The sequence below is a fragment of the Nostoc sp. genome, assembly GCF_036919815.1.
GTDB lineage: Bacteria > Cyanobacteriota > Cyanobacteriia > Cyanobacteriales > Nostocaceae > Nostoc.
The window spans coordinates 1-56,694 of sequence record NZ_JBALCE010000023.1 but is presented as its reverse complement, the minus strand read 5'-3'; the positions used below and the strand labels follow the sequence as shown (position 1 = coordinate 56,694).

62 protein-coding genes and 1 pseudogene are annotated in these 56,694 nt (G+C 41.1%); 24 read left to right on the top strand and 39 right to left on the bottom strand.

The features are described 5' to 3' along the window. Positions 1-185: 185 nt before the first annotated feature. Together V7K15_RS06715 and V7K15_RS06710 are read right to left on the bottom strand one after the other, a co-directional pair. A complete protein-coding gene (locus V7K15_RS06715; RefSeq protein ID WP_334904149.1) occupies positions 186-2,942 on the bottom strand; it encodes a CHAT domain-containing protein in 2,757 nt (918 codons plus the stop codon). Between the two features lie 143 nt (positions 2,943-3,085). Further along, positions 3,086-4,315: an RNA-guided endonuclease InsQ/TnpB family protein gene (locus V7K15_RS06710; RefSeq protein WP_334904147.1), complete on the bottom strand. Its 1,230-nt coding sequence runs from the start codon at positions 4,313-4,315 to the stop codon at positions 3,086-3,088. Between the two features lie 56 nt (positions 4,316-4,371). Between V7K15_RS06710 and tnpA the strand changes: the two genes are divergently transcribed. Next, the gene (gene tnpA, locus V7K15_RS06705) at positions 4,372-4,782 is read left to right on the top strand and encodes an IS200/IS605 family transposase (RefSeq protein WP_334904145.1); all 411 of its coding nucleotides are present in this window, start codon (positions 4,372-4,374) and stop codon (positions 4,780-4,782) included. A 678-nt stretch (positions 4,783-5,460) separates the two neighbouring features. Here tnpA and V7K15_RS06700 read toward each other — a convergent pair. Continuing rightward, positions 5,461-6,420 carry an aldo/keto reductase gene (locus V7K15_RS06700; RefSeq protein WP_334904143.1) on the bottom strand — a complete coding sequence of 320 codons (960 nt, stop codon included), beginning with the start codon at positions 6,418-6,420 and terminating at the stop codon, positions 5,461-5,463. 79 nt (positions 6,421-6,499) lie between these two features. Between V7K15_RS06700 and V7K15_RS06695 the strand changes: the two genes are divergently transcribed. Both V7K15_RS06695 and V7K15_RS06690 read left to right on the top strand, forming a co-directional pair. Continuing rightward, complete coding sequence (locus V7K15_RS06695; RefSeq protein WP_334904141.1) at positions 6,500-7,099, top strand: DUF1802 family protein; 600 nt, start codon at positions 6,500-6,502, stop codon at positions 7,097-7,099. 380 nt (positions 7,100-7,479) lie between these two features. Continuing rightward, complete coding sequence (locus V7K15_RS06690) at positions 7,480-7,743, top strand: hypothetical protein (protein ID WP_334904139.1); 264 nt, start codon at positions 7,480-7,482, stop codon at positions 7,741-7,743. 68 nt (positions 7,744-7,811) lie between these two features. Here the strand turns inward: V7K15_RS06690 and ggt are convergent, their stop codons facing one another. Continuing rightward, positions 7,812-9,623: a gamma-glutamyltransferase gene (ggt, locus tag V7K15_RS06685; RefSeq protein WP_334904137.1), complete on the bottom strand. Its 1,812-nt coding sequence runs from the start codon at positions 9,621-9,623 to the stop codon at positions 7,812-7,814. A gap of 100 nt (positions 9,624-9,723) precedes the next feature. On the opposite strand from ggt, the gene V7K15_RS06680 reads away from it, so the two are divergent. Then, positions 9,724-10,455, top strand: coding sequence for a phytochelatin synthase family protein (locus V7K15_RS06680; protein ID WP_334904135.1), 732 nt, complete (start codon positions 9,724-9,726; stop codon positions 10,453-10,455). Positions 10,456-10,526: 71 nt separating this feature from the next. Next, complete coding sequence (locus V7K15_RS06675; RefSeq protein WP_334904133.1) at positions 10,527-11,156, top strand: Uma2 family endonuclease; 630 nt, start codon at positions 10,527-10,529, stop codon at positions 11,154-11,156. A 305-nt stretch (positions 11,157-11,461) separates the two neighbouring features. On the opposite strand, the gene V7K15_RS06670 is transcribed toward V7K15_RS06675, so the two are convergent. The 6 genes from V7K15_RS06670 to V7K15_RS06645 form a co-directional block, all read right to left on the bottom strand. Further along, on the bottom strand, positions 11,462-12,364 hold the full coding sequence (locus V7K15_RS06670) for a glycine betaine ABC transporter substrate-binding protein (RefSeq protein ID WP_334904131.1): 903 nt from the start codon (positions 12,362-12,364) through the stop codon (positions 11,462-11,464). After that, positions 12,364-12,996 carry an ABC transporter permease gene (locus V7K15_RS06665; protein ID WP_334904129.1) on the bottom strand — a complete coding sequence of 211 codons (633 nt, stop codon included), beginning with the start codon at positions 12,994-12,996 and terminating at the stop codon, positions 12,364-12,366. Before V7K15_RS06665 ends, V7K15_RS06670 begins: the two co-directional genes overlap by 1 nt. Before the next feature lie 8 nt (positions 12,997-13,004). Further along, positions 13,005-13,751: an ATP-binding cassette domain-containing protein gene (locus V7K15_RS06660; protein ID WP_334904127.1), complete on the bottom strand. Its 747-nt coding sequence runs from the start codon at positions 13,749-13,751 to the stop codon at positions 13,005-13,007. A gap of 106 nt (positions 13,752-13,857) precedes the next feature. Continuing rightward, entirely contained in the window at positions 13,858-14,253 is a 396-nt protein-coding gene (locus tag V7K15_RS06655; RefSeq protein WP_334904125.1) for a hypothetical protein, read from the bottom strand. 654 nt (positions 14,254-14,907) lie between these two features. After that, positions 14,908-15,294 carry a type II toxin-antitoxin system VapC family toxin gene (locus tag V7K15_RS06650; RefSeq protein WP_334904123.1) on the bottom strand — a complete coding sequence of 129 codons (387 nt, stop codon included), beginning with the start codon at positions 15,292-15,294 and terminating at the stop codon, positions 14,908-14,910. Positions 15,295-15,296: 2 nt separating this feature from the next. Further along, positions 15,297-15,545 (bottom strand): type II toxin-antitoxin system Phd/YefM family antitoxin, encoded by a 249-nt coding sequence (locus V7K15_RS06645; RefSeq protein ID WP_334904122.1) that lies wholly within the window; start codon positions 15,543-15,545, stop codon positions 15,297-15,299. A gap of 213 nt (positions 15,546-15,758) precedes the next feature. Here V7K15_RS06645 and V7K15_RS06640 point away from each other — a divergent pair, with 213 nt between their 5' ends. Beyond that, the gene (locus V7K15_RS06640) at positions 15,759-16,004 is read left to right on the top strand and encodes a hypothetical protein (RefSeq protein WP_334904120.1); all 246 of its coding nucleotides are present in this window, start codon (positions 15,759-15,761) and stop codon (positions 16,002-16,004) included. A 160-nt stretch (positions 16,005-16,164) separates the two neighbouring features. Here the strand turns inward: V7K15_RS06640 and V7K15_RS06635 are convergent. Further along, a pseudogene (locus tag V7K15_RS06635) lies at positions 16,165-16,332 on the bottom strand (UPF0175 family protein); the annotation flags it as partial. A gap of 75 nt (positions 16,333-16,407) precedes the next feature. Between V7K15_RS06635 and V7K15_RS06630 the strand changes: the two are divergent. The 3 genes from V7K15_RS06630 to V7K15_RS06620 all read left to right on the top strand — a co-directional run bounded on the left by V7K15_RS06630 (position 16,408) and on the right by V7K15_RS06620 (position 17,364). Continuing rightward, positions 16,408-16,635, top strand: a complete 228-nt coding sequence (locus tag V7K15_RS06630; RefSeq protein ID WP_334904118.1) for an antitoxin — start codon at positions 16,408-16,410, stop codon at positions 16,633-16,635. Between the two features lie 114 nt (positions 16,636-16,749). Then, complete coding sequence (locus V7K15_RS06625) at positions 16,750-17,067, top strand: hypothetical protein (RefSeq protein ID WP_334904117.1); 318 nt, start codon at positions 16,750-16,752, stop codon at positions 17,065-17,067. A gap of 42 nt (positions 17,068-17,109) precedes the next feature. Continuing rightward, positions 17,110-17,364 (top strand): hypothetical protein, encoded by a 255-nt coding sequence (locus tag V7K15_RS06620; RefSeq protein WP_334904115.1) that lies wholly within the window; start codon positions 17,110-17,112, stop codon positions 17,362-17,364. Between the two features lie 246 nt (positions 17,365-17,610). Here V7K15_RS06620 and V7K15_RS06615 read toward each other — a convergent pair whose 3' ends face one another. The 4 genes from V7K15_RS06615 to V7K15_RS06600 all read right to left on the bottom strand — a co-directional run bounded on the left by V7K15_RS06615 (position 17,611) and on the right by V7K15_RS06600 (position 21,308). Continuing rightward, positions 17,611-19,539 carry an ABC-F family ATP-binding cassette domain-containing protein gene (locus V7K15_RS06615; RefSeq protein ID WP_334904113.1) on the bottom strand — a complete coding sequence of 643 codons (1,929 nt, stop codon included), beginning with the start codon at positions 19,537-19,539 and terminating at the stop codon, positions 17,611-17,613. A 72-nt stretch (positions 19,540-19,611) separates the two neighbouring features. Then, on the bottom strand, positions 19,612-20,028 hold the full coding sequence (locus tag V7K15_RS06610; protein ID WP_334904111.1) for a DUF1824 family protein: 417 nt from the start codon (positions 20,026-20,028) through the stop codon (positions 19,612-19,614). A 106-nt stretch (positions 20,029-20,134) separates the two neighbouring features. Further along, positions 20,135-20,983, bottom strand: coding sequence for a prohibitin family protein (locus tag V7K15_RS06605; protein WP_334904109.1), 849 nt, complete (start codon positions 20,981-20,983; stop codon positions 20,135-20,137). 127 nt (positions 20,984-21,110) lie between these two features. Then, positions 21,111-21,308 (bottom strand): hypothetical protein, encoded by a 198-nt coding sequence (locus V7K15_RS06600; protein ID WP_334904107.1) that lies wholly within the window; start codon positions 21,306-21,308, stop codon positions 21,111-21,113. Between the two features lie 315 nt (positions 21,309-21,623). Between V7K15_RS06600 and V7K15_RS06595 the strand changes: the two genes are divergently transcribed. Beyond that, positions 21,624-22,115: a hypothetical protein gene (locus V7K15_RS06595; RefSeq protein WP_334904105.1), complete on the top strand. Its 492-nt coding sequence runs from the start codon at positions 21,624-21,626 to the stop codon at positions 22,113-22,115. A gap of 1,833 nt (positions 22,116-23,948) precedes the next feature. Further along, positions 23,949-25,049 carry a response regulator gene (locus tag V7K15_RS06590; RefSeq protein WP_334904103.1) on the top strand — a complete coding sequence of 367 codons (1,101 nt, stop codon included), beginning with the start codon at positions 23,949-23,951 and terminating at the stop codon, positions 25,047-25,049. A 75-nt stretch (positions 25,050-25,124) separates the two neighbouring features. Here the strand turns inward: V7K15_RS06590 and V7K15_RS06585 are convergent, their stop codons facing one another. Further along, positions 25,125-26,084, bottom strand: coding sequence for an SGNH/GDSL hydrolase family protein (locus tag V7K15_RS06585; RefSeq protein ID WP_334904101.1), 960 nt, complete (start codon positions 26,082-26,084; stop codon positions 25,125-25,127). A gap of 399 nt (positions 26,085-26,483) precedes the next feature. On the opposite strand from V7K15_RS06585, the gene V7K15_RS06580 reads away from it, so the two are divergent. From V7K15_RS06580 to V7K15_RS06560, 5 genes are all read left to right on the top strand, one after another. Continuing rightward, on the top strand, positions 26,484-27,836 hold the full coding sequence (locus tag V7K15_RS06580; protein ID WP_334904099.1) for a helix-hairpin-helix domain-containing protein: 1,353 nt from the start codon (positions 26,484-26,486) through the stop codon (positions 27,834-27,836). Between the two features lie 202 nt (positions 27,837-28,038). Continuing rightward, positions 28,039-28,626 (top strand): hypothetical protein, encoded by a 588-nt coding sequence (locus V7K15_RS06575; RefSeq protein WP_334904097.1) that lies wholly within the window; start codon positions 28,039-28,041, stop codon positions 28,624-28,626. A gap of 167 nt (positions 28,627-28,793) precedes the next feature. Further along, positions 28,794-29,324 carry a hypothetical protein gene (locus V7K15_RS06570; protein ID WP_334904095.1) on the top strand — a complete coding sequence of 177 codons (531 nt, stop codon included), beginning with the start codon at positions 28,794-28,796 and terminating at the stop codon, positions 29,322-29,324. A gap of 204 nt (positions 29,325-29,528) precedes the next feature. Beyond that, entirely contained in the window at positions 29,529-29,843 is a 315-nt protein-coding gene (locus tag V7K15_RS06565) for a hypothetical protein (RefSeq protein WP_334904279.1), read from the top strand. Next, positions 29,833-30,201 (top strand): pentapeptide repeat-containing protein, encoded by a 369-nt coding sequence (locus tag V7K15_RS06560; protein WP_334904093.1) that lies wholly within the window; start codon positions 29,833-29,835, stop codon positions 30,199-30,201. The genes V7K15_RS06565 and V7K15_RS06560 overlap by 11 nt, the downstream gene beginning before the upstream one ends. Before the next feature lie 172 nt (positions 30,202-30,373). Here the strand turns inward: V7K15_RS06560 and V7K15_RS06555 are convergent, their stop codons facing one another. Continuing rightward, entirely contained in the window at positions 30,374-31,357 is a 984-nt protein-coding gene (locus tag V7K15_RS06555) for a LysR substrate-binding domain-containing protein (RefSeq protein ID WP_334904091.1), read from the bottom strand. A gap of 200 nt (positions 31,358-31,557) precedes the next feature. Between V7K15_RS06555 and V7K15_RS06550 the strand changes: the two genes are divergently transcribed. The 3 genes from V7K15_RS06550 (at position 31,558) to V7K15_RS06540 (ending at position 33,801) form a co-directional block, all read left to right on the top strand. Beyond that, entirely contained in the window at positions 31,558-32,253 is a 696-nt protein-coding gene (locus V7K15_RS06550) for a cadmium resistance transporter (RefSeq protein ID WP_334904089.1), read from the top strand. A 94-nt stretch (positions 32,254-32,347) separates the two neighbouring features. Beyond that, positions 32,348-33,010, top strand: a complete 663-nt coding sequence (locus V7K15_RS06545) for a hypothetical protein (protein ID WP_334904087.1) — start codon at positions 32,348-32,350, stop codon at positions 33,008-33,010. A gap of 362 nt (positions 33,011-33,372) precedes the next feature. Then, positions 33,373-33,801 (top strand): YidH family protein, encoded by a 429-nt coding sequence (locus tag V7K15_RS06540; RefSeq protein WP_334904085.1) that lies wholly within the window; start codon positions 33,373-33,375, stop codon positions 33,799-33,801. A gap of 8 nt (positions 33,802-33,809) precedes the next feature. Here the strand turns inward: V7K15_RS06540 and V7K15_RS06535 are convergent, their stop codons facing one another. The 8 genes from V7K15_RS06535 to V7K15_RS06500 all read right to left on the bottom strand — a co-directional run bounded on the left by V7K15_RS06535 (position 33,810) and on the right by V7K15_RS06500 (position 41,463). After that, positions 33,810-34,532: a class I SAM-dependent methyltransferase gene (locus V7K15_RS06535; protein ID WP_334904083.1), complete on the bottom strand. Its 723-nt coding sequence runs from the start codon at positions 34,530-34,532 to the stop codon at positions 33,810-33,812. Positions 34,533-34,551: 19 nt separating this feature from the next. Next, positions 34,552-34,806: a hypothetical protein gene (locus tag V7K15_RS06530; protein ID WP_334904081.1), complete on the bottom strand. Its 255-nt coding sequence runs from the start codon at positions 34,804-34,806 to the stop codon at positions 34,552-34,554. A gap of 168 nt (positions 34,807-34,974) precedes the next feature. After that, a complete protein-coding gene (locus tag V7K15_RS06525) occupies positions 34,975-35,595 on the bottom strand; it encodes a hypothetical protein (protein WP_334904080.1) in 621 nt (206 codons plus the stop codon). 345 nt (positions 35,596-35,940) lie between these two features. After that, a complete protein-coding gene (locus tag V7K15_RS06520) occupies positions 35,941-37,773 on the bottom strand; it encodes an ATP-binding protein (RefSeq protein ID WP_334904078.1) in 1,833 nt (610 codons plus the stop codon). Positions 37,774-38,042: 269 nt separating this feature from the next. Continuing rightward, entirely contained in the window at positions 38,043-38,759 is a 717-nt protein-coding gene (locus V7K15_RS06515; RefSeq protein WP_334904076.1) for a pirin family protein, read from the bottom strand. A 295-nt stretch (positions 38,760-39,054) separates the two neighbouring features. Next, positions 39,055-39,627: a DNA starvation/stationary phase protection protein Dps gene (gene dps / locus V7K15_RS06510; protein WP_334904074.1), complete on the bottom strand. Its 573-nt coding sequence runs from the start codon at positions 39,625-39,627 to the stop codon at positions 39,055-39,057. Positions 39,628-39,741: 114 nt separating this feature from the next. Beyond that, positions 39,742-40,794: an aldo/keto reductase gene (locus V7K15_RS06505; RefSeq protein ID WP_334904073.1), complete on the bottom strand. Its 1,053-nt coding sequence runs from the start codon at positions 40,792-40,794 to the stop codon at positions 39,742-39,744. A 486-nt stretch (positions 40,795-41,280) separates the two neighbouring features. Then, a complete protein-coding gene (locus V7K15_RS06500) occupies positions 41,281-41,463 on the bottom strand; it encodes a hypothetical protein (protein WP_334904071.1) in 183 nt (60 codons plus the stop codon). Between the two features lie 565 nt (positions 41,464-42,028). On the opposite strand from V7K15_RS06500, the gene V7K15_RS06495 reads away from it, so the two are divergent. Together V7K15_RS06495 and V7K15_RS06490 are read left to right on the top strand one after the other, a co-directional pair. After that, complete coding sequence (locus tag V7K15_RS06495; RefSeq protein ID WP_334904069.1) at positions 42,029-43,705, top strand: fasciclin domain-containing protein; 1,677 nt, start codon at positions 42,029-42,031, stop codon at positions 43,703-43,705. Positions 43,706-43,788: 83 nt separating this feature from the next. Beyond that, positions 43,789-43,950: a hypothetical protein gene (locus tag V7K15_RS06490; protein WP_334904066.1), complete on the top strand. Its 162-nt coding sequence runs from the start codon at positions 43,789-43,791 to the stop codon at positions 43,948-43,950. A 67-nt stretch (positions 43,951-44,017) separates the two neighbouring features. Here V7K15_RS06490 and V7K15_RS06485 read toward each other — a convergent pair whose 3' ends face one another. From V7K15_RS06485 to V7K15_RS06435, 11 genes are all read right to left on the bottom strand, one after another. Continuing rightward, the gene (locus tag V7K15_RS06485; protein WP_334904064.1) at positions 44,018-44,683 is read right to left on the bottom strand and encodes a class I SAM-dependent methyltransferase; all 666 of its coding nucleotides are present in this window, start codon (positions 44,681-44,683) and stop codon (positions 44,018-44,020) included. Positions 44,684-44,793: 110 nt separating this feature from the next. Next, positions 44,794-45,948 carry an HsdM family class I SAM-dependent methyltransferase gene (locus V7K15_RS06480; RefSeq protein WP_334904062.1) on the bottom strand — a complete coding sequence of 385 codons (1,155 nt, stop codon included), beginning with the start codon at positions 45,946-45,948 and terminating at the stop codon, positions 44,794-44,796. A gap of 80 nt (positions 45,949-46,028) precedes the next feature. Beyond that, positions 46,029-46,256: a hypothetical protein gene (locus V7K15_RS06475; protein ID WP_334904060.1), complete on the bottom strand. Its 228-nt coding sequence runs from the start codon at positions 46,254-46,256 to the stop codon at positions 46,029-46,031. Further along, positions 46,216-46,527, bottom strand: a complete 312-nt coding sequence (locus tag V7K15_RS06470) for a hypothetical protein (protein WP_334904058.1) — start codon at positions 46,525-46,527, stop codon at positions 46,216-46,218. The genes V7K15_RS06475 and V7K15_RS06470 overlap by 41 nt, the downstream gene beginning before the upstream one ends. Before the next feature lie 3 nt (positions 46,528-46,530). Next, positions 46,531-46,785 (bottom strand): hypothetical protein, encoded by a 255-nt coding sequence (locus V7K15_RS06465; RefSeq protein WP_334904056.1) that lies wholly within the window; start codon positions 46,783-46,785, stop codon positions 46,531-46,533. A 386-nt stretch (positions 46,786-47,171) separates the two neighbouring features. Further along, complete coding sequence (locus V7K15_RS06460; protein ID WP_334904054.1) at positions 47,172-47,303, bottom strand: hypothetical protein; 132 nt, start codon at positions 47,301-47,303, stop codon at positions 47,172-47,174. Between the two features lie 162 nt (positions 47,304-47,465). Beyond that, a complete protein-coding gene (locus V7K15_RS06455) occupies positions 47,466-48,398 on the bottom strand; it encodes an alpha/beta fold hydrolase (protein WP_334904052.1) in 933 nt (310 codons plus the stop codon). Positions 48,399-48,417: 19 nt separating this feature from the next. Beyond that, positions 48,418-48,924 (bottom strand): DUF4112 domain-containing protein, encoded by a 507-nt coding sequence (locus V7K15_RS06450; RefSeq protein ID WP_334904051.1) that lies wholly within the window; start codon positions 48,922-48,924, stop codon positions 48,418-48,420. 98 nt (positions 48,925-49,022) lie between these two features. Continuing rightward, positions 49,023-49,922 carry a YihY/virulence factor BrkB family protein gene (locus V7K15_RS06445; protein ID WP_334904049.1) on the bottom strand — a complete coding sequence of 300 codons (900 nt, stop codon included), beginning with the start codon at positions 49,920-49,922 and terminating at the stop codon, positions 49,023-49,025. 400 nt (positions 49,923-50,322) lie between these two features. Then, positions 50,323-50,955 carry a Holliday junction branch migration protein RuvA gene (gene ruvA, locus V7K15_RS06440; protein WP_334904047.1) on the bottom strand — a complete coding sequence of 211 codons (633 nt, stop codon included), beginning with the start codon at positions 50,953-50,955 and terminating at the stop codon, positions 50,323-50,325. After that, positions 50,952-51,713, bottom strand: a complete 762-nt coding sequence (locus tag V7K15_RS06435; protein WP_334904046.1) for a sucrose-phosphate phosphatase — start codon at positions 51,711-51,713, stop codon at positions 50,952-50,954. Before V7K15_RS06435 ends, ruvA begins: the two co-directional genes overlap by 4 nt. Positions 51,714-51,914: 201 nt before the next feature. On the opposite strand from V7K15_RS06435, the gene V7K15_RS06430 reads away from it, so the two are divergent. The 3 genes from V7K15_RS06430 (at position 51,915) to V7K15_RS06420 (ending at position 53,364) form a co-directional block, all read left to right on the top strand. After that, positions 51,915-52,211: a hypothetical protein gene (locus V7K15_RS06430; RefSeq protein ID WP_334904044.1), complete on the top strand. Its 297-nt coding sequence runs from the start codon at positions 51,915-51,917 to the stop codon at positions 52,209-52,211. 12 nt (positions 52,212-52,223) lie between these two features. After that, on the top strand, positions 52,224-52,931 hold the full coding sequence (locus V7K15_RS06425; protein WP_334904042.1) for a Uma2 family endonuclease: 708 nt from the start codon (positions 52,224-52,226) through the stop codon (positions 52,929-52,931). A 229-nt stretch (positions 52,932-53,160) separates the two neighbouring features. Continuing rightward, positions 53,161-53,364, top strand: a complete 204-nt coding sequence (locus tag V7K15_RS06420) for a hypothetical protein (RefSeq protein ID WP_334904040.1) — start codon at positions 53,161-53,163, stop codon at positions 53,362-53,364. A 439-nt stretch (positions 53,365-53,803) separates the two neighbouring features. Here the strand turns inward: V7K15_RS06420 and V7K15_RS06415 are convergent, their stop codons facing one another. From V7K15_RS06415 to V7K15_RS06405, 3 genes are all read right to left on the bottom strand, one after another. After that, the gene (locus tag V7K15_RS06415; protein WP_334904038.1) at positions 53,804-54,469 is read right to left on the bottom strand and encodes a DUF4926 domain-containing protein; all 666 of its coding nucleotides are present in this window, start codon (positions 54,467-54,469) and stop codon (positions 53,804-53,806) included. Between the two features lie 24 nt (positions 54,470-54,493). Further along, on the bottom strand, positions 54,494-54,667 hold the full coding sequence (locus tag V7K15_RS06410; RefSeq protein ID WP_334904036.1) for a hypothetical protein: 174 nt from the start codon (positions 54,665-54,667) through the stop codon (positions 54,494-54,496). A gap of 37 nt (positions 54,668-54,704) precedes the next feature. Further along, positions 54,705-56,694, bottom strand: a 1,990-nt coding sequence (locus V7K15_RS06405) for a COR domain-containing protein (RefSeq protein WP_334904034.1), incomplete at its 5' end; no start/stop codon positions are given.

Sequence of the window (56,694 nt, the reverse complement as noted above, 5' to 3'; positions counted from 1 at the left end):
AGCAGTGCTACGTCTCTACAAGGGTTCTGGGTAACGCATATTTAATTTCTGGAGATGTCTAATAGGTATACGTCTAGAAATGTTGATATTTCAAATTAAATCTTGATTGAGCGCACGGGAGAGAAGCTTTGATTTTTGCTCCCCTTACTTGGTAGAACTGAGAAGAATCTTCGTTATTCTCAAAATTACAACCAATTGCCAATCAACACATAGGCAGACCAAAAACTTGGTGCTTTGTAGTTAGGATGTTTCAGCAGTTGTAGTTGGGCGCGGTGGATAGCTTCGGCTTTGGAGATTTTGCCACTCTTGAGTTCTCGATAGAAGGCACTAACAAACATTGCCGTCGATTCATCATCAATCTGCCACAGGGAAGCTACGGTACTGCGTGCGCCAGCTCGTACAGCTGCTCCTGCTAGACCGAGTGCTGCACGGCTGTCTCCTGTTGCTGTCTGGCAAGCACTCAAAACTAATAACTCTACTATGGTTTTACCCTGACTGCGAAAGAGAGTATCAAAATCTTTGACATTTATCTCACCATCAAAATCCAAAATAAAAGTGTCTTCAAGGCGGGAACTAAACTGACCGTGGGTTGCTAAATGCACTATGTTGAATGAAGCAGCACCAATTTCATTCTCTAAATTCTTTTTCTTAAAATCTTTATCTAGTAGGCTAGTTGTCGAAACTCCTGCTTTGATAATGCCGTCGAATTCAGATTTGATCGCAAGCAAGGGTGCAAACTTGGAAAACCCTGGCGGCGGCTGAGTTAATCCGGCGGTTATAGCTCTTAGCTGCTGTTGTACTAGCGGTTTAGGGTCGAGGAGTTGCAGACCGACGCTCAGTGCGATCGCATATTTCTCTACTAAATATTGCTTACCATCATAAAGAGCTGCCATTGGTAAATTGCGTAACGGTCCATCCAGAACGAACACTAGGGTATCTACCCCACTTTTTTGCAATTGTGACTCAATGGGTTTGAGCAGCCAGTTGTAAACTTCGTGCGAGTGGGTTTGGACGGCTTTGGTAGCGGTGGGATTGACAAGATTTTTTCGTAGTTCTACTAAGAGTTTCTCTACTTCTGTGTGGGAAATCGGAGTAGTGTAGCTTTGCAGAGGTTGTTTGGGAATTTTGACAATTACCTGGAGTTCTTTTTCCAGAATAATTGGATAAAAGATGGCAGCCGTAGGATTATCTTGGTCTACGACTTGATCGAGGGTTACTTTTTGACCTTGCAGGCAAGCTTCCCGGAAGAAGTCGTCCAATTCTGCTAGTTGGAGTGCTTCAATTCGCTGACGTGCTTTCTCTAATATTTTTTCATCTGGTTTCCCTTCTTGGGATTTTAGCAGTAACTCTACTGACTGTCGGTAGATGGGTTCTACGCTGTCCCGGAAGTTGAATTGCACATCCTGGTTGACTATATCTTTATTGACTACTAAATCTTTGCGGAGAGACTGGAGAGTTTCTACAGCAGCATCATACGCCGCGATCGCACTATTAATATCTTTTTCTGCCCAGAGCAATCTACCTAACTGCCACTGTAAAGTATAGGTAATTTCTGGTGCATTGCTGCTCTGTGCCAAAGCTAATCCTTGCCGGGTCAGGTCTTGCGCCTCTGACCACTGTCTAGTTTCTTCGTACAAGCCGCCCAAACTCTTCAGAGCATAAGCTTCTGCCCGCTTGTCTCCTAAATTGCGGGATTGCTGGATGGCGCTAGCGAGTAATAGTGCTGAGTCTTTTGTGCTAAATCCTGAGTAGTAATTCTGACTGGATGCTTGCAATACACCACTCTTGACTTTTGACAGATTTTGTGAAAAGTTAACTTGAGCGAAAATACTAGCACGGCTGAGGGGGAGTTTGTGGAGTTGCGACTCAATCAAGGGCAAGAGAGTTTGAACCTCTAGCCATTGTTGATCTTGAATCAGTAAGTCCAGATGATTCAGTTGCGCTTGGACTTTTGTCAGAGGTGAGGGAGATGCTTCAACTGTTTGTTGATAATAGACGATCGCTTTTACTTTATCTTGTTGTTTACGGGCATTATTCCCCAGGCTGAACAGACTAGCCCCAATATCAGCGCTTGATTGCAGGTTTCGAGCAATCCTCAGACTTTCTTCTAGCGCCTGGCGTGACTTTTCCAAATCGCCCACTACTAAAAGGGCATCACCAAGCGATCGCAAACTCACTGTTTTTTCGATAGAGTCTGGTTGAGATTTTAACGTCTGACTAACCTCTTCAAGTGTTTTGACAGATCGAGGGTAAAATCCTTGGGTTCGCCATGCCTGTGCTTGATTGATTAGCGATCGCACCACACCGCTTTTATTATCAACTTGCTTGTAAATTTTTTCCGTCTGCTGCCAAGTTGCTAAAGCCGCCTCCGACTGTCCCATTCTCAGTTGGAGACGACCTTGAATATCTAGTGATTGGGCAAATATTTGGAGATTTTGGTTTTCATCCTCTTTTTTGAGCAAATTTAAGCTCTCTGTAATTGCCTGCTGTGCCTGACTCCATGCACCGAGTTGCTGGTAAGCTAGGGAAAGATTACTCAGCGTCGCTGCTAGTCTCAGGGTCTCCCCTTGCTGTTTATATGCTTGGACAGCCTGTTGTAACACTTCTACAGCCTTAGCAAAGTTTCCGGTATTATATAAAACTTTGCCCTGTTGTAGTAGTGAGGCGGGATCAGTGGCCACAGCCAGCGATGTCAGATTGTTAATTGGTAGTTGGGATGAGGAATTAATTGAGCCAGCAACTTTTGCCAGCACGGGTGAACCAAGGATGCATAACAAAGCGATTAAGAAGTACAAAGGCAAACGTAAAAACTGATCCAGCGTCGTCTTCTGCCAACGCCAAGGAGCGTTTCGTAGAGAAGGGGAGCCACGCCCCGGCTGCTTTTGCCTTTTAACTTTTAGAGAATTCGCGCCAGAAATCTTAGTTGTTTTAGTCATAAGCATGGCAAGAGGTAATTGATAACCAGGAACGCACAGGATTAACTGTAGGGGTTTGGACTACCAGGATCATGTTACCATTCGCATTCATTACTCATGCCTGAGCTTCCACAATCTTATTTAGAGCGCTTGTGACATACTCCAGGCGCTCATCTGAGTACAGATAGAGCGCTGGCTTCTTGGTGACTCCCGGATAACTCCAGAACATTGCCCAAGCTATTAAGAACGGAATGCCCTACCGCTCTATATTTAATGTTTTTTGCCGCGTTTTGGTCGCGGTCAAGTTCACATCCACACGAGCAAGAATGCCATCGGACAGATAAATCTTTTTTGACCTTTTGACCGCAGTGAGAACACTCTTGCGAAGTACCGTTTGGATTCACACCAATTGTCAGCAATCCGGCTCTTTCAGCCTTAATTGAGAGAATTTGCAAGAATTGCCCCCATCCAGCATCGTTTACTGACTTTGCCAATCCAGATTTGGCAAGTCCTTTGATATTTAGCTTTTCATGAGCAACATTTTTTCCTTGTTGTAGAAGCAAATTTGCAGTTTTGTAGTGAAAGTCTTTACGTTGATTATTGACTTTCAGATGAGCCTTAGCGACTCGCTTGATCGCTTTCTGGCGACGGATTGATCCTTTCTTTTTACGAGATAGTGAACGCTGCAATCGCTTTAGACGCTGCTCTGATTTCCGGTAATGCTGAGGGATTGCAATCTCTCCACCAGCATCATCCACTAAAAATAACTTTAAACCGACATCAATCCCAATAGTATTTTCCATTGTTGGAGAATCAGGAGTGATCAGGGGAACCGATGAATCCTGAAGAGAAAGCGTAATGTAATAACTGTCTACCTTTTTGGTGATCGCAGTCGTTTTTATCTTGAACCCGTCGGGTAACGGACGGTGCAAAATCATCTTTAACTTGCCAATTTTGGGAAGTTGAATGAATCGTCCCATCAGGTGTTCCGGCTTAATCGGGTCAGGAAATGCAATTGAGCGAAATCGTCCAAGTCCTTTGAATCGTGGCTTACCACTTCGTTTACCGTTGCCGTCCCCCTTAATCCATCGGTCAAATGTCTTTTCTACCCGTGCAATTACATCTTGCAAGGTGTGGGAAGGGAGGTTTTTGTATTCAGGAAACAACTTTTTCGAGTTGACTAGATCCCGCTTCTGAGAATAGAAATCAGGGCGGTCTTTTAACTTCGGCAAGTGGCAGATGAGTGGACACGCATTAATGTCACAGCGATTTTCCTCATACCAGTTAAACCGCTCTGCTAGTCGATAATTGTATTGACGACGTGCAAGTTGAAGCCACTGATCAATCGTGGCTTGTTGCAATTTCGTCAATCGTAATCGGTACTGATGAGCGGTTCTCATACGAGTGTAATTCATTTAAGCTACGCTGATTATAGCAATAATCTTTGAAAGTGGCTATGAAAGACGACTTTGTTTGTAGTGGTAGGGCTGTATCTGATATGAAAGCACATCTGGTTTTAACGACCAAATATCGCCGCAAAGCGTTTACAGGTGAGATGTTGAACCGATTGTCTGAAATTCTGTCTGACCTCTGCCAGAAATGGAATTGCAAGCTAATTGAGATCAACGGGGAAGAAGACCATATTCACTTGCTATTTCAGTATTACCCACAGATGGATTTATCTAAATTTGTCAATAACATCAAATCTGTGTCTAGTCGTCGAATCAGAAGCGAGTTTGCCGAGCATATCAACAGCATTTATTGGAAAGATGTTCTTTGGAACGAATCTTATTTCATTGCGTCCTGTGGCGGCGTTACTGTCTCGGTTTTGCGTCAGTACATCGAGAATCAGAATGCACCTGTCTAACAGCATTAGAGATTTGCTCGTTTCCTCCAACTAAGCGAACCTTGCCTTCAGCATTGGTCAGGGGAGCGTCGTCAAAAAAGCACGCATTCTTCCCGGCGCTCATGCTAACGCATAGAGCGCGGGGCTGCTGCTGCAAAAGCTCAATTGCATAGAATACAGACGACTCATCGGGGCACAGGAATGCTCTTTTCAAAAATCTATGTAGTTTCTTGGGCAGATTAACTATCTTTTGATCAAATACCAAAAACCTGATCAAGGTTGACCAGGTTTTATCGAGTTTACAGGTTTCAAATTGTTAAACTAATTAAGTAATTAAAAGTTAATAGCTAGGGTGGACTAAACAACGAACAAACTCAGCATTCTTCCGTTTTTCCGCTTTGGGATTTGGCTTTGCCTTCTACATTAGGCTTTTTACCACTGCTATATTTAATCTGCTGAGATTTGCTTGGGTTGATGACGGGAGACACTAAGTCATTTACCCTTTTAGTTTGGTTTGCTTTTGTTTGGTGTCCTACTATTTAACTTATCACTTAGTTTATAAGTCGCAACTCTTAATTTACTAAAGTTGACCTTTTGTTAGATTTTGCAATCTAGAGCCAGAAGTTTGATCCCTAAGTCTCTTTTTAAGAAAGTTGAAGGGATTTTCGAGAGATTAACATGGCTAACTCAACTGCATTGTCACCAATTCCACATAATCTGACTGTTATCGAGATGGTCGGTGACACTACGTCCAATAGCGTCAATTTCTGCCAATTGGACGGCAGATAGTTCGATTTGGGCGGCTAATGCGTTGTCTAGTGCTTGTTCGGGATAACGCGCCCCAGCGATCGCATTTGTTTGAGGTTGGGCAATTAACCACGCCAAAGCTAACTGAGCAAGGGTACAATTATGCTCAAGGGCTATCGGACGCAGTTGTTGTAGGGCTTGTTGAGCGCGTTCAAAGTTTTCGCCTTGAAACAGTTTATTTTTCGCACGGTTATCTGCTGGGTCGAATTGATGACCGAGAGCAAATTTTCCGGTTAACAATCCCTGTGCTAAAGGCGAATAAGCAAGGATAGAAATATTATTTTCGATACAATAGGGCAATGCATCTTGTTCTACCTGTCTCCAGAATAAAGAATAGGGTGGTTGTAAACTATCAATACGTCCATAATTTGCTGCTTCTGCCAACTGGGTGTGGGAAAAATTGGAAACACCAATCGCTCGAATTTTACCTTGCTTTTTAAGCAGGTTAAGAGCGCTCATAGTTTCTTCGATAGCTACTATTTCACTATTAAAAGTACCGGAGGGCCAATGAATTTGGTAAAGATCGATATAATCAGTTTTCAGGTTTGCTAGGGAGCGATCGCAAGATTCAATGACTTGTTCATACTTGAGATGGCTAGCGGAAACTTTCGTGGCATACTCGACGCGATCGCGTACATCAGATAAAGCTTCAGCGATAATTCGTTCAGAGTGTCCTTCACCATAAACTTCAGCAGTATCAATTGTGGTAATCCCAGCTTCAAATCCGGCTCGGATCGTTTTAATCGAGTCAGCATCCTCAACTCCCACCCACATTTTTTTACCAGCTTGCCAAGTTCCCATCAAGATGGGTGTGATTTTGACTTCAGTTGTACCTAGCGTTCGCTTTTCCATAACTCCTTCCTAATTCATTCCCTTGGACAGTTTTATACTTTATCGGTTCTAGTTTTAAATTAAATCAGAGTTACAGTAGATGCTGATGGAATTGACTACAACTTTTCATGCTCTCAAAGAATGGGCAGTTGCCATAAATGCCTTGGAAAGTGGCAAAACAATTATGTTGCTCCGCAAAGGCGGTATCCATGAACGAAATGGACATTTCCAAGTTGCCCACAAGCAAATTTTGCTTTACCCTACTTGTGAACATCAACAAGCTTTCATGCTGAAAGCTGAGTATGCTAATGGTGTTTATCCAGTAACATCAGGTTGGCATCCTGAGACAGTTCGCATCGGCAGTTGGGCTGAAATTACCGATATTTTGCCAGTGAGTGACGAATCTATTGTCAATGCTTTGCTTCCCTTCCATATTTGGAACGAGCATTTTATTAGCGATCGCCTCAAATGGAAACCACGCCAGCCGCTTTATATCCTCCTCCTACGGACATATAAACTACCCCAAGAGCAAGAAATTCCCTATTACCCCAAATACGCTGGCTGTAAGTCATGGATTGATTTAAATCAACCAATTCAGTTGCAAGCAGCAAAACCAGTTTTATCTAATTTTGCATACACCCAACTAGTAGAGACAATTCGCGGCATTGTCGGCGATAAGTTGTATGCTCCATCCTTCTAATAACCCAAGTTGCTGCCCAGATGCCCGACTTTTTGAAGAGTCTATCATCTGTAATCTGCGCTTATGTATGTAAGCAGAAAAACAAATAGTCTGATTGCAAACTTCAGCCAAAATAGTAGTTATTGTTACACACAAACAGAAAAAGCGCGGATAACATTAGAAAAATCTCCCCTTGAAGGAAGGCGAGGGAAAGCTGTTTGTCTTTGTGTCCTACTAGCAGCTTTCTCAGGGTATGAGTTGTTAAGTAATTATCCCTTAGTGGATAGAACTTAATTACATTTTGTCTCAAGTATTAGGCAAAAAAGTACTCCCAAGGGTGAGATAGGACTTGACAAAAGTCTGCTATTATGCATTTTTAACCAAAAGCAAAGGAGTTTGCAATGCCTCGACAAATGTGTTGGTTATCTAAGTCTGGTGGCGACGGAGAGAAAATTTTGTATTTGCAGACAGAACCCAATCAACCTTGGCGTCCCTACACAGCTTTTGGACAATTTACAGTCCCAGATTATAAAATAGCAGGTGGTTCTAAAGGTTGGGCAACTTATCAAAAACTTCTCAAAGCAGGCTGGACACTAGTACCTAGCACACGCGCAAACGAGTTTGGCAGCAGCAGCTACGCAGAGTCAACAATCCAAAATCAATAGTTAGGAGTTTGGAGAGACGCGATTAATCGCGTCTGTACAGGAGTTATATATTGTCCCTCAAGTCTTCCTCACCAGCCTCTGGGGGAACCTTCACCGCGAGGATCTGCCGCCCCTTCTAGAGTTCCATCAGATGTCACAGCGATCGCATTACCATTACCCCAAGGAGGAGTTTCCTTAATTTTATGCCCCCGACGGCGTAATTCTTGCATAGTCAGAGCATCCAAACCCCAAGATTCGACGCGCAACTCATCTGGAAGCCACTGATGATGTATGCGTGGAACAGAAACAGCCGCGCCAACATCCATGTTGTATTCCAGCACATTCAGGATCACTTGCAAAACCTGGGTAATGATGGTGCTACCACCAGGCGCACCTGCTGCCATGCGGAAATGATCATTTTCTGTGACAATTGTGGGAGTCATACTGGATAGAGGAGTTTTACGGGGTGCAATGCTGTTGGCATCATTACCAACCAAACCAAAGGCATTAGGCACTCCTGGCGCAGAAGCAAAATCATCCATCTCATTGTTGAGGACAATTCCAGTTCCCGGTGTCACCACACCAGCACCAAAAATCAGATTAATCGTGAAAGTCAGACTCACGGCGTTGTGTTCTTCATCCACAACAGTAAGATGACTAGTTTCTGGAGATTCATGCCGAGTCGCTTTTGTTTGTAGAGACTGATGGGATGAGGGGATGATATTTTTTCCTAAACTCTGATTATTAGCTTGACTAAAACGTTGTAGTATCTCTTTATCTATTGGCTTTACCTCAGTCGAAGGTCTAGCCACTTGCATATTAATTTCTTGACGGCGTTTTTTGGCGTAAGCTGGACTGAGTAGTTCTTGTACAGGGACTTTGACAAAATCAGGATCGCCTAAATATTGGGAGCGATCGGCGTAAGCAATCTTCATTGCTTCTACCATTAAATGTATAGCGTCGGGATGATGCCATCCTAAAGATTTTAAATCAGTGTCACCGATAATATTTAAAATCTGCAATAGGTGAACGCCTCCCGATGATGGTGGTGGCATTGAACAAATTTTAGCTTTGCGAAAGTTTCCACAAACGGGAGTGCGCCAGATTGGTTTGTAGGCTTTGAGGTCTTCTAAAGTAATTAAACCACCATTTTTTACCATATCAGAAGCGATCGCCCGAGCAATACTTCCGGTGTAAAAACTTTGGGGATTTTCGGCAATTGCCGTTAAAGTGGCTGCCAAATCACGCTGCACTAGCTTGTCCCCTGGTTGATAAAATTCGCCGTTGCGAGTGAAAATTTCTCGCCCGGCTGGATTTTTGAGAATTGCTTGCTTGGAAGATTGGTTTGTTTGCAGAGAAAGCCAAGTTGGTGCATCGCCAATAATAAAGCCATCTTGAGCGAGTGCGATCGCAGGTTTGATCACTTCTTGCCAAGAAAGTTTACCATAGCGGCGATGCACTTCATATAGTCCCGCCACTGTTCCTGGTGTCCCTACTGCCAAATAACCATTAATACTTGCATTTGGGCGCACCTTTCCTTTTGCGTCCAAATACATATTTCTTGTGGCTTTTAAGGGTGCGCGTTCGCGGAAGTCTAGCGCTTTCATCTCGCCAGTTTTCTCAGAGTGGATCAGCAAAAATCCGCCGCCGCCGATTCCCGCCGAAAAAGGCTCAACTACAGAGATTGCAAAAGTTGTGGCTACGGCTGCATCTACTGCATTACCACCTTTGCGTAACATCGAAATTCCCGCTTCACTTGCTAGGGGATGGGCTGAAACCACCATTCCCTTTTTGCTGTGTAGGTGTAAAGTTAAAGCAGCTGAGGCAACTTGGCTGTAAAGCAAGACACTGAAAGAAAAGATTGCAATTGCAAGTCGCTTGGGTTTAGTAACAGTAAGCATTTTTATACCATTTCTCCTAAAATTTTATACTTGTTTAACATCTAGGCGTGAGATTATTGATATAATCTGATTTGAAAATTTTACAGTAGTTATAAATGCTATGTTACGAAAAATAAGTAAAACATTTTTCAACGCTTTAACTATTGGATTATGTATCTCTACCGGAAGTGTTCTCTCCCAAACATTACCGCTTACCTCTAACTTAGTAGGTTTTAATACACCTGAAGGTGAAAAATTATTAGTTCAGAGTAAGTCAAATGAGGACTTCTTTCCACTGAGTATGCAATTCACCACTCAAAACAATCAGGCATATTGTGGTGTTGCTAGTATGGTTATGGTACTGAATGGTCTCAAAATTCCAGCACCAGAAGCACCGCAGTACAAGCCATATCGAATATTTACTCAAGAAAACTTTTTTAGTAATGATAATACAAAAAAAGTGTTAAGTCCTGAAATTGTGTCTCGCCAAGGTATGACTTTAGACCAGTTAGGGCAATTACTAGCCAGCTATGGCGTTAAAGTTAATGTTTACCACGCTGCCGACACTAGTTTAGAGCAGTTCCGCAAACAAGCGGCAGAAAATTTAAAACAACCGCAAAACTTTGTTTTAGTAAACTATTTACGCAAAGAAATAGGTCAAGAGAAAGGTGGGCATATTTCTCCTTTAGCAGCATATAATGAGCAAACAGATAGGTTTTTAATTCTTGATGTTTCTCGTTACAAATATCCACCAGTTTGGGTAAAAACAGCAGATTTATGGAAAGCAATGCTCACAAATGATTCCTCAGTAAATAAGACCCGTGGCTTTGTATTTGTCAGCAAAAGTCTTTGATATAAGAATCTGTTCATTGAGTTCATGAATTCTGCGATCGCTCATCCTCCATGTAAACAATACGAGTTAATATGGATACCGTAATTACACCAGAAAGAATTGAGTTACCACCTGGCGCGGTGTTGAAGCTTTTGGGAGGGTGGAAAGACTATCAAGTATTGAGTCAGTTACTAGGCGATCGCTCCTCGCCTCGCATTAAATATCGAAGAGGGGAAATTTTACTGATGGCACCGCTAGCAGAGCATGGAAGAGATGCGAGTTTGTTGGCATTGATAGTAATAGCTCTACTTGACCACTTAAACCGCATATACGACTCATTTACGCCCATCACCATGAGCTTGCCAGAAATTAGTGGTATTGAACCAGACTATTGCTTTTACATTGAAAATTGGAGAGCAGTAGTAGGCAAAAAAAGAATTGATTGGGAGTCAGATCCACCACCAGATTTAGCAATTGAAATAGATGTGACAAGCTACACCGACATTAATGATTTCTTGCCTTATCGAGTGCCAGAGGTTTGGATATTAAAGAGTAATCGGTTATTAATTTATAGATTGCAAGAAGAAAGTTATGTGCTTACAGAAAGCAGTTACTTTCCTAACGTCAGAGAAATTGTGCAGCAATGTCTTCAAATTGCAACCGAGCAAACAACAAGTGAGGCGATTAGGTGGTTAAAGAACTTTTTGCGTGAACAACAATAGACATTTCCAGAAATTAAATATGCGTTACCCAGAACCCTTGTAGAGACATAGCACTGCTACGTCAAAACAATTCTTTTTCACTCCTATGTCTACTAGATAGGCGGTAATTGGTAAACAGGAAACTGGTTAGGCGATCGCTCCTTTGTATGCAATATACTTTGACCTCTCTCCTAAAAGGAGAGAGGCTTTGAATCTTACTCCCCAACGTTACAAGTGTTGGGGCTGTTCTTGTTAGGTCTCCGAGGCTTAGATGTTAGCAATAATACTTTTCAAACATCCTCTAAGCATCTTGCTTATCCTTGAGATTAACCTAATCCCTTCGATTTCCGAAACTCCTGGACAACATCTTTAATATCACGTAATTCTCCCTCAACTAAATAGTTTAACTGTCGCATTTCATCTGCCGAAATCTTGCCGGCAAGTTGTGCGATCGCTTTTCTTAATTCGGGATATTTTTTTAATATTTCTTGTCGGACAATTGGCACAGTTTCATAAGGAGGAAAATAGTGTTTATCATCTTTTAATACAACTAAACCTAAGCGAGAAATCTGTCCATCAGTAGAATTCCCCGCTACCATATCTACCTGTTTTTGAATCAAAGCACGATATATTAAACCCAAGTCCATGATTTGGGGTGATTTGGCAAAACGTAAACCATAAGTTTTAGCTAATCCTGGAAAACCATCTTCTCGTTCTAAAAATTCGTAGCCGAAACCACCGCGCCATTGTGGTGTATATTGAGTAGCTTCCGAGAGAGTTTGAATGTTGTAGCGTCTGGCATCTTCACCTCGGACAATCATCGCAAAAGTATTTTCAAAACCTAAGCTTGGCATGACTTCCAGATTGAATTGTTTGGAGTATGCTTGTTTTAACTTTTCATAAACTTCTTTGGGATTGTTAACTGCTTTTTGTTTTAAAATTCCAGTAAAAGCTGTGCCTGTATACTCAATATAAGCATCAATTTTACCAGCAGTAATTGCACTATGACAAACAAAAGAACCACCCAGATGGAGACGACGATCTACTTTTAAATTAGTTGTCACCTCGATTTGCTGTGCTAACAGTTCTCCTAAAATATCTTGTTCAGTAAAATCTTTGGAAGCAACGATAATATTAGCAGTGCTGCTACTATTTAAATTCGGCGTGCAGCTAGTGACTACCAATAACAAGCTAAAGGTTAAAAAGCAAAGCGTTAAAAATCTTTTCATTAATTTTGAATTTTGAATTTATTCTCCAACCAGCCAATTGCAAAGTCAGCCAGTAATGCAATTCCCGCCGCCGGAACTGCACCAGCTAAAATTAACTGATCATTCACAACTGATATCCCGCGAAAAATAAACACTCCCAAACCACCAGCACCAATTGCTGCGGCAATAGTTGCAATACCTATGGCAATTACCGTTGCTACTCGCACTCCTGCCAAAATTACTCCCATCGCCAAGGGAATCTCAACTTGTAATAACAATTGTCTATCTGTCATTCCCATACCTCTTCCAGCTTCTCGAATCGCTGGATCTACGCCAGTAATACCTGTGTAAGTGTTACGAATTATCGGCAGCAAAGAATATACAATTAGAGCAAAAATTGCTGGTACTGCGCCAATTCCGCCAATTATGGGAACAGGAATCAGTAAGCCAAACAGTGCCAAACTAGGAATAGTTTGCAGGATATTCGCTATGCCGAGAATTGGTTGGCGAAGATAAGTTTTGCGTGTAATCAAAATACCTAATGGAATGCCTATAAGTATGGCAATTCCAATTGCAATTCCTACCAAAAATAGGTGTTCTAGAGTATGCTGAAGAATTTCTGGGGCATACTTAACGAGAAAGAAATTTTTCATAAAGTGTCTTACAAGGAACGCAGACATTGGAGAAAGGCTAGACTTTCTGGGTGTTGCGATCGCATAAATTCATCTGTTGTCCCCAATACTACCAATTCTCCGTCATACATTAAACCAATTCTCGATGCCAAAATAAAAGCTTCTTGGATATCGTGGGTGACAAAAACAACTGTCTTGCCTAATTCCTGCTGCAAATGCCGAAACTCTTGTTGAAGTTCCAGCCGTGTAATCGGATCGAGTGCGCCAAAGGGTTCATCCATCAACAACACTGGCGGATCTGCCGCTAAAGCCCTGGCTACGCCGACTCTTTGCCTTTGTCCTCCCGAAAGTTCGTGCGGATAACGCTGGGCAAATTTTGCTGGTTCTAAACCCACCAATTGCAACAATTCATAAACCCGCATTTTAATTTGTTTTGGTTGCCAACCTTCCAAAGCCGGCACTAAACCCACATTGCGTTCAACTGTGAAATGGGGAAATAAACCAATTTCTTGAATTACATAACCAATCTTTCGCCGCAGTTTAATTTCATCCCACTGAGTTGTCGGAATCCCCTCAAATAAAACTTCGCCTTGTGTGGGTGTGAATAGGCGATTAATTAACTTCATTGTTGTGGTTTTGCCGCTACCACTACGTCCAAGTAATACGAGTGCTTCTCCTTGGCGGATGGTGAAATTGAGATTTGACACCAAAGGGCGGTGATTGCGGCTAAAGGTAACATCGCGGAATTCGACGGCAGTTTGGTTATTTTGCGGCATAGGTGACTTTTGATGGACGCTAGCTCGTTACTGGTTATATTTAATTATCTGCTAATTTCGCTAACGTGCTAACGTCCAATTTGCCAGACAAGGGTATTAAGACCTACTATGCAATTTTAGCATTCTCATCTAATGCTTGTTCGGCAACATTTTTCAAGCGACTAGACCTGATTTTGCGGATGCGATCGCTACTGCGAACACCACCCGCCATTTCATATTCACGGCTGTCTTTGCCGTATTTGATCGCAACCACCATCAGCATCTTCTCAGAAAGCTGACTCAAGTTTTTTTCCATCTCTTGAATTTCAGTTTTTGAAGCGTCAACCACAGACAGAGCAGTATTATAAACATCAATTTTGCTACGTAACCAATCAGTTGACTCAATCAGTTTTTCTAGATTATAATCTTTGTCAAATTTGATGTTTGGAACAATCGATTTCAGTCCGGCTGATCTTAACTGCGCTTTTTCTAAAACGCGGGATGTACGTTTTTTACGAGACATAAATTTACTCCTTTAAGATGCCTCTACAGCTAGCTTGCCTCAATTAAAGTGCATTCTGGTTCAGTATAAAGCGCAATTATTTCTAATAAAATTTTTAAGTTATAGCAGTAATTTTTCGCAATTTAATTACTAAATGTTAGTCTTTATAGAGATAATTGTCTAAGATTGATAAAAACTTTAAGTGAGACTGCTCCTGTAAGTTGTGATACTGTTCCCATAAGTTGTGATACTATTCCCATAAGTTGTGATACTGTTCCCATAAGTTGTGATACTGTTCCCGTAAGTTGTGATACTGTTCCCATAAGTTGTGATACTGTTCCCGTAAGTTGTGATACTGTTCCTGTAAGTTGTGATACTGTTCCTGTAAGTTGTGATACCGCTCCCGTTTGTTGTGATACCGTTCCCGTTTGTTGGGGAGTGCGTAGACGCAAAACGATTTCTTGGTAGATATCGCTGCGTAGGTAAAGCCCAACTTAGGTGATTTATGATTAAAAAAATACCATGTTGACGAGTTTCGACTTCTCTGCGAGACGCTACGCGAACGCTCAACTCTCGGTCACTCAGTTGGTTGAGCGAAGTCGAAACCAACGGCTATGGTAAATTTATTACTAGAATTCACCTTAGGCATCGCAGTTTATAGACGAGCGATCGCCATCACCATATAGTTTGAACAAGATACTGTGTAATTAGCTGGTCGATTGTCACAATTGGCAAATTATCTATTTGGCTTTGGGCAATCAAAATCCGATCAAATGGATCTCGGTGGATACTTGGTAAACTAGCAACTTGCAAAACATGGCTCATTTGAATAGGTAAACTTTCAAAGCGATTGATCGCCAGACGACTTGGAATATACTGTTCTACAGGTTCAGGTAAAGTCAGTTTACCTAATTTATTTTTGATGACAATCTCCCAGGCACTTACCACGCTCAAAAATAGGATGTTACCTGAATCAGCAATCACATCACGAGCGTTGGCAGATAATTTAGAGTCATTTGTAACCCACCAAATGAATGCATGGGTATCCAGTAAACCTCTCATTACTAAACGAAGTTAGAACTTTCAAAATCAATTAAGATTTCTTCTGCTAAAGGCTCGTTGAAATCTGGTGCAATAAAGACTTTACCTTTATCTAAGCCTGGAATGCGAGGAGAACTGGTATTCGTGAAGGCGACTAGACGTGCAACTGGAATCCCTTGTTCAGCAATCACGACTTCTTCACCGAGCAATACCTGATTCAAAAGTTCACTAAATTTAGCAGTTGCTTGAGCAACGTTGACAGTTATAGTCATCTGCCTTGGTAATTAATTCCTGATATTTTTTACGATAACACCGAATGCGTGGGCGATCGCAGTTTATAGAAGAGCGATCGCACTAATCGTCAGTTAGGCAAATCCAATTGCTGCGATCGCACCCCACAAAGATCAGCGCTTGACAAAAATATAACTGTTAAAATCAGCATAATGGTGTCAAAGTGCGAAAAGAACACACCCAATAGGAGAAAAATGCTAGCCATTGTTAAACTACAACTCTCCTTAGAAACTTTAGCAGAAGCAATATCTTCCCTTGATTTAACAGAAAAACGTCAACTTCAAGAGCTAATTGAGCAACAAATTTTTGAAGCCGGAGAAGCTTTGTATGAAGACGATGCAGAAACAGAGGCAGAAATTCAAGCCGTTCGCGCTGAGTATAGCGGTGGTGAGTCTGTGACTATAGATGAATATCTTGCTAACCGCTTAGAGCAGAGATAATGAGTTATGCGTTAATTTGTATGGTCATAAATTCAGTATTATTTATGGAGAGCTACTAGCGTGGGAAACCATAACAATCTCACTACAGAGTTCTGAGAGCAAATGAATCTGATTAATCTTAGTCAGTACAATCAATGAAGAAGCATTCACAACCCATTGTCTAGTCACGCGCTAACTTCTGGGCTAATTCTTCAGGAGTTACTTGAAAAGGTGAAACATTATAGCGATGAAGTGCTTCTAGGAATTGTTGACGGCTAACTCCGGCAATTTCAGCAGCCTTAGATTGGGAAAGCATACCAACTTCATACCATTTGACAGCAGCCGCTATGGATTGTAGTATGACATCCAATGGGAAGCCCTATAGTTTAACGATGAGCAACTGCAACAGAAGAAAAGTAATATCATGAACACCGCCAAACTCAGCACTGATGGTACTCACCAAGTTGTTATTTTGTCCGAAGATTTTCAACTCACTGGTACAGAAGTCTATATCAAAAAAATTGGTAACGCTATTGTTCTCATCGCCAAAGATAACCCCTGGCGATCGCTCATGGAGAGTCTAGACAATTTCTCCGATGATTTTATGACTACTAGAGATCAGCCACTCATCGACACCAGAGAGATTTTGTAAATGCGATACCTGTCAGCCATTCCTATGCAGAACATGGGAACGAGAGATTGTCCAATACAGTTCTATTAAAAATAATCGTAGAGTAGTGTATGCCATCCACACGAAAACTGCTGTATGAGTCGTCCCCGAATCATTCAACCTGGTCAAAGCTATACATTCAGCAAATATTTTGAACTTCCGTTTTTCCCAGAAGATATTCTTGCTGAACTTGGCTGTTCTTATAAACGCGAACGGTTGCAATTACCAAAAACAGAATTTCTTCCTGAGATAATTGCAGAATTACATCGAGTGCTTGAGCGAAACCTCCGACGTGTCAAGCTACTTAGTGAGGATGCACGCAAGCAAGCAATTATTGCACCGATATTACTAGAAGTTTGCGAAATTGCCCAAACCCAATTGAATATTGAATATCCCATTAATGTAAGTGACTAACTAAAAGGCAGCTTAGATTACTACATTAATAAAGGTAAGGGATTGTTAGTAATTGAAGCTAAACAAGCAGATTTAAGTAGAGGATTTACCCAATTAGCAGTTGAGTTGATTGCACTTGATCAATGGATAGATTCAGAATTGCAACTTCTTTATGGATCTGTAACTACTGGTGAAGATTGGCGATTTGCAATATACAACCGTCAGGAAAAACAGATAACAGAAGACCTCAAATTATATCGGGTTCCTGAAGAATTAACTGAATTAACTCACATTTTAGTTGGCATATTGAGCAATTAGACTTTACATTTTGCACCGATAATTAGTTATGATTCCCCTAGTCATTCCACCCCACCTCTTAATCCCCTCTCCGCAAGCGGGGCTACCGTGTACACACAAGTTATTCGATTACCCAAAACACAAGAAAAACCTCACCCTGTCCTTATCGGACATCCCTCTCCTTACTAAGGAGAGGGACAGGTTTTGCGTAGTAAAACCAGGGTGAGGTATCTTAGGGGCTGCGCGATAAATATTAAATGATCTTCTCTAAGAGTCCATCTCAGCCAATTCTAACCAGCGTTCAGTGGCCACATCGATCGCTTGCTTGAGCTTTTCTACATGATTATAGAGTTTTTGCACTTGGCTATAATTCCCCGGTGAAACATTCGCTAGTGTTTTCTCGGTTTCTGCTTTCTCAGCCTCTAACTGGGTAATTTTACCTTCCAACTGCTCAAATTCTTTTTTTTCCCAGTTGGATAACCTCCGCCGCTTTGTATTCTCTACATTTCTGGGCGAAGACGTAACATTTTGGACTTCGATATTTTTGGGCTTCTCCTTAGCATTAGCAGCTTGTTGCTGTGCTTCTTCAGCCTTCTTAAAGTCGAGATAAACTGAGTAATTACCTGGATATTGCCGGAGATTACCGCCTTCTTCAAAGGAAAATACTGTATCGATGGTGCGATCAAGAAAGTAGCGATCGTGAGAAACTACAATTACACACCCGGCAAAATCCTCTAGATAATCCTCTAATATTGCCAATGTCTGTACATCTAAATCATTTGTCGGTTCATCTAAAATCAAGACATTCGGCGCACCCATCAAAACCCGCAACAGAAATAAACGTCTTTTTTCTCCACCAGAAAGTTTATTAATTGGCGCATACTGCTGATTACCAGGAAACAGAAACCGTTCCAACATTTGAGAAGCAGTAATTTGAGTACCATCAGTAATTTTGACAAATTCGCCTTCTTCTTTGATGTAGTCAATCACGCGCTGATTTTCGTTCATTTTTGTGAGCAATTCTTCAGAATGCTGGTCAAAATAACCGATGTGAATTGTAGTACCAATTTCTGCAATACCTGAATCTGGCTTAACCCGCCCAGTAATCATATCCATTAAAGTGGATTTACCAGCACCATTAGCGCCGATGATCCCAATGCGGTCTTCTCGGCCAAATTCGTAGGTAAAATTATTAATCAGGGTACGTCCATCGTAGGCTTTAGAAATTTGATTTAATTCAATAACTTTTTTACCAATGCGACGACCAACTGTAGAAATATCAACTTTACCCTGAACTTGTTTAAATTCAGTATCCCGCAAAGCATGAGCGCGGTCAATTCTAGCTTTCTGCTTAGTACTTCTGGCTTTGGGGCCTTTTTTGAGCCATTCCAACTCGCGCCGCAACAAACCTTGATGTTTACGTTGACTACTTACGGCGGATTCTTCAGCTAAGGCTTTCTTTTCCAGGTAATATGAATAGTTGCCTGTATAAGTGTAAATGTCGCCTCGGTCAATTTCAATAATCCGATTGGTAACACGATCCAAAAAGTAGCGATCGTGGGTTATTAGAAAAAGCGCACCACGATAGCGATTTAAATAACTTTGTAACCATTCAACAGAAAGAGCATCAAGATGGTTTGTCGGCTCATCCATGAGCAAAACATCTGGTTCTGCTAGCAACGCTGATGCTAAAGCAATGCGTTTGCGATAACCTCCCGATAAAGTGCTTATTTTGGCATCAAAGTCAGAAATTCCTAATTTTGTGAGGATGATTTTGGCGTTAGTTTCTAGTTCCCAAGCACCACTCGCATCCATCCGTTGCATCACCACAGAAAGGCGAGACATCAGTTGGCTATCATTTGGATAATGAACCAACTTATCTGACAGTTCCTCATAGTCACGCACCAAAGCCATGTGTTCGCCACTGTCAGCAAAAACTTGCTCTAGAACTGTGTGATTTTCATCTAAATCTGGCTGTTGCGGTAAGTAGATAATTTTAGAACCAGAGTTGATTAAAATTTGACCACTATCTATCGATTCTAGACCAGCGATCATTTTTAATATGGTTGATTTCCCAGAACCATTAGTACCAATTAAACCAACTTTATCGCTAGCATCGACGCTAAAGTTAGCATCTTTTAAAATTTCCTTGATGCCAAAGTCTTTTTTTACTGATTGTAGCGTAATAATACTCATAAGATTTCCGTCATTAGTTATTTTTCATTAGTGAGTAGGCAAGGTACATACCCTACCTACATTTGCCGAATTCTATACAAATAAATCCAAGGGTAAATGTCCATACATCTCGTTGATTCCCCCTTCGTCATTAGACTGACAAGATACTAATACACCACGATGATGTCCAGCATAAGAATCGAGATAGCACAAGCCATTTTTACCATTTAATTTGATATAAACTGGCCCTTCAGGTGTAAGTAAATTGTTTGGTGGTTCATAACCCAAAGCCAAAGAATAGGTCTTCATAGCCAGTATTCCTTCTTCTGCTGTATCAGCACAAATTCCTAAAATTTGGTAATCAGCAAGGTTGGTGAGCAAAATTAAGGCACTACGAATTACAGATTTTTCTGATGGCTTCAGGACAGGCGCAATGTCTAGACAGTTGAATTTATTCAGTAATTTTTTCGCTTCTTCGGCGGTGAGATTCTGATGATTGGGGATTGACATGAACTTCGTTTGTTATCTTGTTAGTTTTTCTGTTGTGTTTGAGTTAGGATTAGCCTAACCTACTAAGTATTCTTGACTCGAATCAAAGCCTCGACTTCGCTCGGCTTTAGGGTTGATTTTGGACATTCTCAAGATTGAACATAAAGGGGACGCCGCTTTTGGAGTCACCACCCATAACAAGGACTTTTGGCATCTGAGCGCCGCCACTCTTCCAAGCCTCAATTGCTTCTTTTTGGAGAACCAACTGTCCTCCTTGGGCTTTGAGTGTCTCTGCTAAGAGTCTTTGAGATTCTGCCTTACCTTTGGCGCGATTTACATCTGCTTGTGCTTCTTGTTCAGCTTCCCGTGCTACATAAACGGCTCTTTGCGCCCTCTGTTCAGCAATTTGTTTTTCTTCCACTGCTTTGGCAAATTCTGGTGAGAACGCTAAGTCAACTACGCTAGTATCTAACACAATTATCCCATATTTGTCTAAGCGATCGCCTAATGCATTATCAAAGTCTTCTTTCAATTCACTTCTTTTGGTAATTGCTTCTTCTACTGTTCTTCTGGCTGCGGCAATTTTAAATGCTTCTTGTGTCTGAGGTGCAATGATTTTTGATACAATATTTTCTAAGGTTCCTTGTTTCCTTCTAACTTCAACTACCTTTATCGGGTCGAGGCGAAAGTTAATCGCAAATCTCGCAGATAAATTTTGCAGATCCTTGGTAGAACTCTCTGCTGGCACTTCAAACTTTTGCACTGTCAAATCATACACATCTATCACTGTAATAAAAGCCGGTTTGACGTGAATACCTTCTAATAAAGCGCCGTCTCTAGCTTTACCCAAGACGCTGATCACTCCTGCTTGTCCAGGATTAATAATGATAAAGGAATTTAGTCCGATAATCAGTAGTATTGCTAATACAATTCCTAAAACTGTGGTTTGCCAATTTCCCAATTGCTGATTTTTCAAATTCTTCTCTCCATGTGGGTGATCAGTGCTGAGTAACGAGTGGTGTTAGCGGTAACGGGGCGTTTTGCTTTGACTGAAGTAAACTCAGTAAGGGCACAGCAATGCTGTGCCCTTACTATAACGGTTCTCAATTGCATGGAATACAGTAAGACTTACGCACAAGTTTACGGAATAACGTAGACGCTTCGGCTTGCCGCAGGCTACCACAGAGGCGCAGAGGACACATGGCAAATAATTTTGCGATCGCTATTGACCAATTCTCAAAGCAAACAAAGCGATGTATGCCGTAGAAATGGATGATGCTATTTATTTTAGGGCTGCCCAAAATTTCAGCAGTCCCGGGCAAGGTTGTTTAGTCTGTAAAACTTTTTCGGCGGACGGGCAATTCTTCAAAGGTCTTGATTGGCTCAAATAAAGATTTTCATCTCTCTTTGTCTTTAAGCTGTATTTTTTCACTGTTCACTTGGAACATTATTTAAATTACTCTTTAAAATATCTTAATATTTCTCAACGAAGTTTAAAAAATCTTGGGATTGAGTTCAGAATTAAGAGCGATCGCTTTGTAAAGGTTAGTTGATATTTCTTGTCAAACTGCTGGTTAAGTTAGACACTAATAAATAGAACATACGTAATTATTTATATGACTGCTACTTCTAACCTGGAATTAAAACGGCCAATTTGGCAAACTGCGATCATATTGACTTTGGGCTTTTGGCTCAGTGCTAGTCTAGTTTTAGACTGGGTAATCATGCCTAGTCTTTATCTGTCTGGAATGATGAGCCAAGCTGGTTTTACGACAGCAGGCTATACGATTTTTTGGAACTTCAATCGGATGGAATTATTCTCTGCTGCTGTAGTATTGACTGGGGCACTAGCTTTGAGCAAAACCCAATATCACTGGCGGATTGGCAGTATTGTTTTATCCGTGCTGCTGCTAACTATAGCGATGCTTGACACCTATTTTTTAACTCCGCAGATGTGCGCTATAGCAGTTCAACTCAACCTATTTGAAGCTGCTGCTGCTATTCCATCGACAATGAATTTATTACACGGCGGTTATTGGCTACTGGAAGTAGTTAAACTAGTGGCTGGTGGCACACTTTTAAGCTGGTGCTGGCGGGAGCAATTTTAAATAGATGGAGAAGTATCCACTTGTGACATACTCCTACACTGATGCAAGCATATAGTGTAGGCTTCTCAGTGACTCCCGGTATCCCGTCGGACATTAACTGAGCTTTATTTTAATTCCACGAGATGCCCCTCCGCAGAATTGAACAAGTACAAATGTTCAACACCTTTGTACTGTCAGAGTTTTACCTACCCACAGGATTGACACAGAAGTGTCTATTACTGGGTAGAACCCCACACTCTGAGTTTTCAAGGTACAGTATACAACCAGCATTTTCGGCTTTGTTTGTATTTATTTATAATACCATCAATCGTAGTGTTATAAATAATAAATATAATGAATATGGGTCATAGCAGAACAATAGCAATTAACTGTTTTGGCTATGCCAAAAAACATTAATTACTATATCTCCCCACTCCCGGGCCTTTCATCCCACACCAACCGAGTACAGTATGGTGTCGGGATTCCCGTCTGTTGAGCTAAATCTCACGCCCAAGACGCAAAGAATTTCTTTGCGTCTTTTTGCTACATATATCTTATGGGTTAATTAATGCCATGTCTACGCGGACAATTTTGTATTTATATTTGTGACTTTTAAAACTTGAGATTTTTCGGGCAAATTGCTACTATAAAAGGATTCACGCATTTATAAGTGTAATTAAATAAGCATCCAAAATTATCTTTTACTGTACATTTCCAGCCTTATCCGGACATCCTAAAAAATAAATATTTATGACAATTATCTGGAAAATGCTATTAATTAGTTTTCATGTTTACTTTACTTATTTATCATGAAGTTTATATATTTCTGCTAACTTTTTTTGAAAATTATAGTAATCTGAGTTTTAGTGAGTACGTTACTTGTTATCTACCATCTAGCTGAAAATAGCTATATTGCAGGTATGTACTACCAATCAAGAATATCACTATAAGTTCTTGAATTTGTGACTCCAAAATGTACAGGGTGACTATTTAGCCCCATACAACATCAGAACCCGTTTCCTGTACTTATGAAGAGATTCCCTTCTGCTGATCTGGTCGCCTGTGCATCTCACCACATACCATGATGGCGGCAATTATCAGCTAACTCATCCTTGGTCGGAGGTTTACCATTCCTGTTTGTTGTGCAAGTGATAATTTTGCCCAATCCCAACACTAAAAGTTACTCTACAATCACAAACTTAAGTAAGACATTGAACTTTTGGAATGCTTAGTTTTTAATAATACTTTTTCTCTTGATGAAGTTCCCCTCAAGAATAAACTTCTTGGAAAAGTATCCGACAACCTGCGTCACGGCTAGAAAAACATAGTTTGTCAGCGCGGAGTTAATGGCTAAAAGCCTTGGTAGAGAGCAATTTTAATCTAAATTACAGTAGATTTTGGTCGCTCTAGACTTTAGCATTAGGGGTAAAAAAACTTTTGTAAGAGAACTAAAGTATCTGCAATTTTAGGCTGACAAATACGTATAACAATGATGCTTTTGTGACTGATGGGCGAGAGCCAATTGTCTGTGCATGACACTTGAGTTACTGTTAGATTGGCTAGATTAGCGAAAGATACAGAAAACCAATCTAATTTTTGAAATACTATATCCTGGCAACCAGTCGGGCAATTTTGCTATTGGGTAATAGGATGAATTGGTTTAGTTGTAATTCGTGCATTATAGCTTAACAGAGATTGGTGAATTAAGAGTTGGGGGGTGTGGAATCTCTGTACTAATTCAAATGTGACCGCTATATTTATCTAACAGTACTTCCAAGAAAGTCGCGGTGAATTGCGAAAAGGTAATTCATTAATTTTGCCTGCAAATATTAATTTTATTCCAGAGCCATTCCAATGAAGACACTTCCGATTAGTAGATACAGATTTTTCCAAAAGCTCCAGCCTTTATCTCTGTTGAAAAAAATCACTGGTAAGTCGGTTACTGGTTGTTTGCAAGTGTTTAGCACGTCAGGCTCTTGGTCAATATATATGGACGAGGGTAAACTAATTTATGCCTGCTACTCAGAAAAAATGTTTGAGCCGCTTTACAGGAATTTGCAACGTTTGAGCCAGCAAATTTCTACTCTCCCTGACGGAATCAAAGAACAGTTGCGGGCGATATTTGAAACTGGTATTGAAAATCAGGCAATACCAAACCCAGATTATCTAGCTATTTGCTGGTTAGTCAATCAGAAATATATCAGTCCCTCTCAAGCGGCGATATTGATAGAACAATTGGCGCTAGAAGTTCTACAGTCATTCTTGAACTTAGAAGAGGGGAGTTATGAATTTATTCCTGAAAGCTTTCTGGATGACATGCCAAAGTTTTGTCATCTAAATCTCCGCTTATTAGTTGAAGGATGTCAAACGCCCCGAAGCGTTGGCGTCTCTGAAAGAGAAGCAGTTTATCGTCAGACATCGCCAAGTTCTCAATCGCACCCCTCACAATTGTTCCAAATAAATCAGCTACAACCTAAAGTCAAAACTACACCACAGTTACCTAGAACAAATGGCTATAAACCAGCAGCCTACCCGATTAATACTAATGAACATAGGGGTCAGGGAATTATCCAACCGCCTGCTGACAAAAAAATCTACACAATCTTCTGTATTGATGACAGTCCGACGGTATTGAATGATATTAAAAGTTATTTAGATGAGCAAACCTTTTCTGTTGTCGGAGTCACCGATTCTTTAGAAGCTTTAATGCAGATTATTCGCATAAAACCAGATATAATTTTGTTGAATATTTCGATGCCTAATTTAAATGGATATGAACTCTGCTCTTTGCTGCGTAAACACTCACATTTTAAAAATACACCTGTGATTATGGTGTCAGAAAAAGTCGGTTTTATAGATAGAGCTAAAGCTAGGATGGTCAGAGCATCTGGCTATTTAACTAAGCCTTTTACACAAGGAGATTTACTAAAAGTGATCTTTCAACATATTGTTTAATTTACTAATATAAAATGGATAGTTCAGGAGCTAACACGCTCTTTAAATTAGGAATTATTAATTATCAATTATGAATTACATTGACGCCTCCCCCAGTATTTCCAAAAGCGATCGCTCCATAACTTCACTGACAAATTTATTACCTTGCAAGTTGAGGTGAATGTGATCGTGATATAAACCTTGCGGGTTGGTGGTTGAATTGAATATCGGTAAAAAGTCTATATAGTTAATTTGCTCTGCTTTGGTAAAATCGTTCAAGCGATGGCGGGCTTTAATTTCGTAATCGCGGGGGCCTGGTTCACCAATTTCTCGCAGTAAGGGAGTCATGACTAGTAGAAATTGGCTGTTGGTTTGGCGATTCAAGGCTTGAATTTTGCCGATCGCCTCCAAATTAATCCCAACGCGATCGCCTGCTTCATTATGCACTGCTTTCATTTCGGGAATTGGCTTTTGTTTGACGATATAACGTTGCCACACTTCCACTAATGCTAGGGGAGGTTTACTATCGGGATAGTTGCGATCGCGTCCTACCGGTAACGAAGTGGGAGGAGTAGCAAACAAATCATCGGTATTAATTAATAACACTACCACTTGCGCGTTGAAATTGCTAAACTTCTGTAAATAAGCTAATTCGTTCCTTGGCCCCCAAGAGTTAGCTGAAGCATTCAATACTTCTACTTCCTGATAATTACTCTTAGTGGATGATGCCAGAGAACGCATCATCAGGCTGGATATTGTATTAGTCTGATCTGTCCACCAGCCACCATTAGCAATCGAATCACCTAACAGTAAAATTCGCAGCCCAGAAGGTGCAGGTGTCTTTTTGATCGGACTACCTCGCATAGAATACTGATTAATTTCAATGGAATTACCAAAACGACGGGTATGCTGGTTAGGAGCCAATAAATAACCAATCTGCTCATCGCCAATGTAAATCAGGGGATTGCCAAAGCCAAAGAGCGATCGCAGTCCGATCTCGACTACCACAAACAATCCTACAACCACCGCCAAAATTACGATCAGCGCCACTTTCACCTACAGACACCCTCTTATACTGAGTTGCTTTTTAACGATAGTAACTGACGCATTGGGCATTGGAAAGAGGCAGAGGGGCGGAGTACACAAGGGTAAACTGTTTTAATACCCCAGTTAAGAAGTTCAAGAGCTTCTTCCCCACTCCCCAGGCATCTGACTAAGCGGATTAATATCTATTGGAATGTATTTGATAAACTTTAAAAACAGCAATTATACGGCTATTAACTGTCTATCTAAGAGCTTACCAAAGTTTTGATATATTTTGGCTAGTTTTGTGCAAGAGTATAGCAGTGTTTTCTAGTGATATAATTTTGTATTATAGGTATCAATACAGGTACGATTTTGCTCATTTTATCAATTAATTAATTTAGCAATTTTTTTTTTCGGGGATAGGTTAGGATGATCAAAATAGCCACACGTAAATATTTAGGTAAAGAAAATGTCTATGACATTGGAGTTGAGTGTTACCATAATTTTGCGCTCAAAAATGGCTTAATAGCTTCCAATTGTTTCAATAAATCCCATTCCACCGCTTATGGTTATGTAACTTATCAGACAGCATATTTAAAAGCTAATTACCCATTAGAATATATGGCGGCGCTGTTAACGGCTAACAGTGGTGATACCGATAAGGTACAGAGATATATTACTAACTGTACAAATATGGCTATTTCTATAGATCCGCCAGATATTAATCGTTCTGGTGTTGATTTTACGCCGACATTGGGAAAGATTCTGTTTGGATTTTCGGCGGTGCGTAACGTGGGACAGAATGCGATCGCCTGTATTTTGGAGGCGAGAGATCAGACAGGAGAGTTTAAATCCCTTGCTGATTTTTGCGATCGCGTGGATTTACGGGCTGTTAACCGCCGCACTCTAGAGTCACTAATTTACTGTGGAGGCTTTGACAAAATTCAACCCAACCGCCAACAGTTAATTAACGACTTAGAATTAGTGTATGATTGGGCACAATCTCGCGCTAAAGACAAAGCTAGTGGTCAAGGGAATCTCTTGGATTTATTAGGCGACGGATTTTCTTCGACTCAGAATAAAAGGGCAAATAATGTCTTTGAAACTGCTCCTAAATCTCAACCTGTAATGGATTTTACCCCACAGGAAAAGTTGCAGAAAGAGAAAGAATTATTAGGTTTTTATGTATCAGATCATCCACTGAAATCCTTACGAAAAATAGCACCACTTTTGACTCCAATTAACCTTTCGCAACTGGGTGAACAAAAGGAAGAAATAAGGCTTTGTGCAGTTGTAATGTTGAATAATGTCAAAAAAGTGGTTACTAAAAAAGGCGATCAGATGGCTATTTTGCAAATAGAAGACTTAACTACACAAACAGAAGCTGTAGTTTTTCCTAAAACCTATGAACGCATTAGTTCCCTACTCGTAGTTGATACTAGATTGATTATTTGGGGAAAAGTAGATCGACGCGACGAACAAACTCAATTTATTCTTGAAGATGTAGAACCGGTGGAAACAGTACAAATGGTGATGGTGGAGTTAAATCCGCAGCAAGCAAATAATATCGATTACCTACATCACTTGAAAACAATTTTGCAAGAACAGTCAGGAGACAAAGAAAAGGCAAAAATGCCAGTGATTGGAATTATCCAAACTGAAAATTCTCGTAAACTTGTTCGCTTGGGTTGGCAATTTTGCGTACAAGATTCTAGAATAACCGTTCAAGCTTTGCAAAACGCCAGTTTTACGGCTCATCTAAAATCGCTGACTGGTAGCTGACGCCAGGAGTAAAAAGTCTATTAATACTGAAAAACAGGTTAAAAATGAGTTTTACCCAACTGTCAACAGTAAATAGCCTTAAATATGCAAGAGCTTCATAGTTTTTTTAGTTACTTATGCGGATGATATTTTCATTGAGGGAGTGGTATCTTTTTATGCTAATACCCTCAAGGCTGCGACCGGGGGAAGGAGTTAGAACTTGATGATCGTAAACGAGCTACAGAAATTTGTTTCATACTGTAAAAAAATTCAACCGCAAACTCATGAGGACATTCAAAAATTTTTTGAAGGAGTGATTTTGTTTCCTTATGATAAGGAACTTCTATTACAAGCTTATTTATTTCTGAATATTAAAGAGTTGTTTCCCTCGTGCGCTGAATTGCTATTATTTGAAAAATCCCCAATTTCAGATTATACAGATTTAGGGAAGTGTGATTTTGTCTTCCTGACCTTTAAAGGTAGTCTGTTTTTAATTGAAACTAAGTTTATTGATACAGAAGCAACCGGAGCGACAGAAAGAAAAAGAAGAAATAAACACAGAAATAAGGTATTTGAGCAAGTTATAACTTTAAAAGGGCGATTTAGTGAATATTGGAATATGAGGCTAGATCAATTAGAGTGCGGGGTTTTCACAACAGATTCAGAACTTGCTTGGCGAGGAAATGGTGTGAACGTCATATCTAAATCAATATCTATAGATCAGCTCGAAAAATGGCGAAGAAGTTATCACAGCACTGAAAAACTTTTATCTCATCAAGATGGGTCAAAGTTTGAGGGAAGGTTAATTTGAAAGGTTGAGCTTTGACTCAAGTATACTTTTTACGGTGATTTTATCGGTTAAAGCCGCCAGATTCACTTTCGTAATTTCATCTTTGTCTAACCATAGATAACCTTGACCCGGAAAATATGTCAGATTACTTGAATAAGTACTAAAAGTTTGACAGGAAAACCATCCTAATGAGAATTTGGGCTACTACTGCTGTGCTAGCTTCTTCTTGGCTAATATCTGGGGTCATAGGTTGTGAGCCAATCAACGCTAGTTCTGTTTTACTAGAAAATCCTATATCATCTCCTGCGCCAACGCATACAAAACAGATTACTGTTAGTACCACCGAGTTCGGGCTGAAGAGAGTTGACTCCAAAGGTAACGTTACCATTTTCCAGACAACAAGAGTGCCACTTCAGGAAGGAAAAAGCTACGGCTGGCGGATTAAACTCAAAGATTACCAAGGTGAAGTGAAATGGCGTGAAGTCTTACGTTTACCAAAACCTCCAGAAAGTTGGGGTACAGATAACGGTGAAAACTTCTCAATATCAACAGACGGCACTACATCTGTGACACGGCGCACACAGTCGGCTTCAGGGGGTGTGATTGAGAATTTTTGGACGATCGCTCCTGGCGATCCGGTTGGTAAGCATAGAATAGAGGTCTATATTGATGACCGTTTGATCAGTACTTTCGAGTTTGAACTTATTCTAGTTAAGTGAAAGGGATTGAGCATTGGGCACTTGTACTGACTTGTACTGACTTGTGCCGAGCGAAGTCGTTCGCGGAGCGTCTCGTAGAGAGGTAGCGATGTCGTTGGCGCAGCCTCTCGTAGAGAAGTATTGCTTATTTCTCCCCTACTCCCCTTAACCTCAAGCTGAGGAGTATCTTAGAAATAGAAGCTTGATTATTGTTGGGTGGCGATCGTGAATACAGAGGAATTCCTGCAATTGATCGAAAAGCAGCCCCCATGTCCTCACACACTGCCAAAAGGGCTGCAAGCAATGTGGTATGACAGGAAAGGTGATTGGAGCAAAGCTCATGAAATAGTTGCAAATGCCAGCGATGCCGATAGTGCCTGGATTCATGCTTACCTGCACCGCAAAGAAGGCGATTTGAACAATGCGCGTTTTTGGTATCAACGCAGTGGTCAGCCAGAGTTTGTAGGAGAACTAAGCCAGGAATGGGAACAAATAACTTCTGTATTGCTAAGGAAGGTCAACGCGTCGCATGAATGCTGAAGAATTAAAAAGGCGTTTTGCCGCAGGGGAAAGATATTTTCCAGCGATCAACTTAAGTCGGGACAAGCTGATTGGAGCCTATTTGCCTGGAATCAATTTATGGGGTTCTGACTTGAGTGGAGCTAACCTAGCTAAAGCTAAACTCTGGGGAGCAGATTTGAGTAGAGCTAACTTAGCCCAAGCGAACTTGACCAGAGCTAATTTGAGCGGTGTCAACCTAAATGAAGCAAATCTCCGGGGAGCCAAACTCAACTATGCCAAGTTGTATGGAGCGAATTTGACTGGCGCTTATTACGATGAAAGCACGCGGTTTTCTAGAGGTTTTGACCCCATCAGTAGAAATATGCAGAAGGTCTGAAGGGGATTTTGGACTCGCCTGCAAGCGGATTTGAGATTACAGGGTTTTTCAATTCATCCGCTAGTCGTACAGAATTCAGCATGAATACTGTATGACTAGCGCCTCGATTTTTTCTGATTAAATTGGCGATCGCGTAGCGTCTCCTAAAGAACAAGGTATTGCTTTAAATAACTTATTTTGATATATGTTCATGTGAGCCATCTAACATAGAAGATATCAACATCTGTTCAAAGACTTTGGAAAGAGCAGTTTGAAAACGCTGACGATGTTTAAGTTTGAAAAAAGGTCGAACAATTTCTGCGTAGGCGTAGCCCGGCGTAGGCATCGCACCGTTGCCCTCTCTGTTATCAATAACTCGAATAGCCCGCAGAGTTCCTAACTGGATTTCTTTTTTTACCATCAGCTCAGAAATTCCAATTGCACCGACACCATCTTCGATCGCTGCTTTTGTCATCTCTCCACTATTGAATACTAAAATTACATTCAGTTCACTGAGATTGATTCCCCAATTTTGTAAGGCTTCCTCAAACCTTTGCTGGGTTCCAGAACCTGGTTCTCGCATCACCCAAAGGGTTTTAGTCAATTGGCTTAAATCAATTTCTCCCCACTCAAACCAAGGGTGTTTTTTACCTACCACAATTTGTAAGCGATCGCTGCCCACTATTTCGTACTCTAGAGTATTCTGAAGCGCTGGCTTCACATCTCCTTCTACTAAACCCAAATCAAACTGTCCTGTCGCTGTTCCTACACAAATCTCGTCTGTATTGGCAAGGCTACAGTCAATCTGGATACCCGGATATCGGCTCTTAAACTCACTAATCTTACTTGGTAGCCAGTAGTTACCAATTGTCAGACTCGACCCTAATTTCAATTCACCCCGTTGCAAATTGTTCAATTCTCGCAATCCCCTTTCAGTCAAGGAAACTTGATCGAGAATTTTCTGCGCTTCCACTTGCAATAATTTACCAGCTTCAGCAATCTCGATATGGCGACCAATCCGATGGAATAGTTTCACACCGTATTCTTGCTCTAAGTTGTGGATTGCGGCGCTGACGGCAGGTTGTGTAATATAAAGCACCTCTGCGGCGCGAGTAAAGTGTAAGTGGTGCGCCACAGCCTGAAAGATTTTTAGCTGCTCAAGCGTCATTCCTGCCATTTATGGTATCCCTATAACTTGGTGTCAAAATTTTAATCACTTTCATTTATCATTCTGACAAATAAAAGCATTTGATTCTATCGGTTAATTTGACTAAAGTATAAATCAAGGCTTTCTACGTAGTCATTAGTCATTTGTAAATGACCAATGCTTCATGCCCCATGCCCAATGCCCAAGTATATAAATAAGGACATCCACAAATGAGCGGTTTAGTAACTGCAATTACCACAGGGATTACCGCATTCACTGTTACCAACATTGATGATATTGTGATTCTGACGCTGCTTTTTTCACAAATAAATAAAACGTTCCGTAGTCGTCACATCCTTGCTGGTCAGTATCTCGGTTTTGCTGCATTGATCATTGCTAGCCTTCCCGGTTTCTTCGGTGGACTAATTATACCGCAGGACTGGATTAGACTACTTGGTTTAATGCCTATAATCATTGGTATGAGTAGTTTACTAAAACGCGAAGAGGATTCAGCAGAGGAAGCCAAGGAAGAAGCCGAGCCGTCTTGTCCCTCTATAATTAGCAGTTTTATCTCTCCGCAAACCTGCAATGTAGCTGCGATCGCCTTTGCAAATGGTAGTGATAATATCAGCATCTACGTACCCCTGTTTGCCAATTCGGAATTAGATAGTCTGCTGGTAATACTAAGTGTATTCTTTTCGCTAGTGGGTGTGTGGTGTTATGCTGCTTATAAGTTAACCTACTTGCCTGCGATCGCAGACTTTTTAACGGAAAATGGCAACACTTTTGTGCCTTGTATCTTGATTGGATTAGGTGTATTTATTGTTACCGAAAATGTTACTTGGACTCTTTTATCTGTAGTTTCCAGTTATATATTTTCATTAATTTTAGGTTTCAATACTCAGCCGTCGAGTGAAGAACAATAAAAATTAAGTATCTAAAAACAGGTGCATGATGAATTTTCTGGTCAAAATAAATTCCAAACTGCAAAATATATTACCCCTTAACAGGAATCAAAACATGAAAATCTGGAAATCTCTACTAATTGTCTTGATGATTTTCGCTAATCTAGCCTTTGCTCAACCTTCTTTTGCTGATCGACCAAAATTTAGCAAAAACCCTGACTATATCGAAGTCACTAAAGCTCTTAACGAACTCTCTCAGACAAAAGATAGCCAAACTCAAGTTGAAGGTCTCACACCAGAAGAAATTCAAAACAGAATCCAGGAATTAACACTGCAAAAATATGCTTTAGAGACGGGAATCAACTGGGGTCAATGCGACAACCAAACAGGTAATAGTATAGCAGTATATGGCAAAAGACCAAATGATGAAGACAATGAAGATGCCGTATACGAGAATGGTCTGTATTTTCTAGCTAATGGTCAGTCCACTAAAAATAATTGGGATTGTGATGGCATCTATCTAGCAAATGATATCAAGGTAGCAAATTTCACTTCTAGTCCGAATGGGCAAGGTCAAGAATTGGCTGGGCCGGTTGCTCTCAAGATACTTGATGGAACTCAGTTAGTGATTAAGACGAATCCAGCTACTGCTGCAATTGAATTAAGTGTTCCTACTGTGAAAGTTATTAACAGCAAAGAGGCTAACTGGTTTATCCCAGATATATCGCAGGCTCTAATAGATACACGAGTTCCCAATGCGCCTACCAAAAAATCTTGAAATATAAGCGCATAGTCTATATTTTGAATGATTGTTCTCAATTTAAATACTGTGACAGCCAAAATCAGAGGAAAAACAGGACAAGCACTGATGAAAAACCTCTCTGATCTTGGCTGTTTTCTTTATAACCCCTTATTACTTACAGTTGCTCTGTACCATCAATTACGAATTACAAATTACTCGGTCAAGCTTGTTTTATTTCGATATCTGCATTAAAATAAATTTTGAAAAAAATGTACAATCACAAGAGGTATATTTCATTAGCGCAACTATTGCGCTTGGTGCAAGTCATCTGGAAGGAGATTTCCTACTACCTTCGCATTTTTGTAAGAAGAGCCGCTTTGGGGATAAGGGTGTTATTAATGCAGTTAAAATTGAAACCTACAGAAGAAGATAAAGATCAAAAAAAGCCAGGACGGCTTAATCCGTCCAGAGTCCGAGATCACTTGGCAAATGAGCGTACTTACCTCGCTTGGATGCGGACAGGGATCGCTCTTTTAGGTTTTGGTGTCGTCATCGTGCGTTTACGTGCTTTCCAAGTACCTTTGATACCCCGTCCTGGCAACGGCTGGAAGTTAGGTTTAGTCTTCTCGCTGGTGGGTTTAATCACAGTATGGCTCTCAACGTCACACTATTTCGCTGTCCGTCGTCATATCGAAGAAGATACTTATGAACCAACAGACCGTTGGGTGTTGCTGTTCAGTCTCGCTGTAATGATTCTCGGAACTGGGGTAGTCTATTTTGTTTTTACAACTTCTTTAGATCCAATGAGTCCACTTATCCCTGAGTAATAGTATTTTCAAAACCGCACCTTATACAACTCGAATAATTCCCCTGATTTCTGCGCTATTACTTTAGCACCAGCCGCCTTAATCATTTTTTCCCACTTAGCCAAAGGCTCTAAAAACACCTCAGCCCCCAAATAGGTTTCCAGAACTGCCCAATCTTCCGCTAAAGGCTGTTCTGGGTTGAGGATGTCAAACACGAAATGTCCACCTGGTTTTAACACCCGCTTGACTTCTGCCATTACAGCATCCCAGTATTCGAGTGGAAAATAGCAGCTGAATCCGGTGGCGATCGCAAGATCAAATTGCTCTGATAAGTAGTTTAACTGATCAGCTGCTCCCAACTCAACACCTTTGAACAGCTTGGAATTCAACTGCGGTCCACGAGAATTCAGGGTATCGCGTGCCACATTACTGATTTCTTGCCCATGAAAAAATGCTTGCCAATCCCGCCAAGGATAAATTAAAAAGCTGATACCACAGCCGATATCTATACAGTGTTGGTTTTTTTGAGGTTGAGCAATTTCCCAGAAAGGGGAAGCAATTCTTCCTGAGAAACTCCCTCCAATCCACTCGCGGAATATTGGCATCGCTTGTACTTCTGTTGGGAGTTCAAAGGTTTCACCTTGATATTCTCGGTTAAAGCGATAGGCTACTTGGCCTAATCTTTCGTCCCAGTTGCTTGATTTGTGTGAAGTAAACAGATTTTGTAACTGCGAATCAGACTTTTTAGACATTAGATTTTTACTGCTCTTTCTAAGGATTGTATTCAAATTCGCCTTGCGATGGCGTAACCGCCCGCCGTTCGCATAGCGTCTCGTAGAGAAGGCATCGCACCCCTAGCCAATCTCCTGCTGGGGTTTGTCCGACTTCGTAGGTGTAGTCAAGATCCCAAAAGCTGATATTGTAGTAAGTACGATTAGCTAAACACTGGTTCATAAACTGGCTGAGTTTGCGGCTATTATAGCGACCATCAGCATACTCAATTGTTCGTTTCTCCAAAAAAACCATAGTTGCTGCTTCCAGTGCAAGTTCAATGGCAGTCGTTTTGGTTTTGGCTAGTTAAGTAAGGCTCAACAATAACTTGTAGAGTTCCAAAAATACGTTCTGTTTCAGTGTGCATAGTATATTAGGTGCAATTTAATTACAGTTATGTGATTGATAAACTTGCGATTATTATCATACCGATGCTTGTAGCAAAGCAGATTGAAATGGTTGCAACAGAATACCAAGAATCTTATCAACATCATTGATGTAGTATTCAACTATATCAATGTATGCTGTTACTCCTTCCAAAATTAAAAACCGCCAGTTGGTTCCACTAGTGACAACTCCATAGATTGTCTTGACTTCTTGTTGAATATTTTGATTGAATAATTGGGCAGCTATCATAGTGGCAATATATTGTCCTAAACCACCTTTGATATTTTCATTTTTCGCCTCAATAATTGTAAGCACAGGCGCTTTAATGTAAAACTGTTCTTCAGAACCACAGAGAATAAAATCACAAAATCCATTCAATCCTTTATTACTATCTACATCAAAATCTGTTCCAGAAAACAGTGATATTTGATAATTTAACTGTCGTCTAACTTCGGTAAGAACTGGCATAATTAGTAATTCTGAACGGGCTTTTTCCGTGTTGATTGCAGTTGCTAGTTGAGTATATTCTTCTAAGAGCGTTGTTAAGGTAGCGGAAGGTTTAATCGGCGATACATCTTTGAATAGATTGCGCTTTTCATCAATTACAAGTTGAAACGTTTCTCGAACTTTGGCAAGTGTGAAATCACTGTATGCCATCTGCAACATCCTCAATTATTCACAACTAAACTCTAGCGGCTGCGCGGACAATCTGGTTGCTATCTTCAGCAAGTTGCTGGCGTAATTCGCTAGGAGTCCCAGAATTATCAGCAACGGCGTAGCGTTCCAGCCAGGATGCAGACTTGCAAATCTGATCCGCTAACTGGCTGAAGAGGTTGCATGGCTGTATAACTAAATATCACAGTACATTTATACTATAAAATAGAATTGGTATAAGAAAATTAGACAGTGATTAACAATCTTTGGCGTATCAAGCGACGTACTAGGGTTGGCTTGCTATTTTCGGTAAGACTCGGTAAAAGTACGATCGCAAATTCTTCAGAATCAGCCACTTTCTACTACATCCTTTCCAGAGTGTATTGGAATCTCAATCACAAACTTTGTTCCACCATCTGATGTCGAATTATACCAAAGATTGCCACCGTGTTTTTCTACAACAATTTGATAACTAACAAATAATCCCAATCCCGTGCCTTTGCCTATAGGCTTGGTGGTAAAAAATGCGTCAAACAACTTCAAACGAATTTCTTCGGGAATACCCCCGCCATTATCGGCAATTGAGATAGATATTAGATTGTCTGACGTTAGCTGAGTTTGAATCCAAATGCTGGGTGTTTTGTGTTGTCCGTTAGTTGTTTCCACTGACTCTTCTAAAATATCTATAGCATTCGTGAGGATATTCATAAACACCTGATTCAGATCTCGAGCATAACACTGCACCAAAGGCAATTGAGCATATTCTTTGATAATTTTAATTCCAGTAGTATCTGCTTTTGGCTGAAAGCGGTGATGCAAAATTATCAAGGTATTATCGATACCAGAATGAATATCCGCTTTCTTAAAAGAAGCTTCATCCAAGCGGGAGAAATTTCGCAGTGACACAATAATATCCCGGATGCGTTCTGTACCGACTTGCATCGATTGAAGAATATTGCCAAGGTCTTGTACAATAAAATCGAGTTCTATAGAGTTAAGTAGTTGTTGAAGTGATGCGGGTGGGTTGGGATAATGCTGCTGATAAGCCATCACTAATTGCAGTAAGTTTTGAGTATATTCATCTATATGCTTCAGGTTGCCATAGATGAAGTTGACAGGATTGTTAATTTCGTGTGCTACTCCTGCTACCAATTGCCCCAGGCTGGACATTTTTGCTGTTTGAATGATTTGTGCTTGAGTTTGTTGCAGTTGTGAAAGTCTATATTGAGCAAGTTGAGCATTCTCACGAGCTTCAGTATAAAGTTGTGCTTCTTTGAGAGCTATTAGCAGTTGACGATGAGCGTAGATGTAATCCAGAATTAATCCAGCCAAAGGCACTAAGTAGGCAATAATTTTCAAAAAGTGAGCAATATTAAAATGATTATCAAACAGAGCCGTTGAGCCAAAAACCATGTGTAATTGGGTAGCGACATTGGGAATAGTACTAACAATCAGAGCGTGAGAGAATAAACTAGGATACTTGCGCCAAAAGCGTGGATAAATCAGAATGCCAGCTACCGAAAAAAGGATCAAGGGTATGATATCCCAAGGTCGAGTAATAATTGAGTTAGGAAAGATAGTTTGGGGCAAGGTTTGACTCGTGGCGCAAATAGTAATTATGCTGTAACAAAATAACCCAAAGCCCAAAGTCACTGCAACTATAAAACTGAAACTGCCTTCCCACCTTTTGGGTTTGCTGATTAGAAAAATGCTGACACCAATTATCGTCACTAACGCATTGGAAATCCGGCAAAGTGCCCAAGTAAAAGGGATGAGTTTACTATTATCAGCAACGGCTTCAATTAATCTATCAGCAGCTAGAGTGTGGAACGCATCTATTAGTCCGGCGCACAACAAAGTCACTCCAATAATTGGTGTAATAATATCACTTTTTATATAGAAGTGAGCGAAAGCCAGAATAACAGTGAAGATGGCAGTACAGACTGCGCTCCATTCTAAAATTGTATGAACGAAGCTTCCTTCTAAACTTTGGTAAATAACTTCTTGAAAAAATTTCAAATTAGCAGGATTACAAATAACCTTTACATTCTGGGATATCTGACTAGAAGCAAAACTGACTCCCAACAGATTTAACGCCGATGGCAATAAGCAAATTAGCCCTATTGTCCAAATTAACTGAACAGGAAGTTTTAGTTTTTGCTGTGTTGATGTCGTTACCACAACCACCTCTGGAGTAGAAACTAATGGGTAGGAAAATATAACAAAGTGCGTTGGATTCTATGGTGAACACAAACTTCACTTTTTTCTATAATTCCCAAAAACCATTCGTTTCTAACTACCGCAAGGATTTGCCCTCATCCCCCAACCCCTTTTCCCATATTTGGGATTCGGGGAGCCCTCACCCTAAATCCCTCTCCCAGATATGGAAGAGGGATTTAGGGTGAGGGCGAAAACTACGGTTCTCAACTTAGAGAGGTTTAAATGGGATATTAGCCTAAATCGAAAAGCAAGATTTCTGCACCGATGTTGGTGCTAATTTCTAACTGTTCTTCGCCGTTGATTTGCACTCCATCGCCGGCTCTGAGTTCTTCGCCATTCAAGTTAACTATCCCTTGGGCGATTTGTAACCAAGCATAACGATCGCCTTTGACTTGATAATTAACAACATCACCTGACTCTAAAACAGATACGTATAAATCAACATCTTGGTGAATTATTACAGCACCATCGCGCCCATCTTTAGCAGCAATTAAGCGGAGTTTGCCTTGCTTTTCTTCCAGAGGAAAACTTTTTTGTTCATACCTTGGTGTCAACTCTTCTTGATCGGGAAGAATCCATATCTGTAGTAAGTGTAATGGTTCTGTTGGTGAAGGATTAAATTCACTGTGGCTGATTCCAGTACCAGCGCTCATGATCTGTGCATCACCAGGGCGAATCACCGACCCAGTACCCAAGCTGTCTTTATGCTCTACAGCACCTTCTAAGACATAGGTGAGGATTTCCATGTCACGATGACTGTGGGTAGGAAATCCAGCACCGGGGGCGATGCGATCGTCGTTGATCACCCGCAGAGAGCGAAATCCCATGCGGTTGGGATCGTAAAAACTACCGAAGGAAAATGTATGATAACTATCCAGCCAGCCTGTTTGAGCGTGACCACGGGCATTGCGATCGTGAATTAGGTGGCTAATTGTATTTTGAGACATAGATTTACCTCGTTGTTAATGAGAGTATTTAGAGACGCGATTAATCGCGTCTGTACAAGAGTTAGGAATTGAATGGAATTAGCATACTTTTTCAGTAGCCTAATAACTTCTTCAAGTTTAAGTATTAATTTTGATGTATCACTTGTCGAAGATATTTTTGAATTTTTCGACCTAGTTTTTAACTATTTCAATAATAAGGTATATACATATAAATGAAAAGTACGCACTTAAAAGTGACGTACTTACCAAAAAGATACTATTAGATTAAAGAAAGGCTACTTTATCTCAGAAGTGCTTATTTTACACCAGCAGGGATCTTTTGAGTTGTAGTAGTAGCCGCTTTGCCATTCTCTGCCTTAATTTCTGCTACTTGCAGATGAGCTTCTAAGAACCAGAGTCGTTTGTCAATGGTGCGGGAAATTTCGGTGTAAAGGTCGGCTGTATCGAGGTCGTCTAATTCATCAGTTTTAGCGATCGCTTCCCGGAGATGTTTAGCATAGAGTGCATAACGATCTGCTAAGGCTGTTACATGGTCTTTACCATCCAAAATATCAAAGGGATATTCTGGCAAAATCGAATTACTAGCTGCGGCGCGGGCTGTTCCTAAAGCATATCCGCCTAAAGCTGTGACGCGTTCAGCGACCATATCAACGTACTCTTCCAACTCAACAGCAAGTTCATCAAATAATAGGTGTAGCTGGTAGAAGTCAGTTCCTTTAACATTCCAGTGCGCTTGCTTTGCTTGGGTTTTCAAATCCGAAGTAGCTGCCAAGGTTTGGTTAAGAAGTACCACGATTTGCACTCGCGCTGCGGCGGGAATGTCAATCCGGGTCGGGAACAGACGTGATGAAATGGTGTTGTCGATCATGGTTCTACGTTAATGCCTTTTACATCTAACTTTACAAAGAGTGCTTGGGTCTGCGAAACTCTCTGACGGCAGATTGAATTAACGTCTGAATGTGTTAAGGTTTATGACTAGTAATCAGATCCGATGGTTTTCTATGGTATTGAATGTACCACCGAAAAGGCGATCGCGAATATCATCATTGTGTAAAAAGTCATGGGGAAAACCCAGTTCAATTTGACTCACTTCATCTAACCGTTGCAAATGTTCTGGCGAGAGTGTGACTTCTATTGAAGCTAAGTTATCTTGTAACTGCGTTAATTTACGTGCCCCAATGATCGGAATAATTACGCCACTTTGAGCGCGTAACCAAGCTAATGCTACTTGTGAGGGTGTGTGTCCAATTTTGGCTGCAACTTCACTGACAACTTGAGCGATCGCTAAATTCCGTTCGGAAATAGTTCCTAATGCTGCATTTGCTAATCGCGCCTGTTCGCTACCGTCTTGAGGAGGCTGATTATACTTACCTGTCAGCACACCACCACCTAAAGGCGACCACGGTGTTACTGCTAAATCAAAGGCTTTGGCCATCGGTAGCAAGTCTCGTTCTGCTGTTCGCTGAATCAAACTATATTCAATTTGCAGGGCGACAAACTGCGTCCATCCTTGGTATTGGGCGATGGTATTTGCTTGAGAAACAATCCAAGCAGGTGTGTCAGAAATACCGATGTAAAGTACCTTACCTTGACGGATTACATCATCAAGCGATCGCAAGACTTCTTCAATAGGTGTTGTGAAATCCCAAGCGTGTAACCAGAATAAATCAATGTAATCGGTATTCAGCCGTTTCAGGCTACCTTCTAAAGATTGAATTAAATTCTTACGATGGTTTCCACTGGCGTTAGGGTCGCCCTTCTTCACAGTCATCTGCAAAGGAAAGGAATATTTTGTCGCAACTACAAAGCGTTCTCGTTCTTTAGCAATCAACTCACCGACGATTTTTTCACTACTACCATCGGTATAACCGTTCGCGGTATCAATGAAATTACCCCCTGCTTCTACATAGCTATCAAGCATTTTACGACTTTCGTCAACAGATGCACCCCAACCCCAATCTTCACCAAAGGTCATGGTTCCCAAGGAGAGTTCAGAGACTCTTAACCCGCTTTTGCCCAAGAGTTTGTATCTCATGAATATTTTCTCATTAATGAAAAAAAACTAAGCAAATACCATTCCAAAGGTATGATAACTGGAAACTGGGGGTGATGTTTGAAGACAAGCCCTTATTTGGATTGTCGTACTATCTAAGGGACTTCCAAATAAAAAAATATCCAAAAATTTCTTGTGGTGCGGGCATCATGCTCGCTAATCACCAAGGACGGGCAAGATGCCCATCCCACAAGATGGAATAATTTATTTTTTGGAGTTCCCTAAGAGAATGTTTCTAAACTATGAAGTTATATAAAGATACAGGGCAAACGCATCTAAATTCTAGATCCCCGACTTCTTCAAGAAGTCGGGGATCTGAGGAGCAACTTTTGCTTAAGTAAGTACCATTTCACCCGAAAGTAGAATTAAATCGGTTGAGGTTCTTTTTGAGAATCAAGGCGATCGCCCTTAGCGCCTATGCTGGAAAAAGGATTAATCACCTTAGTACAGCTTTGTCTAAAACCATAATTACCGTTCGCCTGATTGCACGCGACGAACTTCCCCAAGTTCTGTGGGGGTTGGATCACCACTTGCGCTTCTAGCTGCTGACGATGTGGGATACAATTCTACGCGATCCACGTCGTAATCATGCCCGACATTTTTGATTGCGATCGCTATTTTTAAGTCTAATATTTTAAATTTTTCCATCATCGACAACTATCTAAAGAGTGAAACTTCTCCCTCTAGATTCAGCCATTAGTTAGTTTTATAACTTTGATGTATAGATTATGAATATATCATATCGCCAAGACACCTTTTATTTCTTAAATCTTGCTAAAGATCATGATATATTGAGCTTGACGGCATTAACCCTCTTCGGCAATTATGAAGAAACGGCTATTAAAAGCCAATTATCCTACTGCTTGACTGCGATTTTATAACTGATAAAATCTCTTCCTGGCATTAAGTATCTTTATTGTTGCAACCTACGATATCACCACAAAATAGCTGCTTATCCTGATTAGTGTTATCTGCGGTTCTTTAAAAATCCAATAAGAATCTTATACTATGTTTGGTAAAGATTTGGATAAATGTTATGAGATGTCAGAGCAGCTACTCATAATCTCCACCATTTGAATTTTCCAGAGTTAACGGTTGTATTTGTGTTTTACCTTGCGGGGCAAACTAAACAATCATCTGGATATTTGTATTCACTTAACCTTGCATCCAGTATTTTCCAATAGTCAATCCAAGAATTTGAAAAGAGGATATTTCCATGTCTAGTTTGTTTGGTAGATCATCAGCAAGGGTTGCTTTAATAGTTCTGGGAATGACAGCCGCGACAATAACTCCCATCCTAATTTCTGTCCCAGCTTCATCTCAAAATATTCCTCCATCTGCCACACCAGCGCCTACTTCAGCACCTACTTCAACAGTTAACTTGTCTGATGTTTCCTCAGATTATTGGGCGCGTCCCTTCATTCAAGCCCTAGCTGACAATAACGTGATTGCTGGCTTTCCTGATGGCACCTTTAGGCCGAATCAAGCTGTAACTCGTGCTGAATTTGCCGCCCTAATTCAAAAAGCATTTGGGAGCCAAAACCGAGTTCGGCAATTAAGCGCAGGTGGATTTAGTGATGTTCCTACCGGCTATTGGGCGGCTTCTGCAATTCAGAGCGCCTACGAAACTGGATTTTTGGCAGGCTATCCTGGGAACGTGTTTTTACCAAATCAACAAATTCCGAGAGTGCAGGGGATCGTTGCTTTAGCAAATGGTTTGGGTTTGACTACTAGCAGTACTGGAGCAAGTAGTGACCTCAGTACTTACTACACTGATGCCTCAAGTATTCCGAACTATGCTGTTAATAGTGTGACAGCAGCAACCCAATCTAATCTTGTTGTTAATTATCCAGATATAAAACAACTCAATCCGCAACAGCCCTTGACTCGTGCTGAAGCTGCGGCACTTTTATATCAAGCTTTGGCTAAACAGGGACGGGTGCAACCCATTGCTAGCAATCTCCCAGCTACTCAGTATATTGTCGGTGGAACTCAAACCCGTAGCGATATTGTTTCTCTTGCTGCATCCAGTAGTTCTCTTACAACTCTGACTTCTTTATTAAAGACAGCTGGTTTAGCAGATATTCTTCAACAAGCAGGCCCTTATACAGTTTTCGCTCCCACCGATGAGGCATTTGCGGCTTTACCTGCTGCTACTTTACAGCAATTACAGCAACCAGAGAATAGAGAAGCATTGATTAAGATTTTGAGATATCATGTGGTTCCTGGTGCAGTAACAAGTAGTCAATTCTCAGCTGGGGAATTGAAAACTTATGAAGATAAACCTGTAAATATTCAAATTGATCGCGCTACCAATCAAATCGTGGTGAATAATGCCAGAGTTATCCAGCCGGATATCAAAGCTAGCAATGGTATTATCCATGCAGTTAACCAAGTCCTGATCCCGCCTGATATTAACATTAGTCAGTTAATTAAATCACCAACAGCAACCACGCCTGATGTTGAGCCAGGTAGAGCTACTCGTGGCGGCAGAAGCTATATCGGAGTTGCTGGTAACATTGGTTTGAGCGGCGGTGATACAGCTCTTAGCCAGGGTAACTTTGCAGTTATCAGTAAAGTTGGTCTGACACGCAATATATCAGTGCGACCATCGGTGATCTTTGGGGATGATACACTGTTTCTAGTTCCCTTGACTTTGGATTTTTCGCCCAAGACAGCAGGTACGGTGGGCGAAAGAACCTATACTATATCTCCTTACATAGGTGCTGGCGTAGCTATTGCAGCTAATACCAATACTGATTTTGGATTACTACTAACTGGTGGTGTAGACCTTCCTCTCGGTTCTAAATTTACGCTAACAGGTGGTGTAAATGCTGCTTTTATGAATCAAACTGATGTAGGTTTACTATTCGGACTTGGCTACAACTTCTAAGTAAATAAAAGTAGAATACGCGGTAGGTAGCACAGCTAGCGCGTATTCTGCTATGTCCCATCAAATTGAAAACAGCTATAACAATGAAGAGTGCTGAGTTCCGAGTGCTGTTAGCGGATAGCTATGGTTTAGCCCGTGCTGAGTTAAAAGACCACCCGCTTTCTTGTGGGGTATCAACCAACCTCTTGAGTCAAGAAGATTCCGCCTACAAGGGGCGGGGCTTGTACCAAGTACATAAGTGCTGAGTAGTTTTTTTACTTGACTCAACTCAGGACTCAGGACTGAGTGTTCTAAATTTGGCATCAAACTGGATTAAGATCGCTTGATGGCTAAAGTAAGTCCATCGGCGATGGGGACAAGGGAAAGGGTAACGCGTTCGTCATGATGTAACTTTTCGTTGAGCGCCCGGACAGCTTGGGTGCTTTCATCTTGATATTGCGGGTCAGCAACTTTTCCTGACCATAAAACATTATCAATAGCAATCAATCCACCTGGACGGATCAATTGTAGCGATCGCTCGTAATATGCGTCATAATTTTCTTTATCGGCATCAATAAAGGCAAAATCAAATGTCTCGGCTTGCCCAGTTGCCAACAGCTGATCTAAAGTTTCTAAAGCTGGTGCCAATCGCAGATCGATTTTATCAGCAACTCCGGCTTCTTGCCAATATCGGCGCGCGATCGCAGTAAATTCTTCACTCACATCAGCAGCGATCATTTTGCCATCATCGGGAAGGGCTAAGGCAACTGAGAGTGAGCTATAACCTGTAAATACACCAACTTCCAGGGTTTTCTTCGCTCCAATCAGCTGTACCAGTAGTCTCATAAACTGCCCTTGTTCTGGTGAAATCTGCATCATGCTTCTGGGATGGCTGGCGGTTTCGTGGCGCAACTTCAAAAGAATCTCCGGTTCCCGCAGGGAAACCGATAAAAGGTAATTATAAACTTGATTATCAAGACCTATAGACTGTTTAGGCATAGTAGATGAGAGAATTGAAAGAATCTACAGTTATACTATCGCCCAAGAGTTGCTGATCAGGAATCCTCAGTCAGCTTAATTCTTTATCGTCTTCGTCGTACAGAATTGAATTATAAGGATTCAGTCACAGCGTTATTTTCTAATTTAATTTCCAAATTTTCACTGATACCTTGGAACAGTTCTAACGCCGCCCCTAAATCCTCTGCAATTTCCAGCGCCAAAACATCCGGTGCAGGTAAATTATCAGAATCCTCTAAACTATCATCCTTCAGCCAGAAAATATCTAAACTGACTTTATCCCGTTGGATCAGTTCCTCATAGCTAAAAACTCTAAATCGCTCATTCTCCTGGCGTTCATGGCGATTGTTAGGATTAAATGACTGAATAAAGTCTTGCAGATTTTCGGAACGCAGTGTGTTAGTTTTCAGAGTGAAATGTTGGTTAGTCCTAAAATCGTAAATCCAAAGCTTCTTTGTCCAAGGGGTAGCACTGGCGGGTTTACGGTCAAAAAATAAAACATTCGCTTTCACACCTTGGGCGTAAAATATTCCTGTAGGCAGTCTCAGTAAAGTGTGGACATCGCATTCATGTAATAACTTTTTGCGGATGATTTCCCCCGCACCACCTTCAAATAAAACATTATCAGGAACCACCACCGCAGCTTTCCCGTTAATTTGCAGCAGAGTTTTGACGTGCTGGAGGAAATTTAGCTGTTTGTTAGAAGTGGTAGTCCAAAAATCATCCCGTCTATAAGAAATTTTTTCTTTATCTGCTTTACCGCTTTCGTTGAAAACAGTGATACTGCTTTTTTTACCAAAAGGCGGATTAGTTAATATTAATTCAAAGCGATCGCCTGAATCTGTCATCAAGCTATCTTTAGCTTCTACGGGACTATCATCACCCGCAATCCCGTGCAAGTAAAGATTCATTGCACACAGGCGCACCACCCCATCAGCAACATCAGCGCCCTTAAAAGTTTTATTATTGAGAAAATGCCTCTGGTCTTTATCCAGCTTATAGTTATTTTTGATGAAATTATAAGCAACCAAGAAAAAGCCACCAGTTCCACAAGCGGGGTCACAAATACGTTGTCCTAACTGGGGTTGCATGACTTCGACAATGGCTGGAATTAATGCCCTTGGGGTAAAATACTGACCTGCACCACCCTTAACATCTTCGGCGTTCTTTTGTAAAACTCCTTCGTAAATTTCACCTTTGATATCAATATCTAAACCAATCCAGGTTTCTGAATTGATCAATTCCACCAGTCGTTTTAATAGAGTTTTTGGACGATGGTCGAAGATTCGTTAGCCATTTAATTAAATCTGTAGATAGGGTTTAACTGTCATTCGCTATGAGTAACAGTTGAGTCAAGAGGAGGAATTTGCTCGGCGGTTAATGTCACAACTTGGCCATCTTGCCAAATGCTAATAGATTCTCCTAAACGGCGGTGTCTTTCAATAGCTTTAGCAACAGCGAGTTTAACGCCTGCGTCGATTTTTTGATGGATTTCTGTTAGAGAAATTTGCGCTTTATTCCCTGGTTGTAATTCGATTCCAGATTTGGGGTTCATAGATAATTGCTTCCTGATTGATATTTGATGCAGCCACTAATAGAGGTTCAGACCCAGAATTATCATAGATGATCCAAGTATCACACACAGGTAAATACAAGTTAATTAGGTTGCTGCGTCCCCGTTCGTAGCGACGACGAATAGTATCTTCTCTTATGTTGTGACCGCCACTTTCTACACGTCTGCGTACCCGTGCGATCGCTAATTCGGGACTTTGTAACCAAAAGTAAATTAAGTTGATTATATAACCTTTAATTTTACATTTTCTCAAGAATCAGGCGAAATTACGAGCCGCTAAAGTTGTTTCAAAGGCAAAATCAGCTTCAGCATTCACCAGAGTTTCTAGTCTTTCTAACATTAATCGTCCGGCTTGAATGGCTACAGATTCCGGGTTAAAAAGAGAAAGTCCGGCTGCTATTTCATCGGCGTTGACATATTCAAATACTTCTAGGAAGTAGGGAAGGATTTGCAGGGCGGCGGTAGTTTTACCAGAACCGTTTGCACCGCCGATAATGTACAGGTTGGGCATTATTCTAATGGTAATGCTAATTGTGCGGATGATGAGGGCTGATATTTGGTCTTTTTCTTAGTTTTGGTTGCGATGCCTACGGCGGTAAGCTACGCACGCCTTCTTGCTCAAAGTTGTTAAACATCAATTTCACAAATTGAGAAAAGCAAATCTACGGTGATTAGTTAAGCGCCTGTTGCAAAAATATGGTTATCCACCAAAAAAGCAAGAGAAGGCGACGGTGCTGCAACAGGCGAGTAATTAGGAAATTTAAAAACCTGCCAAAATGGCAACCCAATTCTGATTAACCAAGTTAAATTGTAGAAGATAAACGACTTGAAGGGTTTTGTTATGAGTGATTACCACGTAAGCAAATTCCTTTTGTATAACACTATCTACTAAGTGATTTACAAAAATAAAAAACTATCTATACCAATTATTTGCAGAGTATTTTTCTCAGCAGATAAATATGAATAATCAGGTTTGGCATTTGCTGCAACAGGAATATTAAATGCGTCTGCGCGTTGTTGTTGAAACACGCATTAGCCCCCAAATAACGGGCAACGTCTGTATACATTCCTGTTCACTTCAGCGGCAAATGGCAGAGTGGGAGTTTGAAAGCTGACTGATATGCTTCCTCCCACTCTCTTTTTATTTAGCGATTTCTATTTGAGATGCTCCTATTAAAACATGAACTGTTTTTAGAAGTCAGTATCTTGTAAAAACTCAAGAATCGCTGCATTCAATTCCTCAAAAGCACCACTTGAGGCATCATGACAGCAGTTAGATAAAACTTGTAATTTAGAATTGGGAATATATTGATGCAATTTTTCACCATGACTAACAGGAAACCAACTATCTTGATCACCCCACAAAACTAGTGTAGGACACTTAATCGCACTCAGATTATTTTGAATTTTGGTAAGCATATTAGGCTTATTTAATTGCCAATTCTCAATTTCTCGCGCTGCTATTTGTAACTCTTCGGCGACTTTTGCAACCGTACCCGGCAGATCAATAAATGGGTAAGTTATCCAATAGACATCTTCCTGCGTCAAAATTGACGGATCAAATAATACCCCACGTCTTTCTATTGCCATAATTTCTCTAAATAGAGGTGCAAACAAATATGCCAGACGTAAGGAGTCAATTGTTTGCATTATTTCTAGGGGCATTTGGGCAAGTAACCACATAGCCCAATGGGGTAGATTTTCGGTAAAAACAGGTACGTTGACTACTACAAGCCGCCCGATTAATTGCGGATGTTCTTGAGCAAGGGCAAGGGCAACTAATCCCCCCAGAGATTCAGCCACAATTACTGCGGGTTGATCACATAATACCTGAATAATTCTTTGAAACTCAATAACTTGATGACCGCTATGTTCTCTACGAAACACTGGTTTTTCGGAAAAACCAAAACCTTTGGCATCAAAACAAATTACCCGATAATATTTAGATAATGGTTCTATACTGTGCCGCCAATTATAGCTCCAACTACCCATGCCATGTAATAAAATTAACGGTTTACCTCTACCTTTTTCGCCATAAGCAATTTGTACAGGATAGCCTTTAGCATCAGTAATAACTAGACTTTGCCGCCCTTTAGGAAAAGTAGCTTGCCACCAATCTTTCATTCCGTTATCAATAAATAATTTAAGTGCCGGTTAAGGCGTTCCACAGGATTCTAATTAATATGACGGGTAATGCTACTAAAACAATGGAGATTAGCAACAATCCAGCCAAAACGGCAAAGATAAACCACCTGTCTGCACTCCTTTGCTCGCTGGGAAACTTTAAGTACTCTTCCAATAACTTGATATTATAACTGTTAGCTGTCCAGGCAAAATCAAACAAGTCTCCTAAAACTGGGACAGCGCCTACCAAGCCATCAATGATCACATTCAAAACCATTTTGCCTAAAGTGGCTCTAGATACACCTAGCCGCGCCGCTTCTAGGATGATGTAGCTAGAAAACATCAGTCCTAAAAAATCACCACCAATAGGTATTAGTCCTATAATTGGATCTAGACCAAAACCAATTTTCGTACCAGGAATAGTAATAACATTATCCAGCAGCCGACTTAACTGACGCAGGCGCTTCAAGGTGGGTGCTTTGGTATCAGGTTCAATCATCGAAAATCGAGGAGAAGAATCAGGCATAAAGGCGATCGCTAACTTTGGATTGAATCGTTAAATATTTGACTTGTTTACTGAGATTTTGCAAAAATTTCCTCAGAGATTTTAGCTATATTTACAAATTAATATTTTTCAGTAGATTCTGACTGTGCTTTTGGGCGCATATCTTCGCCCACAGTCACATTCAACTGCTCGCCGATTAACACAACAGCAGCGCTCATCCACAGCCAGAGCATCAAAACTATCACAGCCCCTACAGCACCATAGACTTTATTATAGTTGCCAAAATTCGCCACATAAAGCCGAAATAGGGCAGACAATATTGCCCAGAAAACAGCTGCTAAAATTGCTCCAGGCATCATTGGCGTACCTGAGTTCCACTTGCTTGGGCCATAGCGATAGACAAAGCCAAAGGCGACAGCAACAATACTTAAAGCTAAAGGCCAGCGTAACAACTGCCAAAGATGCACCAAGAAGATCAAAGAACCATTTTCGTGCACTACCATTCCCAAGAGCCAATCGCTGGTAAACACTAAAAAAGAAGCCAACACTAAAAGCAGCATAGTACCGACTGTTAATCCCAGAGAGACGAGCTTGGCTTTCCAAAAGGGGCGCATCTTTTCTGGAGGAATTAAATGGATTTGGTCGAGGGCTGTCATAGCAGTACTCACCGCCCCAGAAGCAGCCCAAATTGCTAATATAAAGCTCAGAGAAAACAAACTACTGTTTTTGGAGTTGGTAATTTCTGTGGTGGCAAAATCACGAATTAGATCCAGGGCTTGTTCAGGTAGAACTTGACTTAGTTGAACCGCCAGTTTATTAAAGGTGGCTTGCAAAGATTCTGCTAATAAGCCAATGGCTGTGATGAAAGCAAGAATTGCTGGAAACAGCGATAACATGGCATTGAAGGCGATTTCCGAGGCGAGTCCCAAAAGTCGTCTTTCGGTTGTCCTGGTAAAAGTTTTTTTGAGTGTGCGCCAATTGAGGTGGCGAAAAAAGCGGACAAAACGAGGCTTTGGCATGATTTAGAGTTAAAACTGGTTGGGTTTATGAATTAATGGGAGAGCTTTCAAGGGTAAGCTGTTGGACATTTAACTTGCATATTACCTCTAAGTAAAACTATTGTGGGTTGGGCTTCTCATCCGACATCCCGCCCCGAACCTCAGTTCTGGGCTAATAGCGAAAGTCCACTCAAGTGGACTGAAATTTTCGTTTTTATAAAAAATAGCTATCTACATCGCTGAAAAAAATCTTGTATTTAGTCCTGTTGAGAGGACTTTAGCTTATTAGCCTTGGAATTTATTGCAAGGCTCGTATGGCAATGAAGCGGAAAATTTATAAATGATGTTGGTAATCACAAGCCCTTGAAAGGTGAGGAGTGGGGAGAATAACAAATGACTAATGACTAATGACTAATGACTATTAAACTTGTTCGCTGCTGAGATGAGCGATCGCTTGTTTAATCCATTCTTCCACATAGGCATCTTTGGGTAGTCCAATGTCTTCACTCACCACATGCAGGGCGTGACTGACCTCATGAGCAGTATATCCCAAAGCGAAGAGAGTCATTTGCACCTCTTCAAGAATTCCCGGTGCTGGGCCACCTGTGGCGACGAAGAACCCGGCTGATTTGCGCCACTCGACTAATTTGCTTTTCAGTTCCAAACAGATGCGTTCAGCGATTTTCTTACCAACACCAGGAGCCTGAATTAAGATTTGTGTATTGCCAGCGATAATTGCTTGGACTAAATCTGGTAGTTCCAGAGTGTCCAACAGTGCGATCGCTAAGGCTGCACCAATACCAGTCACACTTAGCAATTGGCGAAATAAATCGCGTTCGGATGGCGAAGCAAAGCCATATAGTAACGGCACTTCTTCCCGAATTTGGAAATGCGTAAAAATTTGCGCCACTCCTCCTGACTCTGGTAAATGGTTTGCTAGCCGTTGAGGAACTTGCAAATCATACCCCAAGCCATTCACTTCCAGAGTCAGGATGACGCGATTAGCGCCAATTGTTTGGATACCAGCGACTATACCTTTTAGATAACTAATCATTCTAAGAGACCAAAATATTTTAATCCTTCGATAATTCCACCTGCACAAAAACATGAAGCCAGGTAGTGGTAGTCAGAGGGATACTCATTGTGCCATTGGAGTAACTCTTTTCGGGCATTCCCCACAATGATTCCCCGTTCGTTGCCTACAGCAAATAAAGCAATATCATTACCTGAATCACCACAGACAACTGTTTGTTCTGCTGCAAATTTCCACTTTTGGCGTAAAAACTGCATTGCCTGACCTTTATCGCTGCTATGGGGCACAATGTCAAGGTCAATCCCACTACTGTAGATTAACTTTACATTTAATTGATATTTCTGCAACTGGGCTTCAAGTTCTGGTAGAAGATTTGCAGATGAATCTTGTTCTAGGAAAAAACTCACTTTGAAGGGACGCTGTTCTGAATCTGGTTGCAGAACTAACTCTGGGTATTTTTTAGTAATAGATAATACAGTTTCGCGTTCCCATCCCGGAGAAAGGATTTCTGACCAACTTGAGTCTGGAGTATCACTACCATCTAAGTAGATTTCTGTACCCACAGAAAGAACAAGGGCATCCGGTTGCAAAAGATTTTTTTGAGCTTGGAGTTCTTTGTAAAGCACAGGCGATCGCCCAGTAGAATAAACGATTTTAGTACCGTACTCTTGGCGATGTCTGTTCAGCAGTTGATTTAGTTCTGGTAAAGCGCTGTCATCGCCCACGGTGCGATATACAAGCGTGTCATCTAAGTCTGTTACAAAAAGAAATGGTTTCATGATTAGAACTCTTGCAAAATTTCGTTATTGTACCGCGTGAAGAGACTTTTGCAAGAAGTTTACTAAAAACAAAACAAGTTGGAAACTTGCGTTTACCGATAACCTTGCAGGCTAAGTAGTTATTAGAAGGGAATTTTTCTATATTCCTTGATCGTGCCTGCGATCGCAGCTCTAAAAACTTTTAACATACTCAGAAGGCGTATGAGTGATATCGCTAAACAGTGGGAGAAGTTAAAGCAGAATCTTCCTATTGGACACAAATTTTATGGAGAGGTTATAAGTGTCAAGCCTTTTGGTGTTTTTGTGTACCTTGGCTATAAAGTCATTGACGGTTATAAACTAAGCGGAATTATAGATATTGCTACAAAACCCGATTGTGATTCATCTGGTTTACCCACGGACACTTCTTTGTGGCCACAAGTTAGTCAACGAGTTCATTGCAAAGTGATTGCTTACCGGGAATACAATAAGGAAGTAGATTTAAGATTGGTTCAATAGAAAATAACTATTGTGGTCAACACCTCTCCACCACATCCGACTCCAAGCGATTCTACCTCATACATTCCGCCTCTTGAGAATGGCGATCGCCTCACTCGTCCAGAGTTTGAGCGTCGCTACAATGCCATGCCCAATGTCAAGAAAGCCGAATTGATTGAAGGAGTCGTTTACGTGGCATCACCTTTGCGCTTTGAACCACACGCCGAACCGCATGGTAATTTAATGATTTGGCTGGGAATTTATAAAGTAGCCACGCCTGGTGTCAGACTGGGCGATAATCCAACTGTGCGGCTAGATTTAGATAATGAACCCCAACCTGATGCCATTTTATTAATTGATGCAGCGTGTGGCGGATTGTCTCATCTGGGTACTGATGGATACGTGGAAGGTGCGCCAGAATTAGTAGCAGAAGTTGCCGCCAGCAGTGCTAGCAAAGATTTGTATGATAAAAAACGTGCCTATCGCCGCAATGGCATCCAAGAATATATTGTTTGGCAGGTTTTTGATAGCACAGTTAGTTGGTTCAGCTTGCAAAATGGTGAATACGTAGCACTGATACCAAATGTGTCAGGCATAATTCAAAGTCAAGTGTTTCCGGGATTGTGGCTTGATGTATCAGCATTAGTTGCGGGAAGTATGCAACAGGTGTTGGCAGTGTTGCAGAAAGGGCTAAGTTCAGTTGAACATCAAGCGTTTACTCAGCAGTTGAACAATAGCTGATTTACAATACCTTTGCCAAATCAAAAAATGCCTTGATTCGTAGGTTGGGTTGCAATTCGGTTCAGTTAAGGCTAAAACTCTTTGTCAAAGTCAATTTTTTTAACGAACCGCAAAGGACGCAAAGGACGCAAAGGAAGAGAAGGAAGAGAAGGAAGAAATGCTTAGCTGAACTGTATTGGGTTGGGTTGTGTTATTTCGGAGAACCCATTTGTTATTTCGGAGAACCCATTTGTTATTTCGGGGAACCCATTTGTTATTTTGGGGAACCCATTTGTTATTTCGGGGAACCCATTTGTTATTTTGGGGAACCCATTTGTTATTTCGGGGAACCCATTTGTTATTTCGGGGAACCCATTTGTTATTTCAGCGATCGCTAGTTCAATTCTCATCAAATCAAAGGCAGGCATCATTTCAAGCTATGCGATCGCCTTAGCTCGACTTTATCCAAAATTAATAACTTGGATCTCTTGTATCGGCAAAACCCTAGCTTTTTGGCAAAAACTTTTTCCATATCACTGATTTTAGGTGAAAACTAAAAAGTAAAACTACGGTCATACAAAGCTTTCAGCGTCAGCTAAAGCGTTGCCAAAAAATGGATAAAGTCGAGCTTAGAGGTTGTTTGAAAAGTGGTATGTTGTGATTTTAATCGAATTATTACCCCCCTTAATCCCCCCGATATATTGGGGGGAAATAAGAAAATCCGGTTCCCTCCCCTTTATAAGGGGAGGGTTAGGGTGGGGTAAAAAATATTTGATACATCAATCATGACTTTTCAAACATCCTCTAAAAGTTATTGATGAATAGCGATCGCTTATTTGTTCTTTAATTGCTGTAAAGCTTGAATTTGCGATCGCCCCTGGAGTTAGCAAAGTCTATTTACCAGAGGGAGGCTTTAGTTCTATGCCTAATTTGTTCCCTATTTCCAGAACATTGTTTGTAAAGTCTGTCACAGCTGCGATCGGGGTAGCGACTAGAACAACAGCAGCTAGTAAAGCTACTAGACGCTTTTTGAGTTTGGGTAAATCGTGTTCTTTTTCTGGCTTTTGAATTTCTACTTCTACATCATTAATATCAATGATGATGTCATCGCGGTCATCTGGTGGGAATTGGGCGGCAGTTTGGCGTAGGTTGCCGATGAGTTGCAGAATTTCGCTGATGTTTGCGCCGCTTGTTTGGGTGAAGTTAGAGGCTTGCTGTCTGGCGTTGTCTGTGACTTTCCCGGCAACGTTACCGATGTTTGAGCCTTTGAAGTCATTTTGGATCTTATCACCTGCAACGTTGTCGCCTTTGCCGAATTGATTGATATTGTTAGACATGGTTTTTAGGGGTTTGTAATGGAGTTTTAGGAGTTGATGTGCTGGTAAGGACTGCATAGCATAGGTTTGACCGTCATCATCGCTAAATTCTACTTCGTATACTTCGGGGGCGAGAATTTCGACAATGGTTCCCACTTGACCTGCAAGGAGGTTATGTTCGGATAAGGGAGTTTTAAGAGCAACAATATCTAATAAATTGAATTTGTTTGGGGTCGCAAGCATGGGCATTATCTCAAAATATAGCAACTAACGAGACGGGGAAAATCTTCGGTGGGGCGGACGATCCAAGTTGTGCAGTTTATTGCGATCAATAAAGGCTAATTCAAAGTTGGGGCATTGCGGGTAAATAGCGTACCGTCGGGTTTCGACTTCGCTCAACCCTCGTCCACCGTGAGTTGAGCGAAGTCGAAACTCAATCATCGGGTACTTTATTTATCTGCACATCCCTTGGGTAACTTCATCCTGTTTTATTGCCTTTGACCCGATCGCCACCAAAATTATCGCCTTCTCCATGTTGGTTAATGGTTTTAGAACGGCGATCGCTAACATTGACATTAACTGTAAGAGGTGAGTCATCTCTTTCTATATCAATAAATTGATCGCCTTTTGACTTTCCTTGACGTATTCCAATGTCTTCATAGCCATCTAAAAGTTGACGCAGATCGAGTTTGAGCTTGAGTTCACCAATAACTTTATGGGTTTCTCCCATTGCTTCGAGTCCGAGTAGTTCTGAGTATTTTAGCGGATCGTGTTTGGGATGATTGGGGACGGGAACCCATTCGGTGATTTCGGGATTGAGAAAACTTTTGTGGATTTTTTGGAAGACATCGCGGAGAATGCCGAGAAATGAGCGGCGGGTTTCTTTGCGTCCGCTAATGGTGATGAAGATTTTTTTGTCTTCGGGATCGGCTTTGATGCGAGCGATGTTGTAGATTTCGTTGTTTTCTTGATATTGCAGCATTACGCCACTGCGCCAATAGATTTGCTTATGGATTTTTTCGTGGGTGATGACGATGAAGCGGGAGATGATGCTTTCGGGGAGAACTTTGTAATGGTATTGAAATTCCAGGGTTTCGCCGTGGAGTTGTGTTTCGTCTGGTTGGTCTTTAGGCAAAAGTCCCGGAATCAGGAATTGTGGTGGCTCACATTCTAGTGCAAAGCAAAGCTCAAATTCTTTCATCAGCCCGATCAGATAACTGTGACGCTTGGTGGGGTAACGCTCTGGATTGAGGATGCAGGTGAGATCGGCGGGGGTGAAAATGCCTTTGGTTTTAGTTTTGAGGTTTTCATCGCTCAGGAGCGCGTAAATACCTTCTGTCACCCAGTTGGGTTTGAGGACGTTGGTATCTTTGAGGATGGGATGATCGCGGAAGTTGAGAACTAAGCCAAGTCGATGCAGCAAGTCGATGAGTTGCTCTTGGTTTTGTTCTTCGGGAATATTGTTTTTGTAGCAGATGCCGATATAGCTACTGTAGGTGATGAAGTTTTCAGTCATGGATTCGAGTTGTTGTTTAACCTCAAACCATGTCAGGGGTAAAAGGTCGTAGACTTCTTTGAGTTTGCCGACTTGCTGCAAAATAGCGGTGCGAAGTTCATCAATGCCGATATTCTCTTGGCAGGAGGTTTCGATAATCGCTTGGATGTTAGGATATTTTTCGCGTAATGCCTTGCGGTTGATGTCGAGGGGTTGTTCGTCTTTTTTGTTGCCAACCATAATCACGGGGGACTTTCCGCCGAAGCTTTCGATTAGTTTCAGCCAATATTCGATGCGGTTTTCTTCTTCGCTGGTGCGACAATTACAAACGAGGAGATAGAGGCTGCGCTTAGTCAGAAAAAACTGATGGGTGGCATGATAAATTTCCTGTCCGCCAAAGTCCCAAACATTCAGGCGGATGTCTTTGCTATTGACCTGCACGTTCCAAGTTTCTACATTGAGTCCGTCGGTTTGGGGTTGATTTTTATCATATTTATCGCGGATTAGTCGCTCGATAAGGGATGTTTTGCCGACGCTACCTTGTCCGATGAGTAAGAGTTTGGCTTCGTTGAGTGGACGCACTTCACCGCTTCGGAGTAATTGCAAGTAATTGAAAATGTCTTTAACTGAACCAACATTATCAGAAGATCCTAAAATCTCTGGTGAAATAGGAAGCGGATTTCCCCGTAAATCTAGTTTTCGTAATTTCGCTAAACTTTCGATCGCCTCTGGAATCTGGGTTATTTGGTTGCTATAGAGGTGAAGCTGCGTCAGATTGGTTAATTTAGCGATCGCCTCTGGAATCTGGGTTATTTGGTTGTTACTGAGGTGAAGCTGCGTCAGATTGGTTAATTTAGCGATCGCCTCTGGAATCTGGGTTATTTGGTTGCTATAGAGGATAAGCTGCGTCAGATTGGTTAATTTAGCGATCGCCTCTGGAATCTGGGTTATTTGGTTGCTATAGAGGATAAGC

What these genes read in the sequence shown, in the direction of transcription:
- V7K15_RS06715 (WP_334904149.1), bottom strand. Translation starts at nt 2,942, where the DNA reads ATGCTTATGACTAAAACAACTAAGATTTCTGGCGCGAATTCTCTAAAA.
- V7K15_RS06710 (WP_334904147.1), bottom strand. Translation starts at nt 4,315, where the DNA reads ATGAGAACCGCTCATCAGTACCGATTACGATTGACGAAATTGCAACAA.
- tnpA (WP_334904145.1), top strand. Translation starts at nt 4,372, where the DNA reads ATGAAAGACGACTTTGTTTGTAGTGGTAGGGCTGTATCTGATATGAAA.
- V7K15_RS06700 (WP_334904143.1), bottom strand. Translation starts at nt 6,420, where the DNA reads ATGGAAAAGCGAACGCTAGGTACAACTGAAGTCAAAATCACACCCATC.
- V7K15_RS06695 (WP_334904141.1), top strand. Translation starts at nt 6,500, where the DNA reads ATGCTGATGGAATTGACTACAACTTTTCATGCTCTCAAAGAATGGGCA.
- V7K15_RS06690 (WP_334904139.1), top strand. Translation starts at nt 7,480, where the DNA reads ATGCCTCGACAAATGTGTTGGTTATCTAAGTCTGGTGGCGACGGAGAG.
- ggt (WP_334904137.1), bottom strand. Translation starts at nt 9,623, where the DNA reads ATGCTTACTGTTACTAAACCCAAGCGACTTGCAATTGCAATCTTTTCT.
- V7K15_RS06680 (WP_334904135.1), top strand. Translation starts at nt 9,724, where the DNA reads ATGTTACGAAAAATAAGTAAAACATTTTTCAACGCTTTAACTATTGGA.
- V7K15_RS06675 (WP_334904133.1), top strand. Translation starts at nt 10,527, where the DNA reads ATGGATACCGTAATTACACCAGAAAGAATTGAGTTACCACCTGGCGCG.
- V7K15_RS06670 (WP_334904131.1), bottom strand. Translation starts at nt 12,364, where the DNA reads ATGAAAAGATTTTTAACGCTTTGCTTTTTAACCTTTAGCTTGTTATTG.
- V7K15_RS06665 (WP_334904129.1), bottom strand. Translation starts at nt 12,996, where the DNA reads ATGAAAAATTTCTTTCTCGTTAAGTATGCCCCAGAAATTCTTCAGCAT.
- V7K15_RS06660 (WP_334904127.1), bottom strand. Translation starts at nt 13,751, where the DNA reads ATGCCGCAAAATAACCAAACTGCCGTCGAATTCCGCGATGTTACCTTT.
- V7K15_RS06655 (WP_334904125.1), bottom strand. Translation starts at nt 14,253, where the DNA reads ATGTCTCGTAAAAAACGTACATCCCGCGTTTTAGAAAAAGCGCAGTTA.
- V7K15_RS06650 (WP_334904123.1), bottom strand. Translation starts at nt 15,294, where the DNA reads ATGAGAGGTTTACTGGATACCCATGCATTCATTTGGTGGGTTACAAAT.
- V7K15_RS06645 (WP_334904122.1), bottom strand. Translation starts at nt 15,545, where the DNA reads ATGACTATAACTGTCAACGTTGCTCAAGCAACTGCTAAATTTAGTGAA.
- V7K15_RS06640 (WP_334904120.1), top strand. Translation starts at nt 15,759, where the DNA reads ATGCTAGCCATTGTTAAACTACAACTCTCCTTAGAAACTTTAGCAGAA.
- V7K15_RS06630 (WP_334904118.1), top strand. Translation starts at nt 16,408, where the DNA reads ATGAACACCGCCAAACTCAGCACTGATGGTACTCACCAAGTTGTTATT.
- V7K15_RS06625 (WP_334904117.1), top strand. Translation starts at nt 16,750, where the DNA reads ATGAGTCGTCCCCGAATCATTCAACCTGGTCAAAGCTATACATTCAGC.
- V7K15_RS06615 (WP_334904113.1), bottom strand. Translation starts at nt 19,539, where the DNA reads ATGAGTATTATTACGCTACAATCAGTAAAAAAAGACTTTGGCATCAAG.
- V7K15_RS06610 (WP_334904111.1), bottom strand. Translation starts at nt 20,028, where the DNA reads ATGTCAATCCCCAATCATCAGAATCTCACCGCCGAAGAAGCGAAAAAA.
- V7K15_RS06595 (WP_334904105.1), top strand. Translation starts at nt 21,624, where the DNA reads ATGACTGCTACTTCTAACCTGGAATTAAAACGGCCAATTTGGCAAACT.
- V7K15_RS06590 (WP_334904103.1), top strand. Translation starts at nt 23,949, where the DNA reads ATGAAGACACTTCCGATTAGTAGATACAGATTTTTCCAAAAGCTCCAG.
- V7K15_RS06580 (WP_334904099.1), top strand. Translation starts at nt 26,484, where the DNA reads ATGATCAAAATAGCCACACGTAAATATTTAGGTAAAGAAAATGTCTAT.
- V7K15_RS06575 (WP_334904097.1), top strand. Translation starts at nt 28,039, where the DNA reads ATGATCGTAAACGAGCTACAGAAATTTGTTTCATACTGTAAAAAAATT.
- V7K15_RS06570 (WP_334904095.1), top strand. Translation starts at nt 28,794, where the DNA reads ATGAGAATTTGGGCTACTACTGCTGTGCTAGCTTCTTCTTGGCTAATA.
- V7K15_RS06560 (WP_334904093.1), top strand. Translation starts at nt 29,833, where the DNA reads ATGAATGCTGAAGAATTAAAAAGGCGTTTTGCCGCAGGGGAAAGATAT.
- V7K15_RS06555 (WP_334904091.1), bottom strand. Translation starts at nt 31,357, where the DNA reads ATGGCAGGAATGACGCTTGAGCAGCTAAAAATCTTTCAGGCTGTGGCG.
- V7K15_RS06550 (WP_334904089.1), top strand. Translation starts at nt 31,558, where the DNA reads ATGAGCGGTTTAGTAACTGCAATTACCACAGGGATTACCGCATTCACT.
- V7K15_RS06545 (WP_334904087.1), top strand. Translation starts at nt 32,348, where the DNA reads ATGAAAATCTGGAAATCTCTACTAATTGTCTTGATGATTTTCGCTAAT.
- V7K15_RS06540 (WP_334904085.1), top strand. Translation starts at nt 33,373, where the DNA reads ATGCAGTTAAAATTGAAACCTACAGAAGAAGATAAAGATCAAAAAAAG.
- V7K15_RS06535 (WP_334904083.1), bottom strand. Translation starts at nt 34,532, where the DNA reads ATGTCTAAAAAGTCTGATTCGCAGTTACAAAATCTGTTTACTTCACAC.
- V7K15_RS06530 (WP_334904081.1), bottom strand. Translation starts at nt 34,806, where the DNA reads ATGGTTTTTTTGGAGAAACGAACAATTGAGTATGCTGATGGTCGCTAT.
- V7K15_RS06525 (WP_334904080.1), bottom strand. Translation starts at nt 35,595, where the DNA reads ATGGCATACAGTGATTTCACACTTGCCAAAGTTCGAGAAACGTTTCAA.
- V7K15_RS06515 (WP_334904076.1), bottom strand. Translation starts at nt 38,759, where the DNA reads ATGTCTCAAAATACAATTAGCCACCTAATTCACGATCGCAATGCCCGT.
- dps (WP_334904074.1), bottom strand. Translation starts at nt 39,627, where the DNA reads ATGATCGACAACACCATTTCATCACGTCTGTTCCCGACCCGGATTGAC.
- V7K15_RS06505 (WP_334904073.1), bottom strand. Translation starts at nt 40,794, where the DNA reads ATGAGATACAAACTCTTGGGCAAAAGCGGGTTAAGAGTCTCTGAACTC.
- V7K15_RS06500 (WP_334904071.1), bottom strand. Translation starts at nt 41,463, where the DNA reads ATGATGGAAAAATTTAAAATATTAGACTTAAAAATAGCGATCGCAATC.
- V7K15_RS06495 (WP_334904069.1), top strand. Translation starts at nt 42,029, where the DNA reads ATGTCTAGTTTGTTTGGTAGATCATCAGCAAGGGTTGCTTTAATAGTT.
- V7K15_RS06490 (WP_334904066.1), top strand. Translation starts at nt 43,789, where the DNA reads ATGAAGAGTGCTGAGTTCCGAGTGCTGTTAGCGGATAGCTATGGTTTA.
- V7K15_RS06485 (WP_334904064.1), bottom strand. Translation starts at nt 44,683, where the DNA reads ATGCCTAAACAGTCTATAGGTCTTGATAATCAAGTTTATAATTACCTT.
- V7K15_RS06475 (WP_334904060.1), bottom strand. Translation starts at nt 46,256, where the DNA reads ATGAACCCCAAATCTGGAATCGAATTACAACCAGGGAATAAAGCGCAA.
- V7K15_RS06465 (WP_334904056.1), bottom strand. Translation starts at nt 46,785, where the DNA reads ATGCCCAACCTGTACATTATCGGCGGTGCAAACGGTTCTGGTAAAACT.
- V7K15_RS06455 (WP_334904052.1), bottom strand. Translation starts at nt 48,398, where the DNA reads ATGAAAGATTGGTGGCAAGCTACTTTTCCTAAAGGGCGGCAAAGTCTA.
- V7K15_RS06450 (WP_334904051.1), bottom strand. Translation starts at nt 48,924, where the DNA reads ATGCCTGATTCTTCTCCTCGATTTTCGATGATTGAACCTGATACCAAA.
- V7K15_RS06445 (WP_334904049.1), bottom strand. Translation starts at nt 49,922, where the DNA reads ATGCCAAAGCCTCGTTTTGTCCGCTTTTTTCGCCACCTCAATTGGCGC.
- ruvA (WP_334904047.1), bottom strand. Translation starts at nt 50,955, where the DNA reads ATGATTAGTTATCTAAAAGGTATAGTCGCTGGTATCCAAACAATTGGC.
- V7K15_RS06435 (WP_334904046.1), bottom strand. Translation starts at nt 51,713, where the DNA reads ATGAAACCATTTCTTTTTGTAACAGACTTAGATGACACGCTTGTATAT.
- V7K15_RS06430 (WP_334904044.1), top strand. Translation starts at nt 51,915, where the DNA reads ATGAGTGATATCGCTAAACAGTGGGAGAAGTTAAAGCAGAATCTTCCT.
- V7K15_RS06415 (WP_334904038.1), bottom strand. Translation starts at nt 54,469, where the DNA reads ATGCTTGCGACCCCAAACAAATTCAATTTATTAGATATTGTTGCTCTT.
- V7K15_RS06410 (WP_334904036.1), bottom strand. Translation starts at nt 54,667, where the DNA reads ATGATTGAGTTTCGACTTCGCTCAACTCACGGTGGACGAGGGTTGAGC.